This is a genomic window from Scytonema sp. HK-05 (assembly GCF_963872035.1).
Lineage (GTDB): Bacteria > Cyanobacteriota > Cyanobacteriia > Cyanobacteriales > Nostocaceae > Kalymmatonema.
On the sequence record NZ_CAWMYC010000123.1, the window covers coordinates 1 to 57671 of the forward strand.

The following is a 57671-nucleotide window of genomic DNA, read 5'->3' on the forward strand; positions in this document are numbered from 1 at the left end:
ATAGGGGGAGGGGGTTCTTCAGGAATGATAAGTAATCAACCGAACCTGATATAAGTTGACACCAATGCTGTCCTGCCCGCCCTGAATCGGTTCTCAGCCGATTCAAAAATGCTGATCATTTTTTTGATTGAGTCAGTGCTATGACTTGCTCAAAGTCGAAATTTTCAACCAAAACTTTCAAAGCCTCGATCAAATCTACTTTGTCTGCTGGAATTTGTTCCATAAGTTGAACAATCAGCAAATCATTGCCTTGGCTAGCAGCATTGTCAAGCTGTTGTATCCACTCAGCAGGCATACTTGCTATCTCAGCAGCCAAGTTAGCAGAATTGCGAACAACCTCATGAATCGGTGAAGTGATATCTGCATTTGGAGTGTGTTCTTGGTAAAGATATCGCACACCCAAGTATTTGCTTATTTCTGTGAGTAAATCTTGTTCTTGAAACGGTTTACTCAAGATATTGTCACAACCAGCGGTCAATATTTTGTGTTTTTCTTCTTCAAAGGCGCTTGCCGTGAGGGCGATGATGATGGTTTGGTGAGGATGAGGAAGCATCTGTTTCATCTGCTTCTCCCTTGCCTTAATCAATCTAGTTGCCTCATAGCCATCCATCACTGGCATCCGCATATCCATAAAAATCAAGTGAGGTTGCCATATTTCCCAAACAGTGAGAGCATCTTGACCGTTGGTGGCTTCCTGTACTTGAAAGCCTAAGCTGTTCAGCAGCTTGACTAATAGCATACGGTTGGTTTGCTTATCCTCGACAACTAAAATCCGATAACTTGGTTGCTGGGGAGCTAAACCTATGACTTTGTCACTCGTGAACTCAAGAGTTTGTGTTTTCGCTTCTGTTGCCTGACGCGCTGGAATAAAAAAGGTAAACTGAGTTCCAACCCCCAAGGTACTGCTAACCTGGATTTGCCCACCCATGATTTCCACGAACTTTTGAGTGATGGATAAACCCAACCCAGTACCTTGACCAGATTTTAACCCAGTTGTGGTTTGTCCAAAGGCTTGAAATAATTTATTGAACTCATCAGGATCAATACCAGGACCAGTGTCTGTTACCTCGAACTGTAAGGTGTAAGGGGGAGAAAAAACTCCTCCCTCTTCCGTATCTTCGTCTATATCCCCAGTTGCCGCATCTGTGAGCGACACCCGCAAAATTACACTCCCAATTTCTGTAAATTTGATGGCATTGTCCAGTAAGTTAATCAATACCTGACGCAGTTTACTTTCATCAGTTGTGATATATTGCGGCACTTCGGGGGTACGCTCAAAGACTAGGTTTAAACTCTTGGATTGAGCCTTGAGTTTGAGCATGCCCTCTAAACTATCGAGCAACCGATGTAAATCAAAATTATTCTCATTATATGTGATGCGTCCTGCTTCGATTTTAGACATCTGTAAAATGTCGTTAATTAACTCCAACAGATGTTCGCCACTACGATTAATGATTTTCAGGAATTGCTGATGCTCTGCTTTTATGGAGGAGTCGCGGTTCATCAGTTGGCTAAAGCCAAGGATTGCATTGAGTGGCGTTCTCAGTTCGTGGCTCATATTTGCTAAAAATTCGCTTTTAGCACGGTTAGCTTTATCAGCGATTTCCTTAGCTTGTTTGAGTTCGGTTGACTGCTGCTGCGTTTGTGCTAACAATTCTGCCTGTTGGATTGCCACTCCCAACTGTGCCCCAATCTGAACCACCATTTTTATTTCTGCTTCTTTCCAATAACGAGGAGCAAAATTTTGATACACTCCTAGCAAACCCCACAGTTGATTGCTGCAAAAGATAGGAACTGTGAGATAAGCCCTTGCTTGAAATTGTTCTAATAATTCAAGGTAACAAGAGTCAAAACCAGCCTCGTAAATATCCGAAACGCAGCGATAGTTTATGCCAGAACGGTAAATACCGCCTTGGGTGTTGTACAGATAGGTGTCTTGTATGATCTTATCTACATCCCCAAAACCTTTAATAGCGCAATTGTCTTGGTTGACAGCAACCTCTGTCAATTCGGGTTGATTTTTTTGTTCCCCTATCAGTGCTTTCCAACCTTCTGCTACTGACTCGGAGACAAATTCTCCACTCCAATCAGGATGAAAGCGATAAACAAGGACGCGATCGCACTTTAAAGCTTGTCGCAACTCTTGCGTTGTCGCACTGAAAATTTGATCAATTTCCAGAGTTTGACGCATCCGTTGAATCACAAAGGCAATTGCCCTTTCTCGTTCTGCACTTTGAGCAAGCAATTCTTCTGCAAGTTTCCGTTCTAGTTCAGCTCCTGCACGAGCCGCAAAAATTTGTAAAATTGACTCTTTGCCCAAATCAATCTCTAATGGTTTGACATCCATCACCACCAAGTAACCGATAACCTCCCCGTTCGAGTCAACTAGGGGCAGCAAATAACTGTAAAGATTCGACTTGCCGACATCTTGCTCTCTACGTATAACCACTGAAACGTTGTCGTCAACTCCGCCAAAGACTGGTTTACAGTGTTCATCGGTAATAGCGGCTATATTGTACTCGAAGTTTTCACCTAAGTCAACACCATTCCAAAATGCCAGAGTACGAAGTTGAGCTTTCGCCTCATTAGTAAACTCACTGACAAAAGCGTAACGAACTTGTAAAACTTGGGCAATATAGCGTACGCACGAGCGAAAAAACTCATTACCAGTTGTATAAGCTGTTCCCTCAACAATCAATTGCAGTGTCGCTTCAACTTGCTTTCTTTGAGTGATATCGCTAAAAGTGCAGACGACTCTGTCTACGCTACCATCATTTGCCATCTGAGGATCTGCATTCACTAACAACCAGCGTTGCTGTTGGCTTTTGGGATCTTCAATCCCCATGACTATATTGTGAATCGGTTTTTGTAGGGTTATTGCTTTGTACACGGGTCGTTCTTTTTCTGGCAGAGGCGTACCATCTTCACGCAACAACAACCAACCTGCACCAAAGACCTGGGGCTGTTTATTCTTAGGATCGAGATTGAGGAGATTTTCTGCTGCTTGATTGCTGATCAGAATTTTGCCATTGCAATTAAGCAACAAGACTCCCACTTGCATCTCTCGAATCAGCGTCCGAAAGCGTTTTTCACTTTCCTCTAAAGCTTTTTGTTGTAATAACTGAGCTGTTAAATGCTGGTCGAATAGAGAAGTTAATAAAGCTAAAGTTAAGACGAATAATGTCGAAATGCTAATGGCAATAGCCAACCAGGGCTGACTTATGACAGGAGATTCCACTTTTGATAAATTTTTGTAGGCGATAAAGTGAGTTGCCCACATTCCAGTGTAGTGCATCCCAGTGATGGCAATTCCCATTAAAAAAGCGCTGCCAACTTTCTGCCATATTACCCCTTTCAAGTCTGGATTTTTTTGCAGCCTAAATGCCAGCCAAAGAGCTGCAAAAGAGGCAATAATTGCAATGGCAACTGACAAACTGACTAAAATTAAGTCATACTCAATCTTCGCCTGAAGTCGCATAGCTGCCATGCCTGTGTAGTGCATACCAGCAATGGCAACTCCCATACAAACGCCACCACCAATGACAAGCGGTGTTGAAATAAAATGCGAGAGTAAGAATAAACCGATGCCAGAAGCTAGGACTGCACATAACAGAGAAACCACAGTGATCGATACATCGTAACTTACAGGCTGAGGCAATTCAAAAGCGAGCATGGCAACAAAGTGCATTGACCAAATGCCTGTTCCCATAGCTACAGATCCCCCCAATAGCCACAGCAAACGCCTCCATTTGCTAGAAACCAGCACTCGTCGTGATAAGTCTAAGGCTGTATACGAGGAAATAACTGCGATCGCCAAGGAAAGTATTACTAGTTCTAATTTATACGTCCCTGTCAGTTCGCTATACATATTTTTTTATGCACCTAACCGATGACTGAAGTTTGATCTGGCTATTTTCAGGAAGTGTCATACTTATATTTTTTAGGGATGCAGGAATATACCCTACTGGGCATTTTTAATTTATAGAAGCACTTAATAACATTATTTTCTCAATTTATGCTTGTTTCCAGCTGCAATCTCAGATAAATCCTATCCTCCACATCATCTGCATTATGTAAAAACTCTATATTTATCAATGAGCTTTAAGTAAGAAAACGATGAGGAAATCTATTTTACTTCGGGAATAAATACGTAATTTCACGTAGAAAGTTAATTTTGTGATTTCCCATCACAGCTATACCAATTCTTTGTAACGATGAGCTTAATAATTACCTCGGTTTCGGCGTTCCCCCTTGCCTTGGTAAGGGGAAACTACAGAAGGGTCGGATAAAGGTCCTAGTCATGGAGAATTAGTAATAGTAGTTATGTAATTCTCTCAAATGTATTGTCAAGAGTGTTTCTACTAAAAGAGAATCTTTACAACATCCTTTCGCTAACTTCAGGAGCATTAAGTTGGTCAAGAATTGACCAAACGTGCTGTAACATTGGTTCCAGACCAGCACCCGTAACTGCCGAGATTAGGAAAACAGGGGAGTAGGAGAGGTGATTGAGCTGTGTCGCTAGCGCTTCCAAATCCTTTGTTTCCCTATCAACAGCATCAATTTTACTCAGTGCCAAAAGTTGGGGACGCTCTACTAAACCCCGTCCGTATGCTTGCAATTCTTCTTGAATTGTGTTATAATCTGCAACCACATCATCGCTAGTTGCATCAATCAGATGTAGCAGTACCCGTGTGCGCTCAATGTGACGCAAAAAATCGTGTCCCAGCCCTGCTCCTTGGGAAGCACCCTCAATGAGTCCAGGAATATCAGCAAAAACCGTACCATCTCCGCTGGGCTTGCGCACGACACCCAAATTTGGAATGAGGGTGGTAAAGGGGTAGTCAGCAATTTTGGGACGTGCGGCGGATAAAGCTGAAATCAAAGTTGATTTTCCGGCATTTGGCAACCCAATAATCCCTACCTCCGCTAAGAGTTTCAATTCCAAACGGAGTGACTTGATTTCCCCAGGTAGTCCTGGGAGGGCGTACTCAGGGGCGCGGTTGCGGTTACTTAAGAAATACTTGTTTCCCAGTCCACCTTTACCGCCAAGAGCAACCACTAAAGTTTGCCCAGGTTCGACCAAATCCCCCAGTATCTCATCAGTTTCCGCATTATAAACAACGGTACCGCAGGGAACCTCGATGATCAAATCCTTGCCATTTGCCCCTGTGCAATTATTTGGTCCCCCACGAGAACCGTTTTCTGCCTGAAAGCGGTGGTTATATCTAAAGTCAAGCAATGTTTGCAGGTTTTGTGCAGCAACTAACAATACTGAACCGCCTTTTCCCCCATTCCCCCCAGCCGGACCACCAGCTGGCACGTACTTTTCTCTCCGAAAGGCGACAATTCCATCGCCTCCCTTTCCTGCTTCAACTTCAATTTTTGCTTGGTCGATGAATTGCATAATAGAGTCCTGAGTTATGAGTCATGAGTTATAGTCATGAGTTATAAATTATAAGTTTTTCACGAACTCCTCACTTTGTCTTTGGTTAAAACCAAAGGCTCACCTGATTCTTTACTTGTAACTCAGGACTCAGCACTCAGGACTCAGCACTTAGATATATGGCGAAACATCCTCACCGCAGTCATCCGCAAGATAGGATAGAGCGCGGAAACGTAAGCCCACAAGTTGTTCATAGAGTGGGTTGAGTTTGCACAACGGGGGGATGTGAACAATTTTGCGTTTGAACAGCGTGACATCACGCTCGAAGGGACACTGGTTAGGTATCATTTTACATAAAAAACGAGCAACTCTGGGGTCTTGGATGTCTAGCTTGTCAAGCCAGTCGCGCATAGGGCGCAGTGCATCAATTTGACGCTTTGTTGGTGCAGGTTGTAAGGGAATTGGAGTCGTCGTTCCGGAAACCTGCGGCTGTGGGTGTTCGACGGTGTGACGGAGGGCTTCTAAGAGATCCTCTGGCTGTTCTAGGGCTTGGCACAACTGGTGCAGCAGATAGTCCTCGCTAGAAGAATATGTACCGTCTGCGATCGCCACCATAACTGCTGTGCGTAAGAAATTTTCTGCTGTTTTTGTACCTTTCCCCAAAACAGCGGCTAATTCCTCTGGTTCTATTGGGTCTAATGACTCTATTTTGATGCCAGGAGCCAGGTCATCTTCGGTGATGGTGGCAATTAATTCCTGTTCTTGGGCATCGAAGTCACCATCAGCCCAAGCAATGGTGAGTAGTCCACGTAGCCAAGCGGCAATTTGTTCGCTGGTATAAGGAGATTTCACAGCACTTGTCATAAAACCTCACGGTAAGTGTGGAAACCCATCACATACGCGGGATGGGAGGAAACACAACAAAGGCAGAATTAAGCTGCCGTCCCCTAATCGGGGAGGATAGACAGAGGAGTAGTATCTATCCCTTCCCTGTATGCCGGGAACGCAGGTGCTACTCCAGTGAAACAGTCCTGCAGGCGGGTTTCCCGCCGTAGGGAACTGTTGAACCCGAAGGGTAAAGTTAGCCGAACCTAAAAGGTTCCGCTTCGCGAACGGCAAAGTTAGCAGTCGGTACTATGTCAAGGACACTGGCTTAACCCCATAGACCTGTTTAATCCTTGACTTCTAGAGCTTGGGACTGGCACTCTCCGCTCAAGGTAGGACTTGAACACTTGCTGAAGACCGTAGTACACGAAGTACGTGAGCTGGGTCAACTGCAAACTAGAAGATGGGCGCTAAGCCCACGACTACTAGTTGTGGGTCGTTGACAAACTCACGCCTCAAGCAACTCTCACGTCTATATTAACCTGTGGTTAAATGACAAACTGTGGTGCTTATTGCCAAAGCCTTTAAGATTCCTAAGTACTGAGCAATAAGTTTTGAGTTATTTTTTCGATAATTTCTTGTACCCTACTCAGCATTCAGCACGGTCTTGCGTACTCTACTTAGCACTTGATACTCAGCATTTAGCACTATCTTGCGGTACAATCCGTCTGAAGGAAGTATTGAAAATTTTTTCTACTTAAAACAACAAACAGCAAATCAAGCAATCCAGTCGAGGTGTTGATGACTAAAACCAAAGTTGACTTAGGCATCGTACAAGAAACACTACTCCTTACCCTTTGGGCAAGAGCTGCTGAACTACAGCAACCTGACCCCATTATCTGCGACTCCAAATCAGCTGAGATACTTGAGGCAATTGATTACGATTTTGATAAATTGGCTACTGCAAAAATGTCTCAAGTAGGCTGCTGTTTGCGAGGGCTGATACTTGACAACTGGGTACGCACTTACCTTAAACAGCATCCCCAAGGTTCAGTTGTCGAGATTGGTGCAGGACTGAACACGCGCTTTGAACGAGTGGATAACGGCGAAGTCCGCTGGTTTGATTTAGACTTGCCAGATTCAATGAGACTGAGAAAGCAGTTTTTTGAGGAAACAGAACGCCGTAAGTTTATTACCGCTTCTGCTTTAGAAACAGACTGGATAGCGAGTGTCAAAGCGGTGAGTGCAGAACTTTGTCTGTTTGTCGCAGAAGGGGTGTTGATGTATTTTAACGAACAGCAGGTCAAGCAGTTGTTCGCCAATCTTTTAGAGCATTTTCCAGGTTCTTGGTTTGCCTTTGATTCTGTATCTCGATTATTTGTAAAGAATCAAAAAAGACATGGAACACTAAAACACACCTCAGCAAAGTTGGTTTGGAATATCTCAGATATTCACCAGATTAAAAACTGGGACTCTCGATATCAAGTGATGGAAGCCTGTACTTTTGCAGACTTACCAGCTAAATATCTGCAACGTTTTCCTCTGATATATCGCTTGCTATTTTCCTATATTCCTCCCCTACGGAATTCCTATCGCTTGGCTTTAGTGAAATTAGGTTGAATTCAAGTCATTTAAAGTTTACACAGGGGCATACATCATAATGTTCTATTTCGGTATCGAGCATGAAGTGGCTTTCCTAAATCAAGAAGGGAAATTTGCTGATTTTTCCTGTACAAAATTTGATGATTTCCATCAAATTGTTAAACAACTTCCCATATATCCCAATGACTATCTTCAATTGCGTCTTGGAGATGCGGGGATTAGGAAAAAAAGATGGTATATTGAGGGATTTGAACGTTTTGCAGATTCCGAACAAGTTATTGATTGTGTTCCTAAAGGCATCGAAATTAGAACAACTATACACTCTAACATTCAAAGCACTATTGCTGAATTATCAGAAAGTTTTCATCTGCTGTGTGAGGTTGCTGCACAATTTGGTTTTTCGCCGATTTTAGTCAGTTTTAATCCGTACCGTACTGTTTATCAGCCTGATCCACCATTAAATGATTATGAAATAAGACAATTACAGGGTGATCCGGAAGAGCAAACTGCCAACATTCACATGGTGACATATGGACCAGATTTAAATATTTCAGTAGCTGATTTGCCTGTTGAACATCTAATTGATATTGGCAGAAAGCTGACTTATTACAGTCCCTACATCGTTCCTTTTAGTTATAGTTCTCCTTTTTATAAAGGTGAGTTGTGGCAAGGACTGTCAGTACGAACGTTTATTAGGACAGGAAAAAGACCAGCAACGCTGGTTTTTGTAGAGAAACAGGAACAACTGATTAAGAGTGTCCCTTCATTGACGAAAATAGCACGTATCCCAGCAGAAGTAGGTCGTATCGAATTTAAGGCGTTTGATAGTTGTGCTGATTTTTCTATTTATGCTAGTTTGTTAACATTGTTGAAAGGTCTTATTTTAGACGAATCGCTGATGGGTAGAGCAACGACACCCCATACAGCCTTGCACCAACTCTCGGCGCAAGAAGGATTTGACAACGAAGATATTTTTGCGATCGCCACCCAAGTTTTGCAAGCAGCTGAAGTTGCGCTTGCAGACGATCCAGATGTTCATTTGTTAGCGCCGCTTAAAATTCTTCTCCAAAAGCGAAGAACTCCGGCGCATAAACTGATTGAGGTTTTCCAGAGGGTAGGTGTGATAGAACAGGTACTGAGACAGACTTATTCAGCACATTTCTAGCGCTTTTCAAGCAGTTATCAGTTATTAAATGTTCACTGTTTACTGTTGACTGTTGACTGTTGACTGATAACTGTTGATGCGCGGACTGTCCACCCCACAAGAATTCTCAAAGGTAGAACGTGCTTCTACTAGGAAGTAGAGGACGATGCTTGTTAAATTTGATTAAGCTATTAGCTACTAGCTACCAGCTGTCAGCTTTTTGGGTGTTGGGGTGACTTGCCAACTAACTCATATCATGTCCGGTTATATAACCCTGCGGAAATTCGTAGTAGGGACTTTAGTCCTCTTTACCGACAAAGCAAGGACTGAAGTCGTTACTACAAAGAAGTTTTATTATGGGCAATTAAGCGAACATGATATCAATCCCTAAAAAGGCAGACGGCTGATATCTAGTCGCTATTGATTAAGGGAGATAAATTTGGTGCAAGCGACAAACACAGAAGCCAAACAGCGTGTTCAAGAACTGAGACAACTACTACAAAAGGCTAGTTACGCCTACTATGCCCTCGATTCACCCATCATGGAGGACGCAGTTTATGACCGCCTCTATCGAGAATTGCAACAGCTGGAAAATCAGCATCCAGAATTGCTGACACCTGATAGCCCGACTCAACGGGTGGGAGAAAGACCAGCAACCCAATTTATCTCGGTACGCCATAATATTCCACTATATAGTTTAGAAAATGCGTTTAACATTGAAGAATTAAAGGCATGGGAGCAACGTTGGCGGCGACAAGCACCCAACGTAGGTGAGGTGGAATATGTGTGCGAGCTGAAAATTGACGGTTCTGCCTTAGCATTGACATATGAAAACGGTGTTCTTACCAGAGGTGCAACAAGGGGTGATGGGGTTACGGGTGAAGACATTACCCAAAATGCACGGACAATTCGCTCAATTCCCTTACGGTTAAATGTAGAAACGTTGGATGCAAACTCTCTACCAGAGAGGGTGGAAGTGCGGGGTGAGGCGTTTTTGCCCTTAGAAGTGTTTAAACAAATTAATGAGGAAAGGCAAAAAGCCGGTGAAACAGTCTTTGCAAATCCTCGAAACGCTGCAGCGGGAACCCTCAGGCAACTGGACTCCAAAATTGTCGCCCGACGGCGGTTAGATTTCTTTGCCTACACGCTGCACATTCCAGGGTTGGATGATGCCAGTATTGCTAATACTCAGTGGGAAGCGCTGGAACTGTTACAAAAGATGGGATTTCGCGTCAACCCTAACCACAAACTGTGTCCTTCTCTACAAGATGTTGCCCAGTATTACGAATACTGGGACACGGAAAGATTGAATTTGCCCTACATGACAGATGGGGTGGTGGTGAAGCTGAATTCTTTTAAGCTTCAGGAACAACTTGGGTTTACACAAAAGTTCCCCCGTTGGGCAGTGGCGCTGAAGTATGCAGCAGAAGAAGCACCCACGCGCGTGGAAAATATTGCTGTGAACGTCGGAAGAACGGGGGCGCTGACTCCACTTGCAGAAATGCGTCCGGTGCAACTGGCGGGAACAACGGTTTCCCGTGCTACCCTACATAATGCTGACCGCGTTGCTCAATTAGATATCCGCATTGGCGATACAGTTATTGTTCGCAAAGCTGGAGAAATTATTCCGGAAGTGGTGCAGGTTCTCAAAGAACTCCGTCCTGATCATACCAACCCCTTTGTCATGCCCTCCCAGTGTCCGGTTTGCGGTCAACCTGTGGTCAGGGAAACGGGAGAGGCGGTGACTCGCTGCGTCAATGCTTCGTGTCCAGCTATTCTTAAGGGGGCGATTGAACATTGGGTGAGTCGCGATGCTTTGGATATTCGAGGTATGGGCGAAAAACTGGTGCATCAACTCGTGGATAGAGGAGTGGTGCATTCTGTTGCCGATTTATACAACTTGACAGAAGATAGTTTGTATGCATTAGAACGAATGGGGAAAAAGTCGGCACAGAAGTTGGTGGAGGCGATCGCTCAATCGAAAAACCAACCTTGGTCGCGGGTGTTGTATGGTTTGGGTATTCGTCACGTTGGCAGCGTGAATGCTCAATTGTTGACACAGAAGTTTCCCACGGTGGAACAGTTGGCGCAAGCTTCGCAAGCTGATATTGAAACTGTTCACGGTATCGGTGAGGAAATTGCCCAATCTGTACACCAGTGGTTCCGCATCGGTGCGAATCAAACTTTGATTTCTCGCTTGCAAGATGCTGGGTTGCAATTTGCGAGTGCAGTGGAAGAAACAGCGGTGAGTCAGAGTCAGCAAAAGTTGGCTGGTAAAACTTTTGTGATTACTGGTACGCTTCCTACGCTGAAGCGGGATGAAGCAAAGGCGTTGATTCAAAAAGCTGGTGGTAAGGTGACGGATTCTGTGAGTAAGAAAACAGATTATCTGGTTACAGGCGAAGATGCTGGTTCTAAGTTGGTAAAGGCGCAAGAGTTGGGTATTGCGCAGTTGAGTGAAGGGCAATTGTTGGAGTTGTTGCAGGATTAACTAACGAACCGCCAAGACGCCAAGGACGCAGAGGAGGAGAGGAAAAGACTTGTCTTGAAAGTCTACTTTTCTCCTGCTATAAAAAACTGAGAACCGCTATTAAGCTTTTCTAGAAAAGTGCCACCCAACCTACGAGTAAACATTCGCTCTACTGTTGGAACTAATATAAGACCATCTTGCACCAGGACCAACCTTGAGAACCATCTGATAAGGAGTGAACATTTCCCAGTAAAGTAAGTCAACATTGTCTTCACTATTTGGGAGCAATATTAATTTATATCCATAACCCTCTCCTTAATAAGGAGAGGGTGCCGAAGGCGGGTGAGGTTGTTCGTTTTTTATAAGTGTTCATTCGGACATGATATTACCAATGGCTTTTTCTTCTTCTAAAAAATCGCCAAATTCTCTTCTCTCTTCTTCTGTCATACGGAATTCTTTGGCAACAGCTTCTACCTGCTGGATATCTTTCTTATTCCCCAAATAAACTCCCTCTCCAGTAGGATGACACGTAGCGTTTACTCTCTGATTTTAGCCTGTGACCAGTTCCACATCAAAAACTTCTGCGAAGCACTGCGCTACGTGAGAGCGTACCTCTAACAAGGAAATGTCAGGAATCCATTGAGCTAAACTACCTACAGGCTTATCAGTAATACCGCAGGGTACAATATGCTCAAATCCTGTCATGTCAGGACAGACATTTAATGCAAAGCCATGCATCGTAATCCAACGGCTAACTTTAATACCGATAGCAGCGACTTTACGCCCTTCTAACCAAACACCAGTGAAACCAGGATTGCGTTCTCCTTGTAATCCGTAAATTTTGAGCGTACGAATTAGTACTTCTTCTAGTTGGCGCAAGTACCAGTGGAGGTCTTTACGGTAATGTTGCAAATTTAAAATTGGATATCCTACCAGTTGACCGGGACAGTGGTATGTGACTTCGCCGCCTCGTTCAACTCGATGGACTTCATACATCGTTTGAGTGGAGTCAAATTTGAGAAATTCTGAACTGGCTCCTTGCCCCAAAGTGTAGACGGGCGGATGTTCTAGCAATATTAGCACGTCATCTAAGCTGGGGTTTTTAATGCGCTCAGCTAGGAGAGTGCGCTGCCACAAGAGTGCATCTGAGTATGGTATCACTGCTTGGTTATATAAGAAACATCGGCGTTTGTGCAAAGACATATTACGAATTAAGGAAAAACTGAATCAGAATAGAGAGCAAAATGTATCTCATATGACTAATAGGAGTCAAAGAATGTCAAGCTATGCAAAGGATTTTAAAGGAAAGTCAAGGGAATTGGTTTTGCAAAATACAAGGTGCTAGTTTTGAATATATATAACCTCAATGGTGTTGGGAGGAATTCTCTGCAATAACCGTCACGCCAAGAAAATAATAACGGATGTACTGGCTGATGACGCCTAAACGATGGTTGACATAAAATACAAGATTAAGAAGTGCAAAAAGACTTGTGTTTTTTAGGAAAAACAATTAAGCCTCCACCAAGGAGATAACTTACGATGTCTGCGTGGACATCCAGTTGCTTTTCAACCAATTGGAATCACAGCAGAGATTCGTCGTAGGTAAATACAGGGTAAACGCACAAAAACTCGGTTTTGGTGGGCTTAGGGTAGGCGTCGTACCGGCAGTAAGTCTAAATCTGTTCAAGATTGGTTCTGGCGGCAGTGATACACCTTACCGCAATTCCTTTTTATCCCAAACCAAATTTACATACATTGAGCGGGAGAGTTTACATGAAGCTTGTCATCCACGGCAAAAATATTGAAATCACCGAGGCAATTAGGGATTACGTGCATCAAAAGATTGAAAAAGCAGTAAATCATTATCAAAACATCACAAATGAAGTGGATGTGCATCTAAGCGTAGCGCGTAATCCCCGAATTAATCCCAGGCAGGCGGCTGAAGTCACTATTTATGCCAATGGCAGTGTCATCCGTGCGGAAGAGAGTAGCGAGAACCTATACGCCAGCATAGACTTGGTGGCAGATAAAATAGCCCGTCGGCTGCGTAAATACAAAGAACGGCGTCAAGAGAAGAAAACACACGCCCAAGAGACAATCGAAGGAACTGTCCAACCGACAGTCGTGACAGATTTAATTGGCGATCGCACTCCGGAACTGCCTGAAGAAGTTGTCCGCTGCAAATATTTTGCCATGCCACCGATGACTATGGCAGAAGCTTTAGAACATTTGCAATTGGTGGGACACGACTTTTATATGTTCCTTAATGCTGAAACTGGCGAAATCAATGTCATTTACGAACGTAATCACGGCGGTTATGGTGTGATTCAACCCCGTAATATTCATACCAACGGCAAGAACGGCAAGAACGGGAAGACAGCTAATGGTTATGTTCCTATGCCGGAGAAGTCTTTCCAGAATAGGATGTAGTAGTCTATCAATTTTGAGAACGAAAAGTTCGTAGTAAGCGCTAAAGCGCTTACTACAAACTAAAACGCTACGAATTTCTGACTAGCTGTACTTAGGCTGTTTGCAGTTGTTGCAACGTTTTGAGTGCTTCCTCAACGTGACCTTTAAAGTTAAACATTGAGTCGAAGACATATCGCACAGTCCCTTGTGGGTCAATGACATAAGTCACACGACCAGGGATTAAACCAAAAGCTGCGGTTGCACCGTATTGCTTCCGCACTTGGTCGCCTTTATCGCTTAAAAGGGTAAAAGGCAACTGGTACTTGGCAGCAAACTTTTGGTGAGATTCGGGTGAGTCGCCACTCACACCGATGACTTCTGCACCAGCTGTTTTGAATACCTCATATTGGTCGCGAAAGGCACACGATTGAGCCGTACACCCTGGTGTGTCATCTTTGGGGTAAAAATACAGGATGACTGGTTTGCCACGAAAATTATTGAGGCTTACTGGTGTACCATTCTGGGATGGTAATGTGAAATCGGGAGCTGTGTCTCCTACTTTGACTGGCATAGATTTAAAAGAAAAAAATTACAGGTGAGTGGGGTACTTGATGCACAATTTGTGTTAAGAAAATTTTAACTTGTGTGTTGCTTCACAAATTTATCTTAATTGCCTGTATGCACATGAAACCTGATTATGACCAGCCACAGACAGCATATGACAATGCAGTAGCCGCAGGCGCTGCCATCTATAGCAAGCAAATTTTGTCAATCTATGACCTGTATGTGTTAGGTTTCTCGAATACGTTCATCTGGCAATGTCCTTCGCGACTGATACTTGATTTCTATAACGAGCATATTTCAGCAAAGCATTTGGATGTAGGTGTAGGGACAGGATATTTTTTGGATAAGTGCAGATTTCCAACCAACAATCCGTCTATTACGCTTGTGGATTTAAACCCAAACAGCATACAGACCACAGCGAAACGCCTGCGCCATTACAGCCCTAAAACTTACATTGCTAATATACTAGAACCGATTCAGATTGAATCGGCAAGTTTTGACTCGATCGCTCTCAATTACTTGCTCCATTGTCTTCCTGGCAATCTCTTAAGCAAAAGTGTTGTTTTTAGGAATTTGAAACCCCTGGTCAATAATCATCGCGGGGTGATTTTTGGAACAACAATTTTGGGTCAAGATGTCAGACAAAATCTTCTTGCAAAGACTTTGATGAAAACTTACAATTCAAAAGGAATTTTTAGCAATACTGACGATAATCTCACAGATTTAGAGAGCGTCCTGAAAGAAAACTTCCACGATTATTCTGTACGAGTAGTAGGGTGTGTAGCCTTCTTTGTCGGTCGGATTTGAGAGCTTTGTACTCCATAGCTTTTAGAATGTCGTCAATGTCAATGATAGAGTAAAAAGCAACGATTTCTTTAATCATTATTCTCCCTACCACAATGGCTAGCAGGGGATTTTATTGTATTTTGGACTTGTGGCTGTTATAACCAGAAATCTAAGTTCTACATTTTAGAGTATTTGCTCCAAAATTCCATTTATGGGTCGTCTGACTTCACTTGATGTTTTTCGCGGCATGACTATTGCTGCCATGATTCTTGTCAACATGGCGAGTATTGCTGAACCTAATGTTTACCCTCCACTACTCCATGCAGAATGGCATGGCTGCACACCAACTGATTTAGTCTTTCCTTTCTTTTTATTTATTATCGGTGTGGCGATGACTTTCTCATTGTCAAAGTACACCGACAACAACAAACCTACAGCACCTGTTTACTGGCGTATCTTGCGCCGCGCCGCGATTTTATTTGCTTTGGGGTTATTACTCAATGGCTTTTGGAATAAAGGTCCTTGGACTTTTGATTTGAGTACTATCCGTTTTATGGGAGTGTTGCAACGCATCAGCCTGACATACCTACTTGCTTCCGTTGCAGTTCTCAACCTCCCTCGTAAAGGACAATGGATACTAGCAGGGGTATTACTCATCGGTTACTGGTTAGCAATGATGTATGTGCCAGTTCCCGGTTATGGTGTTGGAGTGCTGACGCGGGAGGGAAATTTAGGTGCTTACATAGACCGCTTGATCATTCCTCAAGCACATCTTTATAAAGGCGATGGTTTTAATAATCTAGGAGATCCAGAGGGACTTTTTAGCACGATTCCCGCTGTTGTTAGTGTGCTGGCTGGTTATTTTGCCGGACAATGGATACGCACTCAGCCAGTCAAATCTCGTACAAGCATAGGTTTAGTATTATTTGGTATAGGTTGCTTAATTATCGGTTGGGCATGGGGCTGGACGTTCCCAATTAATAAAAAGCTGTGGACGAGTTCTTATGTAGTTTTCGTTAGTGGTTGGGCATTATTGTTACTTGCAGCTTGTTATGAACTGATTGAAGTACGACGGGTGCGGCGCTGGAGTAAACCCTTTGAAGTGATGGGATTAAATGCCATCTCCCTTTTCGTTGCTTCTGTACTGCTGATTAAAATCTTGGTAAGAACCAAAGTTGGGTCTGGGGAGAATGCTCCCAGCACTTATAATTGGATTTACCAAAATTTGTTTGCCTCTTGGGCTGGGGCAGCGAATGGTTCTTTTTTGTTCGCGATTGTCACTGTATTAGTGTTGGTAGCAGTTGCTTATGGAATGTATCAGCGACAATGGTTTTTTAAAGTTTGAGATCCAGGCAGTTTGGCATAAGGCAAGAGTTGCACCTCAGCTTATGCCAACAGGTTTAACTTACGGGGAGTTTGAGGGGCGGTAAGTCCCGCGCTGTACATGCAAGGTCAGCGTCGGGATACACGGACCCCTCATGCCAATATTGGGGACTCGATGTCCCCAATATTGGTATTTAGAATCTGGAGTTTTCGTGTTAATATGGTTTTCGTTGATAAAAACCTGATTCATGAGCCTAGTTCTAAACTACACCTACCGACTATATCCAGATGCTGAGCAAGAAGCTAAGCTTCTTGACTGGCTAGAGATATGTCGTGGTAGTTACAACTATGCTCTGGGAGAAATCAAAGATTGGTCTAATTCACGCAAGTGTGCAGTAGATCGTTGTTCTGTGTCGTCAGAATATATCATTGCCGCCGATGCTCCATTTCCTGGATACTATCGGCAACAAAATGCCCTGCCTCAGGCAAAGAAAGAATATCCAAGGCTTGGTGAAGTTCCATCACAAGTATTGCAAACCAACATCAGGCGACTTCACGATGCTTGGGAATTCTTTCAAAAACGAGGATTTGGCCTTCCAAGATTCAAAAAGTACGGGCAACTCAAATCAATCTTGTTTCCTCAGATAGCTCCCGATGCTATTACTGGGTGGCAGGTTAAGATTCCTAAATTAGGATTGGTACGGATTAACTTACATCGACCAATCCCAGAAGGATTTGTTGTTAAACAGCTAAGAATCATCCGTAAAGCAGTACGATGGGAAGCTGTGATCACAATTGAATCCGATGTAAAAATCCCTACTGTTCAACCACATGGTCGAGCGGTGGGGATTGATCTAGGGCTTAATAAATTCTTGACAACGTCTGAGCGAGAATTCATCGGTAGACCCAGGTTCTTTGTAGACAAGCAAAGGAAGCTGAAATTGCTCCAACGCCGATTATCTAGAAAGACGAAACGGTCTGCAAATTACGAGAAAGCTCGCTCTAAGGTTGCCAAGCATCACAACAATATAGCCTTCTCACGCAAAAACTACCACTACAAGACGGCACACCATCTGTGTTCCGACAAGCAAGTAGGGATGATATTTGCTGAAGATTTGAATTTGAAAGCAATGAGTCGAGGAATGTTGTGTAAACATACTCTCGACGCTGCTTTTGGACAGTTCTTGAATATCCTTGAATTTGTGTGCTGGAAAAAGGGTGTATTCTTTGCGAAGGTTAATCCGAATGGCACGTCTCAGACTTGTCCAATGTGTTTGGAGGAAACTGGAAAAAAAGACTTATCGCAACGAATACACGAATGTTACTTTTGTGGCTATAAAACAGACAGAGATCACGCTGCTGCTGAAGTAGTGCGACAACGTGGTCTTGAGCTTATTAGTACGCAGGGACTCTGCGGAATGGAAACTGCCTGTGCAGTCGGTCTGCCGGGGGTGGAGGAAACTTCATCTAGGTCAGAGGCGAAATCTGACTCTCGTAAGGGAGGCAGAAGAACCAGGAATGCCCAACCGTAAGATTGGGAAGCCCGCGCTGTACCGTAAGGTCAGCGTCGGGAGGATGTCACATGATCTCAGATAAGGAATTTCACTACTTGCCAGCAGAAACTGATGTAGTTGATGGGGTGCTGCTAGTTGCTAGTTCCGGATAGTGACGCGTTCCCCAGTGAAGGTAAACCTGAACGGTTCACCCTCGCCCACCGGAACATTATCGTCTAGGGGATTTTGGCTTAGGTCGAAGGTACGAATTTCAAATGTCCCTTGCACTGTGTGAGTCTTTGGATTAAACGTCGCACGATAATCGGCTCGACCAGTCGTGACGGGCTGTGCGCTTTCCGGAGAAGGAAAATTGAAGTTGAGTGCCGTGGCGGTAATTTCTCCCTTTTCAGTACACTTCCAAACGCCTTGTCCACTGGTGAAACGATTGTTGGGGAAGGACTGAGCGGCGCTGGGGACGCCCTGATTCCCCCCTTGGTTCGAGTCAATGGCAAAAAAGTTGCCGTCTTCAGTCAGCGTTATCACTCTACGTCCTACAAAGTCGCCATTAAGAAACGTTCTCACGGAGTATGTACCGACGATTGATTTACGACAATCCGTTTGGTTATGACTTGCATCCGTCACAAGTTGAGCCTCTGCGAAACGTGGGAAAAGGGCATCCGGAATGGTGAGCGCTGACAAAGCACAAATTGTCAACACGGTGAAAGTTTTACGAGTTATCATCACTGCCCCTGTGTTTGATGTGATTACAGTCAATAAAGACAATAATTGCTTGTGCTCCAGAAGAGCTTAAATTTTTATTAAAATCGGCACAGCAAGAGACTCGTATTGTTTTCCAATCGAAGCAACATCTAATATCAAGTCCTGATAAATACCAGTAGCGATTGCGCGGAGCGCACTGCCCTATCCCATAAAGAGTACAGGGAGTATGTCACCCGCTCAAAATCGCTGTTTCAAATAGGCTCTTAGTTCATTCTGCTTTTGAACAGTTCCAGCAAGCAAGATACTAATTTTTCCAACCAGAATAGTGCCCCAGTTGACCAGCACAACACCCGTATTGCTTTCAGGATTAAACTCAATTTCACTTAAATCAAGGTTTTCGAGTGAGGAATATTGCGTCTTGAAGGTTTCGCAGCTCCAGCTGAGCATATTGAGCTTCTTAGCAATACCTGTGGGATATGATGCGCCATTAAAGCGTGGATTGCACTCGATCGCCAGATAACGCGTTTGTGTTGCATCTTCCACGACAGCAACATCAAAAGCAAAGACCTCTTTCATTCCACGTTGCGCCATCCATTCGGCTATTGGTTCAACAGTTTCCCAAGGTTGATGCGTACTGGGATAGCGATTGCCTATATGGGCGTAGCCATCAAGTATTTGAGAAGTTACGGCGAGACGTTGAAGCTTTGAAGCTTCAACACAGTATTGCAAATTTAAAAAGGAGGAAGCTGTGACTTCCTCCTGGATTTGCAAAGGTATTTCATCGGGAAACGTTTTCAGAATTTTGGAAAGCTGTTGTTGGTTTTCACATCGGCTAATCCCGGCACCATCAACAGAAATGGTAGGCTTGAAATAACACGGATAGGGAAACTCAGATAAATCTTTGATAGCAGCCTTGTTTTGAAAACAAAACGTTAGAGGAACGCTAACTCCCATCTCTTGTGCAAGCTTTATAAAGTTGTTCTTGCAGTTCATAAACTTAACCGCGTTCAACCAGTCGGAATCTAGCTGGCGAAACCAATCTTCATCACAATCGGCTTTGCTTGTAGTATTGCCGAAGAAAAAAAGGGAAACGTTATGGTTAGGATAGTCTTCCAAGACTTTTAGCGAAACGTCCCAGATGACATTTTTGCTATGGCTTAAACCTATCCGTCCATAATGTTCGGTAATAATATTCCATTGCGATTTTAAATCTGGGTGCAGCTGAATAATATCCTCTGGTTCAGTCAAACCTAGCACCCTACCAGAATAAAGATGATTACCTATCACAGACTCATGGGTGCAGACCATGATGTCATGGTTGAAAATTTTATAGTGAGTCACTTTTCAATCGGTACTATTAGGTTAACTGAAAACTGACGAAATATAGCAAACTTGAGATTATAATCTCATCAGATAAAAATAAGAAAAATATATCTTTAGATAGATATTGAAATAATGTGATGGTATCTGCCCTTGAAGAACCAATTTTCGCCCGGACACCTCAAACCTTCTCTCTAGGTGGTGTCGCGATACCCCGCTGGATCAGATTTGCCTCAAGTTCCCTGATGAATCTTAAATCTTCCTCAAGCAGGGGCTGGTTTAAGCTTCTAGATAGATTCTCAGTTCCCGAGTTCTTCTCAAGGAAAGCAAATGCTTGCCGGAATTCATGTGGACTAGTCTGAATTGGTGAGTCAAAATGACAGGAAATAATCCGCCCAAAATCCCAAGTTGCAACCTTATCAGCCCAGTTAAGCACTTGTGTTGGTGCCTGGGGAAGAATAAGGGTTTGCAGAATCGGTGCCACAAATGGACGCCCATTTCCTCGTAGGGCATCAAATGACTGGTGCCAATTTTCTTTCCATCGAAACGGAAATAAGCCAAAGTATGCTTTTGGGGACCTATTCGGTGCTTTGAGAGCATCCCGTAACGTCTGCCCTACTCCAGCTGTCTCCAACACACTTGGACGCAAGTAAATTGCAAATAATGAGATGCGTTGCCATCCCTTGCGACGGTTTGCTTCATTGTCTTCGATGACTTCCACGGCATTCTCCCTGGCATGAAACAGCAAGGGGTATGGATCTAATTGGACGATCGCCGGTGGTTCTTCTGGCACGGATAGGACAGAATCTGTCACAAGTAAAGTGCGCGATCGCTTGTGAAACATTGCAACTTCTGCAAAAGAACCCCGTCCCAGGTTGATGTCCAGCACTGCATAGTCAAACTCGTCAGCAAAGGGAGCTTGTTTGCTATCCTCTGGTAACACCTGAGTCCGTTTTTGGGGAAAGCCAAGCCAACTCAGTGGTAGGTTGAATGGAAAACTCCACTGGTGCGGTGCGACGAAAACCTGTGCGCTTGGAAAGCGTCTGGCGAAAGGACCAACGAAGACCTTATGCTCCAAACCAGAACTGGTTGGCAGGATGATGTACTTAACATCACCGTGAACAGCCACCAATTCGTTCACTAAGCGGATACACTCGGTCGTCGGAGCAACGGGTGCATAGACCAGGAGACCACCCGCAGCGAGCTTGACGACGGTCATACGAATTGGCACGACGGTGTAGAGGATGCCTTGAAGCTGGTCAAATGTCCAGATAGTATCCTGAACTATTTCCCTGCGAAGTGTCCGCCGCTTGTTGTAGGGGTAGAGTGGTACAGCAGGCCAAAACGGCCATGACCAATCTCTCGGATGCTCCTGTGCCTGTACCTTCGAGTGACGTTCCTGTGAGTTCATCGTCCTTCTACCCCGGAAGTGTTCCTTTCCAATAGACTTCTCGCAAAAGTTATGATTTAAGGATATTTAGAACCACAGATGGACACAGATGGACACAGATAATTAACTAGTGTCCATCTGTGGTTTAATTTTCTCCAATTTTGACTTTTACAAGAGATTTCATCTTTAACACTCAAACGGTTCTTGCTTGTGCTGGGAGAAATTTGTGAGGACAACTCCCTGTACACAAACAATCGTGCCTACAAACTACGCGCCCACAGATTCCTTAGCAGCGTACATCACTTCGACTGTGATGATACTCACATTCCGCTCGCGAGCAAATTTCTCGGTGTTGCGCTTGACTTTACCGCGCACAAAGCCAGGAATCTTGTTCAATTCTGCTTGAGCATCCTTCGCCCACGCCAAATCAGAATCAGCAGAAATGCCCTTGGTAATCACTTCCTTGGTGTCGTGTCCGCCGAAGATTTCCAAGAGGTGGTCTTCCATTCCTAGGGTGAAGGAATTGTAAACCAAATCCGCAATTTGATTTGTCCCTTCGTAACCCATGAATGGCTTGTAACCAATGGGGAAGTTCTGGATGTGAATTGGTGCAGCAATCACACCGCAGGGGATATCCAGGCGCTTACCAACGTGGCGTTCCATTTGGGTACCGAAGATAGCAGAAGGTTCAACGCGGGCGATCGCATCCCCAATTGCACCATGATCTTCGGTGATTAGCACTTCATCGCAGTACTCGCTGACCTGTTCGCGGAACCAGTCTGCATCATACTTACAGTAGGTTCCAGCCCAAACAACGTGAATCCCCATTTCCCGTGCCAGAATCTTGGTCATAGCAGCAGCATGAGTGTTGTCACCAAACACCACAGCTTTTTTGCCGGTCAAGTTTTGACAGTCAATGGAACGGGAGAACCAAGCAGCCTGAGAGACATACAGGGTTTGCTCGTTGATGTATTCTTCGTAATCAGCATCCGCACCTTGACCGTTAATCACCTGCTGAATTTTACGGATGCAGCGGGCAGTTTCCACAACACCCATCGGCGTAATATCTACGTAGGGCGTTCCAAATTGTTCTTCCAGGTAACGAGCTGCCATTAAGCCGAGTTCACGGTAAGGCACCAAGTTAAACCAGGCTCTGGGCATGTTCTTCAACTGGTGAACCGAAGCACCTTCGGGAATTACGGTATTCACCTCAATTCCCAAATCAGCCATCAGCCGCTTCAGTTCCGTGCAGTCGTGCTGGTTGTGGAAACCAAGGGTGGAACTACCGATGATGTTAACGGAGGGCTTTTCGGTTTTACCTTCGGGCAGTTCGCCCTTCTTGCGGGCTTTCTCGATGTAGTATTGGACGATTTGTTGCAGAGTGCGATCGGCGGCTTGCAGTTCGTTGAAACGGTAGTGGTTCACGTCCGCTAGCATTACGTCTCCTTTCGCTTCCAGCTGCGCCCGCTCCACAAAGTTGTGCAGGTCTTCTTGGAGAATGCTCGAGGTGCAGGTGGGAGTTAACACAATCAAGTCTGGGCGTTCCTCGGCGTCTTTGCGGGTGATGTTGTCGACCACCTTCTCTTGGGAGCCACGTGCTAAAACGTTGCGGTCAACGACACTGGTTGTCACCGGGGTGAAGTTCCTCTCGCGTTCTAGCATGGAACGCATGACGTTGAAGTAGTCATCACCCAAGGGCGCGTGCATAATAGCATGAACATTTTTAAAGGAACTAGCAACCCGCAAAGTGCCAATATGGGCGGGACCTGCATACATCCAGTAAGCCAATTTCATGTTTGTGTTCTCCCTTTTTGTGAAACAAAATGTGTCCGATGAGAGGTGGATTAATGAGTGCTTGTTTTTTAAATCGTTTCTGATTTTCTCAGAACTTGCAGCTTGGAAGAAGCGAGGGTTAAGAAAGTTCAAATAGAGGTGCTATGGCTGAAACCTGCTTAGGGTTTGGAATTGAGCTTTTGACTGAAACAACATCTGTGTTGTCTAAGTGATACGAATCTTAATGTTTTGGCAAATCAGTTATGATTTTTGCGATGCCATCTTGAAAATTCTTTCAACCAACAATCGCCAAAGACTTGCTTGCTCTACCATCAAGTCTTTGTGCGTCATTTTAGCAAACCAAACGCACCAACTAACACTTTGCTAGCCACAAGAAGCGAGTGGTCAGTTTAAGAGCGTGATTACCTTTAATGCGCTTTGTGCGCTCGCTTCATCCATGACGTCTGTCGCTGCCACTCCTGTTGAATTGAAAGGGCATTGAGTAGTAAGAATCTCAATCAACAATTACTTATGATGAGGAGTAATCAAATTTATGAAGATTGTTCAAGAAGTTTCCTTGATTAGTATTGGAAGTTTTGAGGAGTCTAGCGATTGGTCTATAATTCGGTCAGAAATTCGCAGTGCAATTTCTTTAATTGTGTATCCTCCCGGAACATCAAGCTTCACAATTAACCCAACAAAACATGGAAACGGTGTCAAGCCGATCAAAGAAGCTTGCATGACTACTCTAAGAGACCAATTTGGGTGGAGGTTAGAAACTCCAATAAGGTATGCCACCAAGTCACCAGGAAAAGTAGATGCAACAAAAGTGATAGATGACTATCTCTTTGCACTTGAGTGGGAGACTGGCAACATCTCTTCAAGCCACCGAGCAGTTAATAAGTTAGTTCTCGGATTATTACGTGGTGTCTTTCTCGGTGCTGCTTTAGTGCTTCCTAGCAGAAAGCTGTATCCTTACCTAACTGATCGTATTGGAAACTACGAAGAGCTAGAGCCATATTTTGATGTTTGGCGGGCAGTCAGAATACAAGAGGGTTTCCTTGCAATATTTGTAATTGAACACGATCAGGTAGATACTAGCGTGCCGAGAATCACAAAAGGAACAGATGGTCGCGCCCTGGTCTAGGATTAGTTAGTCTCAAAGTGACTACTGAGTTGAGAAGGGAAGGGAGAGTTGAGAAGCATCCAATTTGTTAGGCTGAGGCTTTGATTTCTTCTTTCCTCTGGCTGATTCCCAGTGTTCCATATGTCCATTAGCTAGGTTGGTAAGCCGTTCCAGTGCTGGCTCAGTATCACCAATCTCTGAACCAATCCAGTAACGCTGTAGTTTTTCTGCCGCATAAAACGTAGTTCCAGCTCCCCCGAATGGATCAACCACAAGGTGTCCTGGATTAGATGCCATCGCAATAATGCGCTCTAGCATAATGGGAGCAAGCTCATTAGGAATTCGTTTCTTGTGGCAACGATGTCGAACTGGTGGAATATCAGTCCACATTTCCTCAGCTAATGTCCATAACACCTCATCGCTATCTGCGGCTGAAGCATCTTCCCAAACGTCTTCTGGACCATCCCAAACATCCATTAAGTTAATTCCTTTTTCATTCAATTTTTTGCGATGTCCACCATAATCACGAATTTCGCCACCGCAATGCCGACAAACTTGAATAGGTGTATAAATCTTGTTGAAAACCGTTGGTTCTCCTTTCGTGTAGTAAAGCAATCCATAGTGTGCAGGTGACATTTTTCGACCTCTTGGAAAAGCTTTAGGCATTCTGCAAGCTATCCAGTGACGAAACAGCATCCCCTGTCGGTTTAAATAAGCACCATACTCTATACACCACTTTGGTAGGTTGAAGACAAATAAACTTCCACCCGACTTAAGTACCCGAATACTCTCACTAAGCCATTCCTGAGACCAGATAAGGTATTTCTCTGCTTCCATCCGATCACTTACGCCTTCACCATATTGCTTACCAATGTTGAAGGGTGGATCAGCAAATACAAGATCTACAGACGCATCAGGCAAGACCGATAAAAGCTTTAGGCAGTCACCTTGATAAAGAATGCCATAGTTGCTGATATAAATCTGCCGCAACCTCTGCTGATTAGCAATCGAGGGCGAAATAAGTTGAAAGGGTAGCATTGATGTTATTTTTAGCACATTTTTTATAGTGTAATTCTATAAACTCTATTGACATATGTCAATAGAGTTTTTCTGAGAACCTGTAGTACGGGGTTGATAAGGTTTCCCGGTTGGTTGATTCTTGTATCTCTTGATTTCTGAAGCTTCTACGTAGTAGTAACGTCCAAGTTTACAAGCTACAATCTGTTTATTCTTAATCAAGTCATGCACTCGTTGACGGGTAACACCGAGTAACTTGGCTGTCTGAGCCACAGAGAGCAAATCAGGGGTATCTTTTGAGAAGGATTCTGACATATGTCAACCTGAAAAAAAGCTGCGACTTCACAAGTAATTTGTCTGACCATTATAAAAATTGGAGAGGTAAAACCTCCCCAAGGTATTCTTAGGCAAAGCGCAGGAACGAGAAATACTCGTAAATCATGCAGATACTAAGCGACGCAAAGATTCAGAACGGCGTTTTGCCGTGGTATTATCTGGCTGAAGTTTCAGTGCTTCTTCATAAGCTTGCAGAGCTTGAGCAGTTAATTTTTTCCGCTCGTATGCATGACCGAGATTGTTCAGCCCTGTCACATAGTCGGGTTTAGATTTGACGGCTTCTTTATAATGACGAATCGCTAAGTCATACTGTTCTTGTGCGAAGTAGGCGTAGCCCAGCCCATTATATATATATGCTACATTTTCTTCTCCTTCTTCTTCGGCGGCTTTGATTGCTTTTTGAAAGAAGGTTATTGCCTGGGAAAATAGTTTTTTCTCAGAATAAATACTGGCTAACTCGTAATATTCTTGAGATGTCCCTTTTTCTTTAGTCAGCTTGTTTCGTAAGCGTGACATGGTGCTTTCCAGCTTACGACTTTTGAACACCTGGCGAAAAACGCTGACACTCGCAATTAAGAGCAGACCCACAAAAATTGACAGATAAATAATCGCTAGATTGTTATCCATTGTCTTTATTTAAAGTTTCTTCTTTTTCTATTATCAACTTACAGGGAACAGTGAAAATTATGGCTGATAAAAATTTTAATTTATATTTTGATTGATAATTTTTCATGCATAATTTATACTTCCCTAATTCAGGGTAATCCCCAATATGTAGCGCGTTGCTGGAGCCAACCAGAATTAATATAACGGGCAATGGCTTCGTTTACCCGCCTTCGTAATTCATCGTACTGTAATCCCTTGGGCATTACCACAGATAATGGTTCTGTTGATAGCTTGGTTGGCAGTAGACGATACTGGGGATATTGTTGCACCCAACCGCTAAGAACGCTAGTATCTGCGGCAAAAGCATTTGCAGCATTGTTTTCTAAGAGCGCAAAGGCTTCTTGATAAGAATCTACTCCCACTAACTCGGCATTTGGTAAATAATAACGCACGTTGGCAATGGTGCTGGAATTTTTGAGGACGGCAATTTTCCGTTTTGCCAAATCGCTCAGCCGTTGCAAAGAAGTATCTTTTGTGACTAAAACAGCGCCATCAAAGTAGTAAGGAACACTGAAACTTACCAAGCGAGAGCGTGAGGAGGTTGCTGTGACTCTGGCGATCGCCATATCCACTTTATTATCTAAGACTACGGATAGGCGATCGCGATTTGCCACCGGTTGCAATTTCACAGCATCTGCTTTACCTACTAAATCAGCTGCCAATGCCTTTGCTAAGTCGATTTCCAAGCCTTGCAAATTGCCGCTTGCATCTCTAAATCCTAGTGGACGCAAGTTATCTTTGACGGCAACATTTAAATAGCCCCGCCGCTGAATTTCGGGCATTTCTGCGGCAGATGCTGATAATTGTGTATCTGCTATCACATAGGAAATCAAAAGGAAAAAAATGGCAGCGGATATCAGCAGATGTAACCGACAAGCTGCTTTCCATCTGTTACATCCGTTATCCATCCGTTGCCACCTTTATCCTTTGGCTTGGCTTGCTAATTCAGCGACTTTGCTGAAGCTTGCTGGATCGAGAACTGCCAATTGAGCCAACATTTTGCGGTTGAGTTGGATGTCGGCTTTTTTGAGATTCCCAATCAACTGGCTGTAACTCAAGCCATGTAGGCGTGCAGCAGCGTTAATGCGGGTGATCCACAGGCGGCGGAAATCGCGTTTGCGTTTTTTGCGATCGCGATAGGCGTTCCGCAGCGCCTTCATCACTCTTTGATTGGCGGTTCTAAACAGAGTTGAGTGGGAACCGCGAAAACCTTTCGCTATTTTGAGAATTTTTTTGCGGCGTTTGCGAGCAACATTACCGCGTTTTACCCGTGTCATATCGTCTTAGTTCCTTAACAAATTACAAATAGGGGAGCATGAGGCGCACGTTTTCTTCATCGCGCTCGTTGACAACTGCCATTTTCGACAGGTTACGTTTCTTATTGGAAGATTTGTGCTGTAGCAGGTGGTTTTTAAAAGCTTTGCGACGTACGATTTTGCCGGTACCTGTGGCACGGAATCTCTTTGCCGCTGCTTTACGGGTTTTGAGTTTAGGCATGTGCTGGCTTTAATTCGACACAATCTATAATTATAAACTAAGAATTTGGAAACGAACCGCCAAGACGCAAAGAGCGCGAAGAAAGATAAAGAACAAGAGATGAGTTTTGATAAACAGGAACTTTATGTATGGATGAGGTAGAGATTGTTAATTATGACCCGCGTTGGGCTAGTTTGTTCGCCCAGGAGGCAGAACGTATTCGTCAGGCGATAGGTGATTTCATTGTTGCTATTGAGCATATCGGTAGTACAGCAGTGCCAGGACTGGCGGCAAAACCAGTAATTGATATTATGGTGGGAGTGCGGTCTTTGGAGGAGGGTAAACGCGCTATTCCTGTGTTAGAGGCGTTAGGGTACGTGTATTGGCGTGAAAACCCTCGTCCTGGACGGATGTTTTTTGTCAAAGGAATGCCGCCATACGGGAAACAGCGTACTCATCACGTCCATGTGGTTGAGGTGTACGGGGAATTTTGGCAGCGAAAGTTATTCCGCGACTACTTAAGAACGCATCCTGAGGAGGCGCAACGTTATCAAGCTTTAAAACGGGATTTGGCGGCGCGTTTTCGCATAGACCGGGAGGCTTATACTGATGGCAAGGCAGAGTATATCCAAACGGTTATGGAAAAGGCAAGACATGATCAATCTGGGGAAAATAAACCTGAGTAAAGGTTAACCTTTCGTGCTGCTGATTTTGGGATCTACAACGATTTGTGAGCCGGATTTGTTGACGTGGTAAGTCCAAGAATCGTCTCGCACCCCAACAACGACTTCCCAACCTTTAATCGGCTTGTATTCCCTGGTGCAAACTTCTCCAAATTTGAATTCGCAAGGATTTCCAAAGGTTTTTGGAGTGGCTTGAGCAATTTCCAACTCACGGATTGCTACGCCGGAACGTTTGGAAGCATCACGTAAAATAGCATTTGCTATCCGTTTTGGCAGTTCGTTTGAGATCTGGTTTGTGTTTTGAGATATTTGAATGCGGCTGTAGCTGGAAAACTGGTCTGTGTTTTGGGATATTTCAACGCTACTGTAGCTGCTCTGTATCTGTTCATCGCTAGCAAAAGCAGCAGTAGAATTGTTGGCACCAAGTCCGAGTCCATTGTATAGCAGGCTCGTTAAGGCTAGGGTTAACAAAACATCCTTAGAGGACTTGAGTGTTTGGTTAAGTGCAGGATATAGTTTGTTTATGTCTTTCATAGAACACCCTTAAGATTAAATAAGTTAAATTGCCGCTAGGAGCTATGCCCTTAGCGCAAGTTTTGATTTTTCTATACAACTAGAGACTTCAAACTCAAGTCCCAAAGTTTCGGATTATGTGCCGCTTTTCTTTGTGTCTCCTCCGAGATTTGTTGCCATTGTGACTATGCATTGGGGAAACTGGCGTTTGAGTGCAGGAAATACCGGACAAGGGGTTTGCTCTTGTAAATTCTCTGGTTTACTCCAGGTAAATGGAGCTTTAGAAGCCGCAGACATCCATAACAGGCGCTTTGCCCTTGTCATGGCAACGTAGAGTAAGCGATACTCTTCTGCTGTTTTTAGGTGTTTTGCCTGTTCCCAAGCTGCGGTGACACTAGGTAAGGTAGATTTCGCGTGGAGAGCAGCACGAATTTGGGCGCGGGCAACTTCTGATAAAGTAAAGTCACCTAAAAACTGGCTTTGGGGAGGAACCCAAAATCTGCCAGGAATTAAGTTTTCATGCAGAAAGGGTATGAAAACGTAGTCCCAATCCAGCCCTTTTGCTTTATGCATGGTGATAATTGTGAGTTGACCGGAACGGGTGTATCGTGCTTCTAAGTCTTCTGTTTCCACAGGTTCAAACCGTTCGGAACTGACGATTTCACTTAATACATTCAGCATCGCCCCCATCGAAGTATTGCCAGCTATTTGCTGATTCACCCGTTCTGCTAATTTGTCGGCTGTTGCTAGTTCTGCTTGCTCGTAATTAAGTGTTAGGGCGATGAATGAAATTAACTGGTACAGGGGCAGTTCTAAACGAGCGCGAAGTAAACTCCGACACAGGCGAGCAGCTTTTTGCACGGGCTGTGGCTGAGGTGCAGCCAAAGGACCTGGATACAAAAATTCTTCGGGCAAAGTTGCAAGGGCGTTGAGGTCTTGCGTTTCAATCAATCGCCGATGTACAAGGACTTGTAATGTCCCTTTGAGGTAGTCGGGAGAATGAGGGCGATCGCAAAATTGCAAAACTGCCAAAATCTCTTCCGGGACATGAGAATGGCGATCGCGTTCCCCAACATCATAAATTGGAATTTCATGCTTTTTACACACTGAGGTCAACGCCTCTGCTAACCACCGTCCTTGACGGTTCTCCCGCACCAAAATAGCTGCACTAATTTTGTCCGCGTCCTGAGAAAATAACTCTACAACCCTCTCGGACAATAACTCGACTGTGTGATGAATATCACGAGGCGTGTACAGTTCCAGTCCCCGTCCCACAGCTTGCGGATTGACATCATTTTGACGGTGATTGAATTCAACAGGGCGAATTCTTTGAAAACGAAATGGTGATGGGGAGATGGGGAGGTGAGGAGATGGGGGGGATGAGGAAGATGAGGAAGATGAGGGGGATGAGGGAGATGAGGTAGAAATTCTCCCTTGTCCTGCTTGTCCTTGTTGTCCTGTTTTCACATAAAGGCTATTCACCCATTCCAAGGCAAAGTTGGCGGCGTCGATAATAATTTTGGTACTGCGACCAGCTTGATCCATTGTCACCAGTCGCCCTTGGGCGTCACACTCTTTGCAGAATTGCCGAAAATAAATTGGATCGGCTGGGGTGAAGGTGGAGTTAATCGCTTGGTTGGGATCACCAACGCGAATCATATTTGGCGGTTGGTTGGGGTTGTGGGCGTCAGTGGCGAGAATTGTTAAGAGTCGCGTTTGCAGTGGGCTAGAATCTTGTGCTTCGTCTTCAAAGACGGCGAAAACTTGATTTTGCTCGATTCTCCGGGCGTTTTCGTTCTCCAAAACGCGCAGGGCGGCTAAAATCATGTCATCGTAGTCGATAAAGTCACGCGATCGCATTAAACTTTGATATTGCTCGTACAACCCAGCCGCGATGCTTAAAATTTCATATTCGTCTGTGATTTGCTTGCTGAATTCACGCAAATCTTGGGGGAATAGACCAGAACTTTTTGCCTCATGAATGACTGTAGTCGCCAGTTCTGGCAAGACTTCTGTACGTAACACCGACTGACGCCGCAGTCTTTCTGTTTCTTCTCCGTCAAATTGAATACCTTCTAATAACCGAGAATAACGCCCTGGATGGGTGTTAATCCATTGTTCTACAGCAGTCCGGATGAATCGGTGACTTTGGTTGGGGGTAATTAATGTAACATTTTCTAACTGTAAACCTGATAAATCCGGATAGCGGTTGGCTATATTTAAGGCAAGACCATGTAGCGTGTGTACAGTAAAGCCAGTCTGAGGTAAAGATAATTTTTTTAAGTATTCGCGGATTTTAACTTTAATATTGGCAACAGCTGAGCGAGTAAAGGTAACAACAATCAGTTGACGACGGCTATTGCGACGTAATGCAGAAGATTGATCATACTGACGGGCGATCGCAATTGCCGCTGCTGCTGCCATTCCTGTAGATTTGCCAGCACCGGGAACCGCTGAAACAGCCAGTGATCCACAGTCCCAGTTAGCCATATGCTGCTGTCCGAGACGCAGGCTATCACGGATACTTGCTATGCCTGTCTCTCGCAGTGAAGACACAGACAATGAAGATACTTCTATCGATTGAGATTCTTGAGGCACTGATTTATCAAATTAGCGTCTTATTTAATAAGATTTTAAATTTTGAACGGCAGATGGACAAAGGATGTACGTGGATAATGTTCAGATATTTATCTGCCTTCATCTGCCGTTGCAATTTTGGACTAGGAATTGTTAGTTGTTCTACTAACCACTAACGACTAACCATTGAAAGGAATGGCAAATCGCAAACTGTATCTACATTATCTCGCTTTAGCTGGGGCGATCGCCCTGGGTGCAATCTTGCGTTTTTGGAATTTGGATCTCAAACCTCTGTGGATGGATGAGGTGATTACTGCCATTTTCAGCTTGGGCAAAAGCTACAACGATTTGCCTTTGGATGTCGTACTACCCCTGGAACGTGTACCAGAGATTTTTACTATCCAACCAGGAGTGAGTTGTTCTCAAATTGCCAAAAACCTTGCAACCCAGTCTACTCATCCGCCGCTGTTTTTTTGCGGGATGTACAGTTGGTTGAACTGGTTGAGTCCTTTGGGAAGTGAGTGGATTGCAAAATTGCGATCGCCAGCAGTGTTTTTTGGTATTGCGGCAATTGTAGCAATTTACTATGTTAATCGTATTGCCTTCTCTCGCTCTGCGGGGATAATTGCAGCAGCTTTTATGGCTGTTTCTCCCCTAGCTGTTTACCTTTCCCAAGAAGCACGACACTACACATTACCCATGCTCCTGATCGCTTTATCTTTACTGGGGCTGGTGCAAGTTGTCAAGGATATCGAAAAGCGCCAGAAAGTTAGACTTTGGGTTTTGCTGGGATGGGCAATCATTAATAGTATCAGTCTTTATGTCCATTACTTTTGTATTCTTGCCTTGATTGCCCAAATTGCTACGCTACTGGTGCTGATCTGTTGGCGCAGGGCAAATATCATTAACAAACGCCAAATTTGGCTAGCACTGATTCTATGTGTAAGTGTTGTTGCAATTAGCTTTTTGCCTTGGCTACCAGTTGTCTTTAATAACTATAACCGTTCTGAAACCGCTTGGCTGGACCCTCCGCAAAACATTTCTCCACTCTATCAAACTCTCATTAGTTGGCTGCTGATGCTGATTTCTCTTCCTGTAGAAAATCAGCCTTTGGCAATTGCAGTCATATCTGGGTTATTAATGCTTTTGTTTGGTGTATGGGTGGGTTGGCAAGCTTTCAAAGGGTTAAGACAGCTATGGTATGCACAATCAACGCATTTAGCGACACTTACTCTCTTAAGTTTCTCGATTTGGGTATTGTTAGAATTTTTTGCCATTGCCTATTTCTTAGGCAAAGATATTACTCCTATTCCCCGTTATCACTTTGTTTATTATCCCAGCTTTTGTGCCCTCCTTGCTGCGAGTTTTGCTCAAATAAACAAGAAAGAAAAAAGAATAAAAAATTCCATCTTCAATCTTCAATCCTCATTCTTCATTCTTTTCCTTGTCGGCATTCTCAGTTGTGTTTTCGTTGTTTCCAACTTAGTGTTCCAAAAACCCTTTCAACCTGAGAAAGTCGCGCAAAATATGAATCAAAATCCCTCACTCCCCCTTATGATGGTGGTGGGATACAGAGATTACCAAGATGTGGCGTTAGGGTTAAGTTTCGCTTTAGCACTGGAACCACTTCGGGAAGTAGGGAAAGACAAATTAATCTCTTCATCTCCCTCATTCCCCTCATCTCCCTCATCCCCCTTATCTCCCTCATCCCCCTCATCCCCCTCATCTCTCTCATCCCCCTCATCCCCCTCATCCCCCTCATTTCCCTCATCTCCCTCATCTGACATTGCTTTCTTCAAGCAAGCACCAGACTTTGCTCCTGTCTTGCAAAAACTTTCCGAACTTCCTACACCAGCTGCAAGTAAGCTTAATTTATGGCTTATTGGTCCAGGTAGAAAACGCAAAGACTATCCACAGCAGATCACACTTTCGCAGCAAATGACTTGCACCATAGATTCCTTGCAGCACTACCGCGTTGGTGTTCCCTATCAACTGTATCGCTGTCAACAACCCAGCGCCAACCCGTTCCGGGTATGGCGTGGGCTTGAAAGAGTCCTAGTTGACCAGACTCAGCCTTTAAAGGCTACGTTAGCGGCAAGAGTTAAAGACCTACTTTGAGGTGCGTGCCAGCCTCAAGCTCTAGAATCAAGCAGTTAAACAGGTTTAAAGGGTTAAACCAGTGGTGCTTGAATAGTACCCCTTCGGGGTTCGGCAGTCGCTCCTGGGGGGAACCCCCGTTCTGCGCGCTGCCTCACCGACCGCTATACATTGTCGAGGCAAACTTTACTCCCTTCGGGGAAGAGGCAACAGTAATGTACGTTTTCGTATTAGACCAAAATTTGAAGCCGCTTGACCCTTGCCATCCAGCAAGGGCAAGAGAACTACTCAAGGCAGATAGAGCGGCAGTATTTCGACGCTATCCTTTTACGATTGTGTTGAAGGATAGAACGATTGAAAATTCTGTAGTTCATCCGCATCGAATCAAGATTGACCCTGGAAGCAAGACCACAGGGATTGCTGTTGTACAAGAACCAATAGGTCGCGTTACTACAGCAATTGAAGTCACTCATAGAGGGCAAGTAATCCGAGACGCACTGTTGTCTCGTCGGGTATTAAGAAGAGGTAGACGTAACCGAAAAACCCGTTACCGTCAACCACGATTTCTCAACCGCACTCGTAAAAAGGGATGGCTGCCACCAAGTCTTGAAAGTCGAATTGCTAATATTATGACTTGGGTGCAACGAATTAGAAAGTTCTGCCCAGTTATCGCCATTTCACAAGAGTTAGTTCGGTTTGATACAAGCGCGTTAGTCAACCCAGAGATTTCTGGGATTGATTATCAGCGAGGTGAGCTATTTGGTTTTGAAGTCAAGGAATATTTGCTTGCTAAATGGGGAAGAAAATGCGTTTATTGCGATGCTCTCAACCTGCCACTAGAAGTCGAGCATATTGTTGCCAAAAGTCGCGGTGGTACAAATCGTGTTAGCAATTTAACATTAGCTTGCCGCCCTTGCAATCAAGGTAAAGGGAATCAACTAATTGAGCAATTTATAACAGGTAAGCCTGACTTGCTTAAACGCATTTTAGCCCAAGCCAAAACACCGCTAAAACACGCAGCAGCGGTTAATGCTACTCGATGGGAATTGTTTCGGAGGTTGCAGCAAACCGGGCTACCAATAGAGACAGGTAGCGGCGGTTTAACTAAGTTCAACCGCAAGACGAAAGGGATCGAAAAATCTCATTGGGCTGACGCTGCTTGTGTTGGTACTAGCACACCTCAACAATTATTAATCAAACCCATTAAACCACTTTTGGTCGTCTCCATTGGACACGGCAGAAGACAGCGTTGTGGTACTGACCGTTATGGCTTTCCGATTCGTCATGCACAACGAGCTAAATTTTTCATGGGCTTTGGAACTGGTGACATCCTGAAAGCTAATATCCCAGCTGGTAAATATGCTGGAATTTATATTGGACGGGTTGCGATTAGATTCAAACCAAGTTTCAAGTTAACAACAGGAGGCAAGAGTTTTGACGTTCATCCTAAATATTTGCAAGTCATTCATAAAGCCGATGGCTTCGCGGTTTTATAGTTGGCGGCAATTCCCCCCACACCGCCCGTTAGGGACGGTGTGGGCACCCTTGCCGCATTTTTGGTGGAAAAAGAAGATTTTGAATTTTTAATTGTGAATTTCTTAGTTGTCTTTAATAACAAATAAACTTAGTCTACTAACTATTGACAAATAGCTACAACTTTTTTAAGTTATATTATAGCGGTTTTAAATTGGGTGCAATACATTAAAGAATTAAGGAACCGCAGACGCACAAAGCATTGCAGGCAGATAAACCTGTACTTCATGCGGATGAGAACCGCTACATGTATTTGCTAGTCGTTAAAAATATCACTACAACACTTATGAGTAACAAGTGTTGGCAACGCAGGTATATCTAAGGTTTACATGGTGTAAAAAATAACAATTTTAATATGATAATGAAGAAAAATTTCTTCATTATTAATCAAAAAAATGGAGTATTTATAACTTAAGAGTGATAATTTTTTGAGAATTTAGCTATAAAAAAAGTTTAAAGTACGTAAAAATTTTCTATTTAATATATTTAAAAATAATTGTTATTATAACAGTCCTAAATCATTCGTAAAACTCTCTTTTATCCAACTGTGGACCCTCGGGGTTTGGATTGGTTAATTCAATCAAAGCCTTTAAAAAAAATCCGATAGGATTGCTATAGGTGCATTTAACCAAATACCCATGCTCTCTACACAAAGCGTATCCATGAATTTACAAGATGTGATAACTGCTGATAATGTTAATTTGACAAATTGCGATCGCGAGCCGATTCACATTCCTGGCTCTATCCAACCTCACGGTATTCTCTTGGTTTTATCGGAACCTGATTTGGCAATACTTCAAATCAGCAATAATACACGAGCTTTACTGGGTATTCCACCTGAAAACTTATTAGGACAGCACTTATCTATTCTCCTTGAACCAGATCATCTCACTGCTATTGCTGGCTGTCTTCAGGGAGATTTTGAACATCTCAATCCCCTGAAACTTTTGGTTCGCGCTCAAGGGAAATCGACTGAATTTAATGGCGTTATTCACCGTTCGCCGCAGAACTATCTCATACTAGAACTAGAACCCTGTAATCTTGAAACAGTCAGCAGTTTTGTCAACTTTTACACTCTGACACGCGGCACACTTACTAAACTCCAACAAGTTTCAAACTTGAGTGAATTAAGTGCGATTATTGTGACAGAAGTAAGAAAAATCACAGGGTTCGACCGAGTCATGGTTTACCGGTTCGATACTACTGGTTCAGGTGAGGTGATTGCCGAAGATAAATTAGAGGAATTAGAGCCTTACCTAGGTTTACACTACCCAGATACTGACATTCCCAAACAAGCAAGACATCTGTATATTGTCAATCCACTGCGCTTGATTCCCGATGTCAACTATCAACCTGTAGCAATTATCTCCCTTCCACCTCCCTCATCCTCCTCATCCTCCTCATCCCCCTCATCTCCCCTACCTCCCCTCGATTTAACTTTCAGTGTGTTGAGGAGCGTTTCTCCGATTCACATTGAATATCTGAAAAACATGGGAGCTCAAGCTTCGATGTCAATTTCACTTATAAAGAACAATAAACTATGGGGCTTAATTGCTTGCCATCATCACACTCCTCGATTTGTTCCTTATGAAATCAGAACAATTTGTGAGTTTTTAGGAAAGGTGATGTCTTTAGAACTCGTTTCTAAGGAAGAAAATGAAAATTTAGATTCCAAATTGCAGTTAAAGTCGATTCAAACAAAATTTATAGATACAGTAGCCCGAGCGCAAGATTTAACTGATGCTTTAGTGCAAGACAGAGCAACTTTGCTCAAACTAGTCAACGCTGAAGGTGTGGCAGTATGCCTTGATGGTCATTTGATGCTGATTGGTAAAACACCGAAAGAATCAGAGATTCATGACTTAATTGCCTGGTTAAAGGACAAATTTCACAACTACCTTTTTGTCACCGATTCTTTACCTCAGCAATACCCTCCAGCGATGGAGTTTAAAGAAGTCGCAAGTGGTTTGTTAGCTCTTTCAATCACCAGAATTAGCAACAATTATGTATTGTGGTTCCGTCCAGAAAGATTGCAACAGGTGAGTTGGGCAGGAAATCCTCAAAAGCCCACAAAAATAGAACCCGATGGTAGTTTAACGATCTTCCCGCGTCAATCGTTTAAGTTGTGGAAAGAAACTGTATCCGGTACATCCTCACCTTGGGAGCAGTACGAAATAGATGGAGCAATGGAACTGAGAAGTGCGATTGTCGGGATTGTTCTTCGCAAAGCTGATGAACTGGCTGCTATCAATTTGGAGTTACAACGCAGCAATAACGAATTAGATGCTTTTTCTTACATTGCTTCTCATGATTTGAAAGAGCCATTACGGGGCATTCACAACTACTCAACATTTTTGCTAGAAGACTATGCCAATGTTCTGGATGGAGAAGGAATCTCGAAGTTAGAAACTTTAGTGCGCTTGACAAAGCGCATGGAGGATATCATTAATTCCTTGCTGCATTTTTCCCGATTGGGACGACAGGAATTAAATATGCAGGTGATAGACTTTAACGAGTTGGTGAAGAATGTTGCTGAAGTCTTTCGTATGAGTTTAGGAGATGCCAATATTAATATCAGGATTCCCAAACCTTTGCCAACAATTCGGGGCGATCGCGTTTTACTTGAGGAAGTCTTAACAAATTTAATTGGCAATGGCTTCAAATATAATGACAGCCATGAAAAATGGGTAGAAGTAGAATGTTTAGAATCCCAAAACCAACCCGAGGTTCCGAGTCCTTTTTGGACATTTTCCGTCCGGGATAATGGTATTGGCATTCGTAAAAAACATTTGGAAACCATCTTTCGGATTTTTAAGCGACTGCATGCTCCTGGCAAGTACGGCGGTGGTACGGGTGCGGGTTTGACCATTGTGAAGAAAATCATCGAACGACACGATGGTAAAATCTGGGTCGAGTCTACTTACGGTCAGGGCAGTACTTTCTATTTCACCTTACCACGTTAAACAGATATGCAAGACTCATTACTTCAGTCAGTTCTCAATACCCAAAATATCAACAAAGCCATCTTATTAGTGGAAGACAGCGACGAGGATTTTGCAGCATTTAGCCGGATGCTGGGGGAAGCTGCTTTTTTCAACCCAGTGTACCGTACCTGCGATGGCGATGATGCCTTAGACTATCTCTACCACCAAGGGGAGTACGCCGATCCAGCCACGTCTCCTCGTCCAGCCATCATTTTGATAGACCTAAATCTGCCTGGAACTGATGGACGAGAGGTGATTGAACAGGTCAAGCAGGATGAGGCACTCAAAAGTATTCCTATTGTAGTATTTACCACTTCCTCTAGCCCAAAAGATATTAAAAGTTGTTACCAATATGGTGTGAATTGCTATATGCTTAAACCGATTGGTGTGGAAGCCTTAAGAAAAACCGTCCGAATTTTTTTAGATTACTGGTTTAAAACAGCTATTCTTCCCAATTCTACACAGTAATGAAGGAGAGCCAACGCACAATTTTTATTATCGATGATTGTGTAGAAGACCGCACGGCATATCGTCGCTACTTAGAGCGCAGCACCATAGATCATCGCCAATACAGTTGTCAGATTGTAGAATTTGAATCCGCAGCAGAAGCGATTGAGCGTTGCCAGCATTCGATGCCAGATCTCATCCTGCTCGATTTCATGCTACCAGATGCAACAGGGCTAGAATTTATTGAAGAATTAAAGCTTTCTACTGGTAAAAACTTGTTGCCAATAGTCATGCTGACGGGATATGGAAATGAGAGCGTTGCTGTGCAGGCGATGAAAAGCGGCGCGCAGGATTATCTAGTCAAGGGAAAGCTGACAAGTCAAGCTCTCAATCGTTCCTGTTCTACGGTTATGGAACGGGTGCGCCTCATGCAGCAGCTAGAACAACAGCAAGAGCAGCAACGTTTGATTGCGACAATTGCTCTGCGGATTCGTCAATCCTTGAGCTTAGAAATTGTTCTCAATACAGCAGTCGATGAAATTCGTAACTTTCTCAAGGCGGATCGGGTGCTTGTCTACCAGTGTCCTCCAGATATGAGCGGCACAATTGTTGCAGAATCTGTTTTGCTTGGGTGGAACTCGTGCCTCAATACCAGATTTGAGGATACCTGCTTTCAAAATATGAGAGCAAGCGATCATCACCGTCGCTCAGGTGCGGTTAATGATATATATGCAGCTAAATTGTCTGACTGCTATGTTCAAATGCTAGAACAGTTTCAAGTCAAGGCAATTTTGTTTGTCCCGATTTTTTCGAGTACTCAACCCCAAGAAGCTGAGCAATCTGTTTGGGGTTTACTGGTGGCTCACCAGTGTTCTGCTGCGCGTCAATGGCAGTCATGGGAAATAGATTTGCTAGAGCAACTTTCTGTGCAACTGGGGATTGCAATTCAACAGGCAGAACTTTACCAAAACTTGCAAAACCTCAATACACAGCTAGAAGTTAAAGTGCAAGAGCGCACAGTTCAATTACAGCAAAGCGAACGCAAATACCGTGCCATTTTTGAACAGACTTTTCAATTTATTGGGTTATTAGCTCCAGATGGCAAAGTTTTAGAACTCAACCAGGCATGTTTAGAGTTTTTTAGCAAGAAACACGATGCTGCGATTGGCAAATTCTTCTGGGAGTTGTTCTGTTGTCAGATTGTCCCAGAAGCGCACAGAGGATTACGAAAAGCGATCGCCCAAGCAGCTCTTGGTTATTGTACTTACTGTGAGGTGAAAGTACCTAACGGACAATGTGTTTTGAGAACTGTTGATTTTTCCTTCAAGCCTATTGTTGATAACACAGGGCAAGTTGTCTGGCTGCTTTTAGAAGGACGAGATATTACAGAACGCAAGCAAGCAGAAGAAGATTTGTGTCAACTCAATCAAGAGTTGGAAGCAAGAGTCATACAGCGTACCAGTGATTTAGAGCAGGCAAATGCTAACTTACGCAGCGAAATTGCTCAACGTCAACAAATAGAAGATGAGCTGCGTCAAAGTGAACAGAAGTTTCGTCAACTAGCAGAAAATATCCGCGAAGTTTTCTTTGTCTATAACCATGACTTGAGCGAACTGATTTATATCAGTCCAGCTTACGAAGAAATTTGGGGCAGATCCTGCTCGAGCCTATATCAAAACCCTGCATCTTGGTTTGAGCTTGTCCATCCTGATGACAAAGACACTGTTTTGCAGGATGTCAACAGAAGTTTCAACATTGAAGGTTTCAAACACGAATATCGAATCATCCGACGTGATGGAGAGATTCGTTGGATTTGTACCAGAAGTTTTTATGTTCGAGATGACGCTTATAAAGTTCAACGTGTCGTCGGTTTGGCTGAAGATATTACCGAACGCAAAATTAGAGAAGCTGAACTTCGAGAAACTAACGCCTTACTCCAAGCAATTATTCAATCTGCGCCAGTAGCGATTGATTTAATTGATCCTGAAGGCAATATTGTCCTGTGGAACCCGATGTGCGAGCGTATCTTTGGCTGGGATGCTCAAGAAATCCTTGGTAAGCCTTTACCAATCATTCCCCCAGAAGAATACGGAAAGTTTCTCGAATTTATGCACCAGACGCTTGCTGGTGAGGGATTCACCCAAGTAGAAACTCGTCGCTTCAGGAAAGATGGTTCGATAGTTGACATTAGTCTTTCAACAGATTTGGTACGGGATACCCAAGGAAAAATCATTGGTGGTATTGGAATTTCTCAAGATATTAGCGCTCGCAAACAGGCTGAGTTAGAGATGATTCAAAATCGGGATTTGCGAGAAGCTATTTTTAATGAATCGGCGGATGCCATTTTCCTGGTAGATGCTGACACTCTTTTGATAATTGATTGTAATCGCCGTGCTGTTGAGTTGTTTGAAGCATCTAGCAAAGAGGAACTGATTGATATTCGCGGCAGCACATTACAAAGATATCAGTTCACTCCCCAAGAGATAGAGAAAATCCTAGAAGAAATTAAAATCAAAGGCTTTTGGAGTCAAGAAATTGAATACGTTACCCGCAAAGGCAATTTATTTTGGGGTCATTTAGCTTCCAAACAAATCAGTGTTGCTGGTAAAGTTCATAGGCTGGTACGGATAAGCGATATTAGCGAACGTAAGCAGACAGTCGAACAACTTCAGCATTCATTAGAGGAAAAAGAGACTCTGCTGAAGGAAATTCACCATCGCGTCAAAAACAACCTGCAAATCATCTCCAGTCTACTGCGAATGCAGTCCCGACGTGCCCAAGAGCAAGGTACTATGATTTTATTTCAAGAGTCTCAAAATCGGGTGCAATCTATGGCACTGATTCATGAACATTTGTACCAGTCGCCAGAACTCTCCCAAATAGACTTTGGTGAATACATTCACAGTCTGACGAACAACCTTTTCCGCTGCTATGGGATGAGCCAAAAGACGATCGCCCTGAAGATTGAAACTCATGGCATTAAGCTGACTCTTGATACTGCAATTCCTTGCGGGCTGCTTATCAACGAACTGGTTTCCAACTCTCTCAAGTACGCGTTTCCTGAAGACAGAGGCGGCGAAATCATCATTCGTCTTGTGTTAGGTACAAATGATACCATTACGCTAACAGTAGGCGATAGTGGTATTGGCATTCCAGAAACCCTAGATTGGCAAAATACCAACTCTTTGGGTTTAAGAATAGTACATAATTTAACAAAACAACTTAAAGCTAACATACTCCTTGAGCGCTCAAGCGGTACCACGTTCCATATCACCTTTCCCAGGGCTTTAAAAGCTTAACACCCCTTGCACCAGAAAATGAATTATGGTTCCGATAAAAATCTTGGTTGTTGAAGACGAGCAGCTCGTTGCTGATGACCTCAGGGAAACACTGGAATATCTAGGATATGTTGTTCCTGCTCTCGTCGCAACGGGAGAAGACGCTATTGTTATGGTGGAAGCACTCCAACCTGATTTAGTATTAATGGATATCAGGCTTGGCGGGGAGATGGACGGAGTCGAAGCTTCATTTAAGATTCAATCTCGTTTCCATGTACCTGTCGTCTACCTAACTGCCAATGCAGATCGAGCAACTCTAGAACGAGTCAAAGCCACGCAGCCTTTTGGCTATATTTTAAAGCCCTTTGATGAAAGGATACTTTCTACCACAATTGAAATTGCTCTTGGACGCTATCAGGCAGAGTTTGAGGTACAAAAGGCGTTGTCTATAGCTCAAGCAGATAAGCAAATTGCCCAGTTCCAATCTCAGCTAAAATCTCAATATCTCTATATGGCGGCTCATGAATTTCGCAATCCTTTAACCACAATTAGGTTGGGTTCTGAAATACTCAAACACTACAGCAACCAACTGCCAAAAGAGAAAATACAAAAGCACATCGCTCGCATTCAATATGCCACAGATAGTTTAATTAATCTATTGAATGACATACTAACACTAGGGCAAGCTGAATCCGGCGCAATTGAATGCAATCCTGCACCCATGGATGTTGTTACATTTTGTCAAGAACAAATTGAAACTTTACAGTTGGCAGTAGGAGAGAAACATGAGATGCAATTTTCAGTTATTGGCAACCAACGTATAGCCTGCCTCGATGAAAAACTCCTTTGGCATTTGCTGAATAATCTGCTTTCTAATGCCATTAAGTACTCGCCAGAAGGTGGCATAATATCCTTAACCCTGTCTTGGGAGGAAAAAAACATTTGTTTCCAGGTACAAGACCAAGGAATTGGAATTCCAAAAGAATCTCAGGCAAAGCTTTTTGAACCTTTCCAACGCGCAGATAACGTTGGCAATATTCCAGGTACAGGATTGGGGCTGGCAATTGTTAAGCAATGCGTCGAGATGCATGGAGGCACGATCAGTTTTGAAAGTGAGGTCTGTCGGGGTACAACTTTTGTCGTTAGCTTGCCCCTCCAAAATTCGTGAACTAAGTACACCTGCGAAAAGACAACAATGAGTATCACCATTGGCGGTTACAACCTCATCAAGGTCATTTATGACGGTACCACGACCTGTGTTTATCGTGCTGTGAGGGAGTCAGAGCAAATTTCGGTGATTATTAAAACCCTTAAAGCTGAGTATCCCACTATAGAACAGATCTCTCGATTAAGACATGAATATAAAATACTCCAATCTTTAGAGATAAAAGGAATTATTAAACCCTTAGCCTTGGAAAGCTATCAAAATGGTCTGGCATTAATCTTGTCAGATTTTGGGGGAGAACCTCTGAAAAATTTTATCAATGCTCAAAAATTTGAGTTCAGTCAGTTTTTGCAAATTGCTATTCAATTATCTTCAACGCTTGCTCAGCTACATCAAAATAATATTCTTCATAAAGATATTAAACCACACAATATTCTTTTTAATGCGAAAACAGGTAACGTTGAAATTATAGACTTTAGTATTTCATCGCGTCTATCGAGTGAAAATCAGACAGCCAATAATCCCAATTTGCTTGAAGGCACTCTAGCCTATATGTCACCGGAGCAAACAGGGAGGATGAACCGCTCAATTGACTACCGAACTGATTTCTACTCCTTAGGTATCACCTTCTATGAAACGCTCACAGGACAGTTGCCCTTTCAAGCAACTGATCCATTGGAATTAGTTCACTGCCATATTGCTAAAACACCAGCATCGCCTAAAGAAATCAACCCAGAGATTCCTCAAGCGGTTTCTGATATTGTGATGAAATTATTAGCAAAGACTGCTGAAGAACGATATCAAAATGCTTTGGGACTAAAAGCGGACTTAGAGGAGTGCCTAATAAGACTACAAGCAACAGGAAAAATTGAAGATTTTATTGTCGGTCAACTTGATTTATACAGCCAATTTATTATTCCGCAAAAACTTTATGGTCGGGAAAAAGAAGTTGCCTCGCTAATGGATGCCTTTGAGCGAGTGGCAAACCCCCCTATATCCCCCCTTGCTAAGGGGAGCCAGCGCCTTGCGGGGGTCCCCCCCGTTGTGGCGACTGGCGTGGGACATAGGGGGGTAGAGATAATGTTAGTAAGTGGTTACTCAGGTATTGGCAAATCTTCCTTAGTGAATGAAGTTCATAAACCCATTGTTCGCCAGCGTGGTTACTTTATTTCTGGTAAGTTTGACCAATTTAAGCGGAATATTCCTTATGCTTCCTTGATTCAAGCGTTTCAGGAATTAATCAGGCAGTTACTAACAGAAAATGCTGACAAGATAGCCGATTGGAAAGCAAAATTTTTAGAAGCATTGGGTTCTAACGGTCAAGTAATTATTGATGTTATTCCTGAAGTTGAAAGGATTGTTGGTGTTCAGCCAGATGTTCCTCAATTGGGACCAACTGAATCCCAAAACCGATTTAATCGGTTGTTTCAACAATTCATTCATGTATTTACCAAACCCGAACACCCATTGGTTCTCTTCTTGGATGACTTACAATGGGCAGATTTAGCTTCCTTGAAGTTGATTCAGTTGCTTGCCTGTGAGCCAAATAGTCAATATTTGCTACTGATTGGAGCGTATCGGGATAACGAAGTCAGTGCAACTCATCCATTGATGTTGACTTTAGAAGAAATTCAACAAAAGGGTGCAGTTGTGAACAATATTGTGCTCCAGCCTTTGCATATCACTCATGTCAATCAATTAATCAGTGATACCTTCCGCAGTGACACGTTAAAGACAATATCGCTGGCTGAGTTAGTGTTTAACAAAACTCAGGGAAACCCTTTCTTCTTAACTCAGTTACTCAAATCCCTATATAACGAAAACCTATTGTCCTTTAATTTCACCCCCCTAATCCCACGCCACATGCTTCAAGTCGGGGAACCCGGACGCCAGATACCTACTGAGGGAGACCCTCCTGCAGTACTGGCTCCCCAACGCAGTGGCTCCCCTTACCAAGGGGAGCCAGCGCCTTGCGGGGGTTCCCCACGCCAGTCCGCTCAAGTCGGGAAACCCGCCCACGCGGCTGGCTCCCGTTGTGGCGACTGGCGTGGAACAGAGGGGGGTTGGCAGTGGGATATTCAGCTACTGAAAGACATTGATATCACTGATAATGTCGTTGAATTGATGATTAATCAGATTCATAAATTATCAGTAAAAACACAAAATATTTTAAAATTGGCTGCCTGTATTGGAGATAAATTTACCTTAGATGTTCTGGGTATTGTTAATCAAAAATCTTTGTCTGAAACAGCAGCAGATTTGTGGGAATCTTTGCAGACAGGTCTAGTTTTACCCTTAGACCAATCTTACAAAATTCCTTTAGTTATTAGTACTGAGCAAAATGAACAACTAACAAAAGACCTAGATACGCAAGCAGCTTCCCGCAAGGTAGAACAACTGACAATTGCCTACAAGTTTCTACATGACCGAGTACAGCAAGCAGCTTATGCTCTCATTCCAGATTCGCAAAAAAAAGAAACTCATCTCAAAATTGGTCAATTGTTACTACAAAATATTACGCCGGAAGAACGAAAAGAAAATATCTTTGCTTTGGTCAACCAACTAAATTATGGTACCGACTTACTCACCTTAGAGTCGGAAAAATATGAACTGGCTGAACTTAATCTTATAGCAGGTCAGAAAGCGAAAGCAGCGGCGGCGTATGAGTCTGCTATGCGCTATCTAAAGGTGGGTTTGGAATTATTAGCAGTAAATAGCTGGCAGAATCAGTACGAGCTAACACTGGCACTTTATGAGTCAGGGGTAGAAACAGCGTACTTGAACGGCGATTTTGAGCAGATGGAGAAATGGGCAACGGTTGTCTTGCAGCAGGCAAAAACCCCTATTGACAAAATGAAAGTCTATGAGGTCAAAATCCAGGCTTGCATGGCGCAAGTGAAACAGCTCGAAGCGATCAAGATTGGGTTACAAGCACTAGAACTACTGGGGATTAGCTTCCCAGAGTCGCCTAGCGCCTTGGATATCGAGCAAACACTGACTCAAACAGCAAGAAATTTGAGCGGCAGAAATATCGAAGACCTGATTAACCTACCATTAATGACGGAGGTCGATAAGCTAGCAGCTGTACGGATGTTAGCATGCCTAGGTTCTCCGACTTATCAAGCTGGACCTGCCTTATTGCCGTTAATTGCGTGCGAACAGCTGAATTTGTCAATCAAACATGGAAATTCACCCTTCTCAGCTTATAGTTATGTTCTTTACAGCATCATGATAAACGGGTTGTTTCAGGACATTGAGGCGGCTTATCAATTTGGCAAGTTGGCTTTAAGTCTTGTAGAACGATTCAACGCTGTAGAACTCAAGACAAGTGTCTTTTTCGTGGCAGGTTCATCTGCGTTTCATGGAAAAGTTCATGCTCAGGAAACATTGCCACTTTTGCAGGATTCATACTCTAGTGGATTGGAAAACGGACATTTTGAATATGGTGGCTATGCCGCCATGCAAAAATGCTACTATTCATATCTCATAGGTCAAGAACTGGCAAAAGTTGAACGAGAAATGGCAGCAACCAGTAATGTCCTTGCTCAACTCAAGCAAGAGAACGCCTTGAGTTGGAATCAAATATTTCAGCAGTCAATTCTTAATTTACTAAAACCTTTTGAAAAACCGTGCTGTTTATTGGGTGAAGCATACAACGAGGAGAAATCTTTACCGCTACTAAAGAAAGCCAATGACAGAACCGGGCTTCACTACTTCTATTCAAACAAACTAATACTCTGTTATTTATTTGAAGAACACCATCAAGCATTGGAAAATGCAGTTCAAGCCGAACAGTATTTAGATGGGGTAAAAGGATTCTTGATTGTGCCAGTGTTTCATTTTTATGATTCTTTAGCACAACTAGCGATTTATCCATCAGTACCACACTCACAACAAGAACACCTCTTGAGCAAGGTGACGAAGAACCAGGAAAAGATGCGAAAATGGGCAGACCATGCCCCAATGAATTTTTTGCATAAGTATGAGCTTGTGGAGGCCGAGAAAGCGCGGGTATTGGGGCAATATTGGCAAGCAATGGAATATTATGACCGAGCCATTGCTGGAGCTAAAGAGCAAGGATATATCCAGGAAGAAGCGCTAGCAAATGAACTGGCAGCAAAGTTTTATTTTGAGTGTGGCAGAGAAAAGGTAGCTCAGACTTATCTAACTGATGCTTACTATGGATATATTCGCTGGGGAGCAACTGCAAAAGTTAGAAATTTAGCAGCAAGATATCCTCATATTTTCTCCCAGACGCTGAACCGACAAACCAGAAGTCTAGAGATGAATCGGACAATGAGCTCTACGACTACAGGTACTCCCGGAGTTCTGGATTTAGCCGCAGTTATGAAAGCATCTCTTGCTCTTTCTAGTGAAATTGTTTTGGAGAAGTTGCTGGCTAAATTGATGCGAATTGTTATTGAAAATGCTGGTGCAGAAACAGGATTTTTCATTTTAGAAAAAGCAGGACAGTTACTCATAGAAGCTTCAGGAAGTGTCGGGCAAGATGAGATAACCGTGCAACCTTCGACACCTGTAGAATTAAGTCAGCAGCTACCCATATCTGTTATTAATTATGTGCGTCGTACTCAAGGGCATATTGTACTGTACGATGCTAGATCTGAGTCAGTCTTTGCAACAGATACCTATATAATCAACCACAAACCAAAATCTATTTTATGTGCGCCAATTGTGAATCAAGGGAAACTAATTGGTATTCTTTATTTAGAAAATAACTTGACAATTGGAGCATTTACACCAGAGCGATTGGAAGTTTTACAACTTTTATCTTCTCAAGCAGCAATTTCGATTGAGAATGCACGTCTTTACAATGATTTAGAAGAATATAATCGGACATTGGCAGTTAAAGTCGAAGAGCGCACGCTGGAGTTACAAGATAAAAATTTGCAACTTCAACAGGAAATCAAAGAACGCCAACGAGCAGAAGAAGTAGCCAAAACAGCTAACCGTGCCAAAAGTGAATTCCTGGCAAACATGAGTCATGAACTCCGTACACCGCTCAATGGTATTTTGGGTTATACTCAAATTTTTCAGAAAGATAAAACTTTAACCGTTCAGCAAAAGAATGGTATAAACATCATTCATCAGTGTGGCGAACACCTACTGACACTGATAAATGATATTTTAGACCTCTCCAAAATTGAAGCACGGAAAATGGAACTTTATCCAACAGAATTTCATCTTTCGGTCTTTCTTGAGGGTATTGCTGAGATTTGCCGTATCCGTGCCCAACAAAAGGGAATTCCGTTAATTTATCAAACCCTTTCTCCCCTACCAAAACTCATCCAAGCAGATGAAAAACGGTTGCGTCAAGTCTTGATTAATTTACTTAGCAATGCGGTCAAATTTACAGAAAAAGGTAGTATAACTTTCCAAATAGGCTATCAACAGGAAAAACTTCGGTTTCAAGTAGAAGATACAGGGATTGGCATTGCACAGGAGCAATTAGAAGAAATATTTTTGCCATTCCAGCAAGTTGGTGAGCAGAGTCGTAAGACTGAAGGAACAGGATTGGGATTGGCAATTAGCCGTCAATTAGTTCAAATGATGGGCGGTGAACTAAAGGTGAAAAGTACTTTAGGTAAAGGCAGCGTTTTTTGGTTCGATTTGGATTTGGCAGAGATTTTCCAAAAAAGTGACGTTAAGAGAATCGATGAAGGCAATATCATTGGTTTTATAGAACCTCGGCGGAAAGTTTTGGTAGTAGATGATAAATGGGTAAATCGCTCTGTTTTAATGAATCTACTAGAACCTTTGGGGTTTGAAGTCACAGAAGCAACAAATGGTTTAGACGCTCTTGACAAAGCGCGTGAATTTAAACCAGATGTGATTTTGATGGACTTAGTCATGAGCGTGATGGACGGCTTTGAAGCCACCCGTCGCCTGAGGATGTTACCAGACTTTAAGGACGTGGTCGTGATTGCTGTCTCAGCTAGCGTTTTTGACTTAGATCGCAAGCAAAGTCAAGAAGTCGGTTGCGATGATTTTCTCCCAAAACCAATCCAAAAAGCGGAGCTTTTAGAAACATTACGGGTTTACTTGGGGTTGGAATGGGTTTATGAGCAGCAGGAAAGCAGACAACAAGTAGAGGCGCAAGGTCTTTCCTTACGGACTCAGGACTTACTTGTGGCTCCACCAGCAGAAGAACTTGCGATTTTGATCGATTTGGCGATGAGGGGGGATTTAAGAGGGATTACACAACGAGTGGCATTCTTAGAGGAGTTGGATCAACGATGGATACCGTTTGCCGCTCATTTGCGCCAACTTGCTAAAGATTTTAAAGGGAAACAAATCCTGGAGTTTCTCAAAAAATATTAAGAGGTTTTTTTGTAGAGGCTATTATTAGTAACAGCCTAAGTAATTTCAGTGTAAGAATCGCGACAAGCAAAAGCTCTTTTGCTTGTAAAGGTCCTTTTAGCGTCAAAATAATCAAGGATTCGTCTAATTTATTAATCGGACTTTTCGTTTCTATGACTCATCAAGAAAGTAATGCTAAAGAATCTTCTGTGTCGTCGCGAGGATGGCGAAGTTTACAGGAAAATCTCATTCTGATTGCGATCGCCTTATGTTTGGCACTGTTGATTAGGACTTTTGTTGCTGAACCCCGCTACATCCCTTCAGATTCAATGTTGCCAACCTTGCATAAAGGCGATCGCCTGGTAGTAGAAAAAATTTCCTATCTTTCTGGTTCCCCACACTTAGGCGATATCGTCGTTTTTCAGCCACCAGAGGAACTGCAACATCGGGGATATCCCAAAGACCAAGCTTTCATTAAACGCATCATTGGCACCCCTGGCAAGACAGTTAGCGTTGCTGGTGGCAAAGTTTACATTGATGGGCAACCAATACAAGAAGACTATATAGCTGAACCACCAATTTTACCAATGGAAGGGCGGCAAGTTCCAGCTAACCAATTCTTTGTTATGGGAGATAACCGCAACGATAGTAACGACTCCCGCTACTGGGGGTTTTTACCCAAAGAAAATATTATTGGTCGGGCAGTGTTTCGCTTTTGGCCTTTTAATAGAATTGGGGTCATTTAATTGTAGAGACGTAGCCCTTCGGGTATGTCCCTCGCGGTGCGGCACGGCTGCGCCGTTAGCGCAAGCTCCTCCGGAGGAGGCACGGACACGCTACGCGTTGGCGGAGCCTGCGCTTTGCGCTTACGCCAGTCGCCTGCTGTCGGGAAACCCTCCTAAGGGCGCTGGACTCACATGCTACGTCTGTCGATTAAAACCGGAGATAGTACATAAGCTGAGCGATCGCATCACCAGGTAAGTTTAACCTTTGCTGAAAATCAGCTAAATTCCGGTACAATCCAGCTTCACTGCGGTTATCCACCACTGCTTGCGCTAGGGACAAATCAATCAATGGCACTTTTGCTAGAGCCTCAACTGTTGCCGTGTTAGGGTTTACTATATTGCTGGGAAGAACTAGAGATTCCGAGTCGTAATAACTAAAATTCACAATAGGCTGGAGTGGCTCTAGCCTATGTACTGGCAGACTTAAAGCTGCGGCAATATCTTCAATGCAGTAAAATTTAACACCAGCACGAGAAAGTTCCACAAGCGATCGCGCTTGATGAATTGATAACCCCGGTAGACGCAACCAATCATCAACAGTGGCTTGATTGGCATCAATGCGGATACCCAGTTGTGCGGCGATCGCAATTTCTTCCCCTGATTGTAGTCGGTAGTAGGGGTCGTTAAGCAGCTTGGAGCGTAGTTTTTGCAACTTAGGGTTTAAAGGTAGCCAATTTTTCATAATGTTGCTTATTTTAAGAAATTCACTCTAGCAACTGGCGGCGCTTTTGCTCAAATTCATACTCGCTTAGGAGTCCATCCTGGCGCAAACTTTCTAACTCCCGCAAGGCTTGAGCAATTGCTGCTACTTGATTGCTAGCCGAGTGTGACTTTTTGATAGCTGCAAAACCTAAATTAAAATTACGGTCAAAAGCTTCTTCGTCTTGAGCTAAAAACCAAACTCCTTCAATCGCGCTTGCTACCTTAGGAATGGGTGTCCAGGAAAGCAACACATATAAAAGACCCCACAGCGGCTGTCCTAGATAAAATTTATGTAATCCGGAAATTGTCAGCGTACCGGAAAAAGCTAAAATCGCGGCAACGCTTCGGCTTTTTCGCTGATTAAACATAATTAAAGCACCATAATAAATTCAGCATTGCTGATATCCTAGCCGAAACCCAATATCTGAATCTATTCTATTCCTAAGCTGTGAGCGATTAGCCAGTTGATCAGCCACTGCATCGGCATTATAAATAAATATGAAGTAATTATTTATCTGTGTCCATCTGTGTGCATCTGTGGTTCATTATTTCTTTCTTTTTTGAATCTTGTATGTCTTACGGGCACGTTAGCCCTTGGCGTACCGCAGCTGCGTGAATTTGAGCCCTGCAACGGTCAAGTGTTGAAATTGCGGTAAAAAACCGTACTTAAACCGAAGCTAGTTTTCTAGATTATCTCTCTAAACTAGAATAAAGTAAGAGGCATCTAGTATGAGAGCTACTGAGTATTGGCGCTCAGTGGAGTGTAGGCAAAATGGGATTCTTTGATTCTGACATAGTTCAGCAAGAAGCCAAGCAGTTGTTTGATGACTATCAAGCACTCATAACACTTGGCGGCAACTACGGCAAATTTGACCGCGAAGGCAAAAAGCTGTTTATTGAGCAAATGGAAGCCATGATGGAGCGGTATCGTATCTTTATGAAGCGCTTTGAGCTATCAGAAGATTTCATGGCGCAAATGACCATACAGCAGCTGAAGACTCAGTTGAATCAGTTTGGTGTGACTCCCCAACAAATGTTTGACCAAATGCACCTCACCCTACAGCGGATGAAAGCTGAACTGGAAAAACAATCATAACATAAGAGTTTTGAGTTAGGAGTTCTGAGTTTATTCAGAACTCCTAATTTATAATTCTAATTTGATTTTGGTCGATGAAACTGATAAGGTGACTTAAACTTTTCCACTGGTACACCCTTAAGCGCCCTCATCATAAAATCGCGCCACACAGGAGCAACCATAACACCTCCAGTTGCACCGTGACCCAAGGTTCTGTTGTCGTCCCTACCTACCCAAATAGCAGTCGTTAACTGGGGTACAGTACCGACAAACCAAATATCCTTTTCTGAGGAAGTTGTTCCTGTCTTACCTGCTGCTGGGCGATCAATAGCAGCGTGTTTACCAGTCCCCTCAGAAATGACTGATCGCATCGCGTCAATAATGGCTGCCGAAGCCCAAGGGTCGAGAACTTGCTGGGGTTTCGGTGTGTTGTCGAGTAAGACATTGCCACTACTATCAGTCACACGAGCAATAATCGTCGTTGGCGACTGCCAGCCATAATTGGCAAAGGTAGCATAAGCACCTGCCATTTCCAACGGCGTGACACCGATCGCACCTAAAGGCAGAGAAGTCACGGGTTCCATCGGACTCATAATTCCTAAGGTGCGGCAAGTCTCGACAACTTTATTCATCCCCACAGCCTTGCCAACTTTGATAACGGGAATATTGCGAGACTGGGCGATCGCATATCGTATCGACATTGCCCCACCGAAACTACTATCGTAGTTTTTCGGATAGTACCAACCGTTACCATCTCGATAGCTGACTGGGGTATCGTATATCGTTGAGTCTGGAGTATACTTACCACTGGCAAACGCAGTGTAGTAAACAAACGGTTTAAAAGAAGAACCTGGCTGGCGCAAAGCTTGGGTTGCCCGGTTAAACTCGCTCGTTTTGGGGTCTACGCCGCCTACCAATGCTTTCACAAAATGAGTGCGCGGATCAATTGCCACCAGGGCAATTTGATTTTTATATAACCCTTCACCAAGAAGTCTTTCATGCCACTTACTAACAGTTTCCTCCGCCATTCGTTGGAATTTGGCATCAACCGTGGTTTGCACTCGCATTCCACCCTTAAGCAGCGCTTCACGACCAAATTTTTTCGCTATCTCTTGGGCTACGGCGTTTGTCACATAAGGTAAGGCGCTTCCTTGGAACGACCTAATCTTACCGAGTTTGATTGGTTGTTTGAGGGCGTTGTCGTACTCTTCTTGGGTAATCCAGCCCAATTCCTTCATCCGCCCCAAAACTATTTTCTGCTGCTCTTTTGCCTTCTTCATATTGACAAACGGGCTATATTCTTCTGGCGCTTGGATTAAAGCAGCCATCATTGCCGACTCAGCCAAGTTTAAATTTTCGGCAGACTTATTGAAGTAACTGCGTGCTGCTGTTTGTACGCCATAATTGTTATGACCCCAATAAACTTGGTTGAGGTACATTTCCAAAATTTGGTCTTTGCTGAGAATTTGCTCCAAGCGAATTGCCAGTACTGCCTCTGCTATCTTACGGGTAACGGCACGCTTTTGAGACAAAAACAGGTTTTTCACCAACTGCATGGTGATGGTTGAACCACCTTCCCGTACGCCACCTGCTGCCCAGTTGGTGACTACTGCACGTCCAACGCCTTTGGGATTGATGCCGTGGTGATAATAAAAGTCACTGTCTTCACTCGCCAGTACTGCCCGCTTCAGTTCTGGGGAAATTCTATCTAATGATACGACTTCACGGTTGGCTTCTCCGTGAATACTTGTCAACAGTTTGCCTTTGAGGTCATAGATATAAGTCGTTTCTGATGGCAAGAAGGTGCGTAGTTGTCTAACATCTGGCAAATTGCGGAAACTAACGGCTAAGCCAACCAGTCCTCCCGCTACAATAGAACTTGCCAGCATAGTGACGGATAGTAGAGTACCGCCAGTTACCTGACCTACTCCTTTGAAAAACTCAAAACCCGACGCAGCTGGCTCTTGTTGGGGCTGCTTATTTTCAAAAGTCCTGGACGACACGGCGATTTCACTTCCTCACTTGTAAATATAAGTGTAATGTCTTGGTAAGCAAGGCGGCTAATTTTTTGCAATTATATTAGGTTGGCAGATGAAAGTAATACAAATTGTCAGTGACCATAACCAATCCTACTTTGATAGTGCAAAGCGTAAACAGTCAATCTCCTAGTAGTATCACCCAAGATTTTTCTTGGTTGCGTCGTGGTGTTGTTGAAATTTTCCCACAACCTACTGATTCTGAAAGTGACATTGAAAGTCTAGAAAAGCGTTTGACAATAACTGACCGACCTTTAAGGGTTAAATTGGGAATTGATCCGACAGGTGCGGATATTCATCTCGGTCATACCATACCAGTGCGAAAACTGCGAGCGTTTCAAGATGCTGGTCATACAGCAGTACTCATTATTGGTGATTTTACCGCTCGCATTGGCGATCCGACAGGCAAATCTGAGGTACGTCGCCAACTTTCAGAACAAGAGGTGGCGAAAAACGCTCAGACTTATCTTGACCAAATGCGATCTATTTTGGATTTTGATACACCAGGTAGGTTGGAGGTGCGTTACAACTCCGAATGGCTGTCTAAGCTGGACTTGGGCAAAATTTTAGAGTTACTCTCTACAATGACAGTGGGGCAGATGCTGGCTAAAGAGGGCTTCGCGGAACGCTATAAAAAAGAGAATCCTATTTTCCTTCATGAGTTCCTGTACCCCTTGATGCAAGGTTATGATTCTGTCGCCGTTGAAGCAGATGTGGAATTAGGAGGGACTGACCAAAAGTTTAACATTGCCGTGGGGCGTGATTTACAGCGCCATTTTGGGCAAAAACCGCAGTATGGACTGCTGCTGCCAATTTTGATTGGCTTGGATGGTGTACAAAAAATGTCCAAATCTCTAAGTAATTATGTGGGTTTATCTGAACATCCAACCGAAAAATATCAAAAGCTGCAGCAAGTTCCCGACCATCTGCTGAAAGAATATTTTACACTGCTTACGGATTTTCCATTAGAGAAACTGCCAGAAAATCCACGCGATCGCCAAAAACTCTTGGCACAGGAAATTGTTAAGCAGTATCATGGGGAACAAGCTGTTAAGGACATTGAGGCAGGTGACGTTCCAGAATTTTCCCTAGCGGTCGTCCAGTTTCCCGCTAAGCTAGCTTACATCCTAAATGTGAGTGGTTTGTGCAAAAGTAGTGGGGAAGGCAGGCGGAAAATCCAAGAAGGTGGAGTGCGCCTCGATGGCGATCGCATCACCGATGTTGACACCACTTTCGCTGACAAGAGTGAATTGCACGGACGAGTTTTGCAACTGGGGAAAAATAAGTTTGTCCGACTGATACCTTAATGAAATGGGGGTGCTAGGCACTGCGCCCCTTGTGTTAAAAAATCATAAAAAGAGATTTAGAACCACAGATGGACACAGATGGACACAGATAATTAACTAGTGTTCCATGAGTGTTAATCTGTGGTTTGATTTTTCTTACTCTTGACTTTTGCCAGAGGCTTAATGAATATAAAAGAGCGAATTATCGTACCTCTAGATGTACCAGATGAGCAGGCGGCGATCGCCCTCATCGAACGGCTTGAGTGTGTCACTTTCTGGAAAGTTGGCTTGGAGTTATTTACAAGCACTGGACCAAAAATTCTGGAGGTGCTAAAATCTCGGCAAAAACGTATTTTCCTGGATTTGAAGTTTCATGACATACCCAACACCGTTGCTGGTGCTACCCGTGCGGCTGCTCGTTACGGTGTTGATTTGTTGACAATTCATGCTTCATCTGGTAAAGATGCCTTGAAAGCAGCAACTGAGGCGGCATATGTAGGAGCAACAGATGCAGGTGTGAAACCACCGAAGTTAATTGCTATTACCTTGTTGACAAGTATTTCTTCCAGGCAGCTAGCGTTTGATTTGAAAATTCCCTTAGAATTACCAGAATATGCTCAACACATGGCTTTGATGGCTCAAGAAATGGGCTTTGATGGGGCGGTTTGCTCACCCCAAGAAGTGTCACAATTGCGACAAACCAGTGGAGATGATTTTTTGCTGGTTTGTCCGGGAGTACGCCCAACTTGGGCAGACAAAGGAGATCAAGCGCGATCGCTCACTCCTGCACAAGCCTTCAAAGCAGGAGCAAATTACCTCGTTATTGGGCGTCCCATCACCGCAGATCCCAATCCAGAGTTAGCTTGGAAGAGGATTATTGAAGAATTAGTGACATGAAGTCAGGAGTCATCAAAAAGAAAAATAAAAGCTTGTGGCTTCTTGGTTGTGGCTTCTGGCTATTAATATCAAATGCCTTGGATACCCCAGCAAAAGCGAAGAACCTCACCCCCAACCCCTCTCCGCTTGCGGAGAGGGGAGAAAGCAACAAGGGGTCTTTTTGCGCCAACCAAAATTTAGAAGCTTTAACAACTGGGCTGTTGCGAGATTTACCGAGTTATGCCAATCGCGCCAGTCAACGCGCCCGTCGTTTAAGCAGAGCAACTGACGTTTACAGTTATATGGTAGTCGCGGGAAGACCTGAGTTTACACCCCTGCCTCTTAACCCTAGTGAATACACGACAGATTCACTGAAAACCGCGTCAGTTGGAGTAGAACAAGTCTTTTTTACAACTTTAGAGCGACAGTATACCGCTGGCAAAGCAGTTCAATTGCAGCAATTCCACTGGTTGTTTTTAACAAAAACAAAGAGTGATTGGCGTTTTGTAATGATGTTTTCCCAAACTGGTTTGCATCCTAAAAACGAGCCGCCTACACCACCACGCGATAGTAGTAATGGTGACATTGCTCAAGCGGTTAATGCCTGGTTACGAGATTGCCAAGCGGGAAGCGTACGTATGCGTTCTGGGAATTTGGGAAGCTAATCTCCCCCGCCGCCACCATCACAACCGCCGCCACCGCCATCAAAGCCTCCACTGTCGCAACCGCCGCCAGAGTCATAGCTGCTACCACTGTCAGATCCCCCAGCATCACCACCGTACCAACCGCTGCCGCTGCTGCCACTAAAATGTGTACGAGATTTGCGTTTACCACCTCTAAATGAACTGCGTGGAACTTTAAGAATTAGCACCACTAGCACAACTATAAAGTTAGCTACCAAGTGAAGCGATCGCCCGACCGGATTTTCTACCAGTCTTTTGGTAAAATACCTGATGCTTGCCAGCTAGTGGTTATTCTGGATTTCATCAAACTTGGCACGTACAGCTTGTACATCTTGCCACATCAACCATTTCGGGCTGCCGACTTCACGGGATTGGTTACGTAGCAAATAAGACGGGTGAAAAACTGGCATACACAACCGCCCGTCCCACTCGAGCCACTGTCCGCGAATTTTGCTAATTGCGCGCTTATCACCAGTTAATCCTTTTACAGCCGTTGCACCTGCCAAAAGAATGATTTTTGGATCAACTAAGCGAATTTGTTCCAACAGGTAAGGTTTGCAAGCCTCCATTTCTTCAGTGGTGGGAACTCGATTAGCTGGAGGTCTGCACTTGTTGATATTACTGATAAATATATCTTTATCAGTATCTAACTTAACAGATGCCAAAATTTTCTCCAGCAACTGTCCTGCCTTTCCCACAAATGGCAACCCAGTTTCGTCTTCATTTTGACCTGGTGCTTCGCCCACAACCATGATTGGCGCTTTAAGATTGCCACGTCCAACCACGGCATGAGTCCGTGTGTCTCCCAAT

General features: G+C 43.7%; 44 protein-coding genes (1 of these 44 running past the window's edge). 21 read left to right on the top strand and 23 right to left on the bottom strand.

The features are described 5' to 3' along the window. Window positions 1-115: 115 nt before the first annotated feature. From AACT52_RS26155 to AACT52_RS26165, 3 genes are all read right to left on the bottom strand, one after another. A complete protein-coding gene (locus AACT52_RS26155) occupies window positions 116-3868 on the bottom strand; it encodes an MHYT domain-containing protein (protein ID WP_083630561.1) in 3753 nt (1250 codons plus the stop codon). Window positions 3869-4375: 507 nt separating this feature from the next. After that, window positions 4376-5404 carry a GTPase ObgE gene (gene obgE / locus AACT52_RS26160; RefSeq protein ID WP_073633954.1) on the bottom strand — a complete coding sequence of 343 codons (1029 nt, stop codon included), beginning with the start codon at window positions 5402-5404 and terminating at the stop codon, window positions 4376-4378. Between the two features lie 150 nt (window positions 5405-5554). Continuing rightward, window positions 5555-6247 carry a Mo-dependent nitrogenase C-terminal domain-containing protein gene (locus tag AACT52_RS26165; protein ID WP_073633955.1) on the bottom strand — a complete coding sequence of 231 codons (693 nt, stop codon included), beginning with the start codon at window positions 6245-6247 and terminating at the stop codon, window positions 5555-5557. Between the two features lie 762 nt (window positions 6248-7009). On the opposite strand from AACT52_RS26165, the gene AACT52_RS26170 reads away from it, so the two are divergent. From AACT52_RS26170 to ligA, 3 genes are all read left to right on the top strand, one after another. Continuing rightward, window positions 7010-7828: a class I SAM-dependent methyltransferase gene (locus AACT52_RS26170; RefSeq protein ID WP_073633956.1), complete on the top strand. Its 819-nt coding sequence runs from the start codon at window positions 7010-7012 to the stop codon at window positions 7826-7828. Window positions 7829-7868: 40 nt separating this feature from the next. Then, entirely contained in the window at window positions 7869-8975 is a 1107-nt protein-coding gene (locus AACT52_RS26175) for a glutamate--cysteine ligase (protein ID WP_073633957.1), read from the top strand. Between the two features lie 421 nt (window positions 8976-9396). After that, window positions 9397-11445 carry an NAD-dependent DNA ligase LigA gene (gene ligA, locus AACT52_RS26180; protein WP_073633958.1) on the top strand — a complete coding sequence of 683 codons (2049 nt, stop codon included), beginning with the start codon at window positions 9397-9399 and terminating at the stop codon, window positions 11443-11445. Window positions 11446-11793: 348 nt separating this feature from the next. On the opposite strand, the gene AACT52_RS26185 is transcribed toward ligA, so the two are convergent. Then, the gene (locus AACT52_RS26185; protein WP_272937120.1) at window positions 11794-11925 is read right to left on the bottom strand and encodes a hypothetical protein; all 132 of its coding nucleotides are present in this window, start codon (window positions 11923-11925) and stop codon (window positions 11794-11796) included. Window positions 11926-11973: 48 nt separating this feature from the next. After that, window positions 11974-12627, bottom strand: a complete 654-nt coding sequence (lipB, locus tag AACT52_RS26190) for a lipoyl(octanoyl) transferase LipB (protein WP_073633959.1) — start codon at window positions 12625-12627, stop codon at window positions 11974-11976. Window positions 12628-13197: 570 nt separating this feature from the next. On the opposite strand from lipB, the gene hpf reads away from it, so the two are divergent. Then, window positions 13198-13854, top strand: a complete 657-nt coding sequence (gene hpf / locus AACT52_RS26195; protein WP_073633960.1) for a ribosome hibernation-promoting factor, HPF/YfiA family — start codon at window positions 13198-13200, stop codon at window positions 13852-13854. 91 nt (window positions 13855-13945) lie between these two features. Here the strand turns inward: hpf and AACT52_RS26200 are convergent, their stop codons facing one another. Beyond that, window positions 13946-14404 carry a peroxiredoxin gene (locus tag AACT52_RS26200; RefSeq protein WP_073633961.1) on the bottom strand — a complete coding sequence of 153 codons (459 nt, stop codon included), beginning with the start codon at window positions 14402-14404 and terminating at the stop codon, window positions 13946-13948. Window positions 14405-14511: 107 nt separating this feature from the next. Here AACT52_RS26200 and AACT52_RS26205 point away from each other — a divergent pair, with 107 nt between their 5' ends. From AACT52_RS26205 to AACT52_RS26215, 3 genes are all read left to right on the top strand, one after another. Then, on the top strand, window positions 14512-15204 hold the full coding sequence (locus AACT52_RS26205) for a class I SAM-dependent methyltransferase (RefSeq protein WP_198940997.1): 693 nt from the start codon (window positions 14512-14514) through the stop codon (window positions 15202-15204). 190 nt (window positions 15205-15394) lie between these two features. Next, entirely contained in the window at window positions 15395-16528 is a 1134-nt protein-coding gene (locus AACT52_RS26210; RefSeq protein WP_073633963.1) for an acyltransferase family protein, read from the top strand. A gap of 226 nt (window positions 16529-16754) precedes the next feature. After that, on the top strand, window positions 16755-18038 hold the full coding sequence (locus AACT52_RS26215) for an RNA-guided endonuclease InsQ/TnpB family protein (protein WP_096549311.1): 1284 nt from the start codon (window positions 16755-16757) through the stop codon (window positions 18036-18038). A gap of 120 nt (window positions 18039-18158) precedes the next feature. On the opposite strand, the gene AACT52_RS26220 is transcribed toward AACT52_RS26215, so the two are convergent. From AACT52_RS26220 to bchB, 4 genes are all read right to left on the bottom strand, one after another. Beyond that, window positions 18159-18740: a hypothetical protein gene (locus AACT52_RS26220; RefSeq protein WP_073633964.1), complete on the bottom strand. Its 582-nt coding sequence runs from the start codon at window positions 18738-18740 to the stop codon at window positions 18159-18161. A 216-nt stretch (window positions 18741-18956) separates the two neighbouring features. Further along, entirely contained in the window at window positions 18957-20060 is a 1104-nt protein-coding gene (locus AACT52_RS26225) for an ATP-grasp domain-containing protein (RefSeq protein ID WP_096549312.1), read from the bottom strand. 160 nt (window positions 20061-20220) lie between these two features. Beyond that, the gene (locus AACT52_RS26230) at window positions 20221-21450 is read right to left on the bottom strand and encodes a DUF4336 domain-containing protein (protein WP_073633966.1); all 1230 of its coding nucleotides are present in this window, start codon (window positions 21448-21450) and stop codon (window positions 20221-20223) included. 246 nt (window positions 21451-21696) lie between these two features. Next, a complete protein-coding gene (bchB, locus tag AACT52_RS26235) occupies window positions 21697-23223 on the bottom strand; it encodes a ferredoxin:protochlorophyllide reductase (ATP-dependent) subunit B (protein ID WP_073633967.1) in 1527 nt (508 codons plus the stop codon). Window positions 23224-23755: 532 nt separating this feature from the next. Here bchB and AACT52_RS26240 point away from each other — a divergent pair. Continuing rightward, window positions 23756-24349 (top strand): restriction endonuclease, encoded by a 594-nt coding sequence (locus tag AACT52_RS26240; protein ID WP_073633968.1) that lies wholly within the window; start codon window positions 23756-23758, stop codon window positions 24347-24349. 21 nt (window positions 24350-24370) lie between these two features. Here AACT52_RS26240 and AACT52_RS26245 read toward each other — a convergent pair whose 3' ends face one another. The 6 genes from AACT52_RS26245 to rpmI form a co-directional block, all read right to left on the bottom strand. Beyond that, complete coding sequence (locus AACT52_RS26245) at window positions 24371-25366, bottom strand: DNA-methyltransferase (RefSeq protein ID WP_073633969.1); 996 nt, start codon at window positions 25364-25366, stop codon at window positions 24371-24373. Window positions 25367-25411: 45 nt separating this feature from the next. Beyond that, the gene (locus AACT52_RS26250; protein ID WP_073633970.1) at window positions 25412-25660 is read right to left on the bottom strand and encodes a helix-turn-helix domain-containing protein; all 249 of its coding nucleotides are present in this window, start codon (window positions 25658-25660) and stop codon (window positions 25412-25414) included. 123 nt (window positions 25661-25783) lie between these two features. Continuing rightward, complete coding sequence (locus tag AACT52_RS26255; protein WP_073633971.1) at window positions 25784-26308, bottom strand: tetratricopeptide repeat protein; 525 nt, start codon at window positions 26306-26308, stop codon at window positions 25784-25786. Window positions 26309-26436: 128 nt separating this feature from the next. Next, complete coding sequence (locus AACT52_RS26260; RefSeq protein WP_073633972.1) at window positions 26437-27255, bottom strand: transporter substrate-binding domain-containing protein; 819 nt, start codon at window positions 27253-27255, stop codon at window positions 26437-26439. A gap of 12 nt (window positions 27256-27267) precedes the next feature. Next, window positions 27268-27624 (bottom strand): 50S ribosomal protein L20, encoded by a 357-nt coding sequence (gene rplT / locus AACT52_RS26265; RefSeq protein WP_073633973.1) that lies wholly within the window; start codon window positions 27622-27624, stop codon window positions 27268-27270. 22 nt (window positions 27625-27646) lie between these two features. Next, the gene (rpmI, locus tag AACT52_RS26270; protein WP_069349133.1) at window positions 27647-27844 is read right to left on the bottom strand and encodes a 50S ribosomal protein L35; all 198 of its coding nucleotides are present in this window, start codon (window positions 27842-27844) and stop codon (window positions 27647-27649) included. Between the two features lie 128 nt (window positions 27845-27972). On the opposite strand from rpmI, the gene AACT52_RS26275 reads away from it, so the two are divergent. After that, complete coding sequence (locus AACT52_RS26275; protein WP_073633974.1) at window positions 27973-28509, top strand: GrpB family protein; 537 nt, start codon at window positions 27973-27975, stop codon at window positions 28507-28509. Between the two features lie 3 nt (window positions 28510-28512). Here the strand turns inward: AACT52_RS26275 and AACT52_RS26280 are convergent, their stop codons facing one another. Both AACT52_RS26280 and AACT52_RS26285 read right to left on the bottom strand, forming a co-directional pair. Then, on the bottom strand, window positions 28513-29040 hold the full coding sequence (locus tag AACT52_RS26280; protein WP_073633975.1) for a hypothetical protein: 528 nt from the start codon (window positions 29038-29040) through the stop codon (window positions 28513-28515). 114 nt (window positions 29041-29154) lie between these two features. Next, entirely contained in the window at window positions 29155-31617 is a 2463-nt protein-coding gene (locus AACT52_RS26285; protein WP_073633976.1) for an ATP-dependent helicase, read from the bottom strand. Window positions 31618-31791: 174 nt separating this feature from the next. On the opposite strand from AACT52_RS26285, the gene AACT52_RS26290 reads away from it, so the two are divergent. The 8 genes from AACT52_RS26290 to lepB all read left to right on the top strand — a co-directional run bounded on the left by AACT52_RS26290 (window position 31792) and on the right by lepB (window position 50164). Beyond that, window positions 31792-33714, top strand: coding sequence for a glycosyltransferase family 39 protein (locus AACT52_RS26290; RefSeq protein WP_083630563.1), 1923 nt, complete (start codon window positions 31792-31794; stop codon window positions 33712-33714). A gap of 194 nt (window positions 33715-33908) precedes the next feature. Next, window positions 33909-35189: an RNA-guided endonuclease IscB gene (gene iscB / locus AACT52_RS26295; RefSeq protein WP_073633977.1), complete on the top strand. Its 1281-nt coding sequence runs from the start codon at window positions 33909-33911 to the stop codon at window positions 35187-35189. A gap of 699 nt (window positions 35190-35888) precedes the next feature. Then, window positions 35889-38189 (top strand): ATP-binding protein, encoded by a 2301-nt coding sequence (locus tag AACT52_RS26300; RefSeq protein WP_073633978.1) that lies wholly within the window; start codon window positions 35889-35891, stop codon window positions 38187-38189. A gap of 6 nt (window positions 38190-38195) precedes the next feature. Further along, window positions 38196-38678, top strand: coding sequence for a response regulator (locus tag AACT52_RS26305; RefSeq protein WP_073633979.1), 483 nt, complete (start codon window positions 38196-38198; stop codon window positions 38676-38678). Then, entirely contained in the window at window positions 38678-41956 is a 3279-nt protein-coding gene (locus AACT52_RS26310; RefSeq protein ID WP_073633980.1) for a PAS domain S-box protein, read from the top strand. The genes AACT52_RS26305 and AACT52_RS26310 overlap by 1 nt, the downstream gene beginning before the upstream one ends. Before the next feature lie 25 nt (window positions 41957-41981). Further along, window positions 41982-43103 (top strand): hybrid sensor histidine kinase/response regulator, encoded by a 1122-nt coding sequence (locus AACT52_RS26315; RefSeq protein ID WP_073633981.1) that lies wholly within the window; start codon window positions 41982-41984, stop codon window positions 43101-43103. A gap of 27 nt (window positions 43104-43130) precedes the next feature. Then, the gene (locus AACT52_RS26320) at window positions 43131-49439 is read left to right on the top strand and encodes a hybrid sensor histidine kinase/response regulator (protein WP_083630565.1); all 6309 of its coding nucleotides are present in this window, start codon (window positions 43131-43133) and stop codon (window positions 49437-49439) included. A gap of 152 nt (window positions 49440-49591) precedes the next feature. Continuing rightward, window positions 49592-50164 (top strand): signal peptidase I, encoded by a 573-nt coding sequence (lepB, locus tag AACT52_RS26325; RefSeq protein WP_073633982.1) that lies wholly within the window; start codon window positions 49592-49594, stop codon window positions 50162-50164. A gap of 187 nt (window positions 50165-50351) precedes the next feature. Here the strand turns inward: lepB and AACT52_RS26330 are convergent, their stop codons facing one another. Next, window positions 50352-50885 carry a helix-hairpin-helix domain-containing protein gene (locus AACT52_RS26330; RefSeq protein ID WP_073633983.1) on the bottom strand — a complete coding sequence of 178 codons (534 nt, stop codon included), beginning with the start codon at window positions 50883-50885 and terminating at the stop codon, window positions 50352-50354. A gap of 22 nt (window positions 50886-50907) precedes the next feature. Then, on the bottom strand, window positions 50908-51273 hold the full coding sequence (locus tag AACT52_RS26335) for an NINE protein (protein WP_073633984.1): 366 nt from the start codon (window positions 51271-51273) through the stop codon (window positions 50908-50910). 404 nt (window positions 51274-51677) lie between these two features. Between AACT52_RS26335 and AACT52_RS26340 the strand changes: the two genes are divergently transcribed. Further along, the gene (locus AACT52_RS26340) at window positions 51678-52001 is read left to right on the top strand and encodes a DUF1825 family protein (RefSeq protein ID WP_073633985.1); all 324 of its coding nucleotides are present in this window, start codon (window positions 51678-51680) and stop codon (window positions 51999-52001) included. A 56-nt stretch (window positions 52002-52057) separates the two neighbouring features. On the opposite strand, the gene AACT52_RS26345 is transcribed toward AACT52_RS26340, so the two are convergent. Next, the gene (locus AACT52_RS26345; protein ID WP_073633986.1) at window positions 52058-53983 is read right to left on the bottom strand and encodes a transglycosylase domain-containing protein; all 1926 of its coding nucleotides are present in this window, start codon (window positions 53981-53983) and stop codon (window positions 52058-52060) included. A 170-nt stretch (window positions 53984-54153) separates the two neighbouring features. Here AACT52_RS26345 and tyrS point away from each other — a divergent pair, with 170 nt between their 5' ends. The 3 genes from tyrS (at window position 54154) to AACT52_RS26360 (ending at window position 56843) form a co-directional block, all read left to right on the top strand. Next, a complete protein-coding gene (gene tyrS, locus AACT52_RS26350; protein WP_073634000.1) occupies window positions 54154-55323 on the top strand; it encodes a tyrosine--tRNA ligase in 1170 nt (389 codons plus the stop codon). Between the two features lie 162 nt (window positions 55324-55485). Further along, on the top strand, window positions 55486-56199 hold the full coding sequence (pyrF, locus tag AACT52_RS26355; RefSeq protein ID WP_073633987.1) for an orotidine-5'-phosphate decarboxylase: 714 nt from the start codon (window positions 55486-55488) through the stop codon (window positions 56197-56199). Beyond that, window positions 56196-56843, top strand: coding sequence for a hypothetical protein (locus AACT52_RS26360; protein WP_073633988.1), 648 nt, complete (start codon window positions 56196-56198; stop codon window positions 56841-56843). Before pyrF ends, AACT52_RS26360 begins: the two co-directional genes overlap by 4 nt. On the opposite strand, the gene AACT52_RS26365 is transcribed toward AACT52_RS26360, so the two are convergent. Together AACT52_RS26365 and AACT52_RS26370 are read right to left on the bottom strand one after the other, a co-directional pair. Then, entirely contained in the window at window positions 56840-57049 is a 210-nt protein-coding gene (locus AACT52_RS26365; RefSeq protein ID WP_339375004.1) for a hypothetical protein, read from the bottom strand. The two genes, AACT52_RS26360 and AACT52_RS26365, sit on opposite strands and share 4 nt — an antisense overlap. A gap of 93 nt (window positions 57050-57142) precedes the next feature. Continuing rightward, window positions 57143-57671, bottom strand: partial view of a uracil-DNA glycosylase gene (locus AACT52_RS26370; RefSeq protein ID WP_073633990.1) — the 3' portion only. Its footprint extends 158 nt past the window's final position; only the last 529 of its 687 coding nucleotides appear in the window; its start codon lies beyond the right edge, outside the window; it ends in the stop codon at window positions 57143-57145.

Bases quoted from the DNA above. Each gene is read 5' to 3' on its own strand.
- lipB (WP_073633959.1), bottom strand. From the start codon at position 12,627: ATGTCTTTGCACAAACGCCGATGTTTCTTATATAACCAAGCAGTGATA.
- AACT52_RS26175 (WP_073633957.1), top strand. From the start codon at position 7,869: ATGTTCTATTTCGGTATCGAGCATGAAGTGGCTTTCCTAAATCAAGAA.
- AACT52_RS26240 (WP_073633968.1), top strand. From the start codon at position 23,756: ATGAAGATTGTTCAAGAAGTTTCCTTGATTAGTATTGGAAGTTTTGAG.
- AACT52_RS26155 (WP_083630561.1), bottom strand. From the start codon at position 3,868: ATGTATAGCGAACTGACAGGGACGTATAAATTAGAACTAGTAATACTT.
- AACT52_RS26230 (WP_073633966.1), bottom strand. From the start codon at position 21,450: ATGAACTCACAGGAACGTCACTCGAAGGTACAGGCACAGGAGCATCCG.
- AACT52_RS26220 (WP_073633964.1), bottom strand. From the start codon at position 18,740: ATGATAACTCGTAAAACTTTCACCGTGTTGACAATTTGTGCTTTGTCA.
- AACT52_RS26340 (WP_073633985.1), top strand. From the start codon at position 51,678: ATGGGATTCTTTGATTCTGACATAGTTCAGCAAGAAGCCAAGCAGTTG.
- AACT52_RS26200 (WP_073633961.1), bottom strand. From the start codon at position 14,404: ATGCCAGTCAAAGTAGGAGACACAGCTCCCGATTTCACATTACCATCC.
- AACT52_RS26215 (WP_096549311.1), top strand. From the start codon at position 16,755: ATGAGCCTAGTTCTAAACTACACCTACCGACTATATCCAGATGCTGAG.
- AACT52_RS26245 (WP_073633969.1), bottom strand. From the start codon at position 25,366: ATGCTACCCTTTCAACTTATTTCGCCCTCGATTGCTAATCAGCAGAGG.
- AACT52_RS26305 (WP_073633979.1), top strand. From the start codon at position 38,196: ATGCAAGACTCATTACTTCAGTCAGTTCTCAATACCCAAAATATCAAC.
- rplT (WP_073633973.1), bottom strand. From the start codon at position 27,624: ATGACACGGGTAAAACGCGGTAATGTTGCTCGCAAACGCCGCAAAAAA.
- AACT52_RS26260 (WP_073633972.1), bottom strand. From the start codon at position 27,255: ATGGATAACGGATGTAACAGATGGAAAGCAGCTTGTCGGTTACATCTG.
- AACT52_RS26310 (WP_073633980.1), top strand. From the start codon at position 38,678: ATGAAGGAGAGCCAACGCACAATTTTTATTATCGATGATTGTGTAGAA.
- pyrF (WP_073633987.1), top strand. From the start codon at position 55,486: ATGAATATAAAAGAGCGAATTATCGTACCTCTAGATGTACCAGATGAG.
- AACT52_RS26280 (WP_073633975.1), bottom strand. From the start codon at position 29,040: ATGAAAGACATAAACAAACTATATCCTGCACTTAACCAAACACTCAAG.
- AACT52_RS26360 (WP_073633988.1), top strand. From the start codon at position 56,196: ATGAAGTCAGGAGTCATCAAAAAGAAAAATAAAAGCTTGTGGCTTCTT.
- lepB (WP_073633982.1), top strand. From the start codon at position 49,592: ATGACTCATCAAGAAAGTAATGCTAAAGAATCTTCTGTGTCGTCGCGA.
- AACT52_RS26290 (WP_083630563.1), top strand. From the start codon at position 31,792: ATGGCAAATCGCAAACTGTATCTACATTATCTCGCTTTAGCTGGGGCG.
- hpf (WP_073633960.1), top strand. From the start codon at position 13,198: ATGAAGCTTGTCATCCACGGCAAAAATATTGAAATCACCGAGGCAATT.
- AACT52_RS26165 (WP_073633955.1), bottom strand. From the start codon at position 6,247: ATGACAAGTGCTGTGAAATCTCCTTATACCAGCGAACAAATTGCCGCT.
- AACT52_RS26255 (WP_073633971.1), bottom strand. From the start codon at position 26,308: ATGGATAACAATCTAGCGATTATTTATCTGTCAATTTTTGTGGGTCTG.
- AACT52_RS26330 (WP_073633983.1), bottom strand. From the start codon at position 50,885: ATGAAAAATTGGCTACCTTTAAACCCTAAGTTGCAAAAACTACGCTCC.
- rpmI (WP_069349133.1), bottom strand. From the start codon at position 27,844: ATGCCTAAACTCAAAACCCGTAAAGCAGCGGCAAAGAGATTCCGTGCC.
- bchB (WP_073633967.1), bottom strand. From the start codon at position 23,223: ATGAAATTGGCTTACTGGATGTATGCAGGTCCCGCCCATATTGGCACT.
- AACT52_RS26210 (WP_073633963.1), top strand. From the start codon at position 15,395: ATGGGTCGTCTGACTTCACTTGATGTTTTTCGCGGCATGACTATTGCT.
- AACT52_RS26250 (WP_073633970.1), bottom strand. From the start codon at position 25,660: ATGTCAGAATCCTTCTCAAAAGATACCCCTGATTTGCTCTCTGTGGCT.
- AACT52_RS26205 (WP_198940997.1), top strand. From the start codon at position 14,512: ATGCACATGAAACCTGATTATGACCAGCCACAGACAGCATATGACAAT.
- AACT52_RS26275 (WP_073633974.1), top strand. From the start codon at position 27,973: ATGGATGAGGTAGAGATTGTTAATTATGACCCGCGTTGGGCTAGTTTG.
- AACT52_RS26335 (WP_073633984.1), bottom strand. From the start codon at position 51,273: ATGTTTAATCAGCGAAAAAGCCGAAGCGTTGCCGCGATTTTAGCTTTT.
- AACT52_RS26315 (WP_073633981.1), top strand. From the start codon at position 41,982: ATGGTTCCGATAAAAATCTTGGTTGTTGAAGACGAGCAGCTCGTTGCT.
- obgE (WP_073633954.1), bottom strand. From the start codon at position 5,404: ATGCAATTCATCGACCAAGCAAAAATTGAAGTTGAAGCAGGAAAGGGA.
- AACT52_RS26170 (WP_073633956.1), top strand. From the start codon at position 7,010: ATGACTAAAACCAAAGTTGACTTAGGCATCGTACAAGAAACACTACTC.
- iscB (WP_073633977.1), top strand. From the start codon at position 33,909: ATGTACGTTTTCGTATTAGACCAAAATTTGAAGCCGCTTGACCCTTGC.
- AACT52_RS26300 (WP_073633978.1), top strand. From the start codon at position 35,889: ATGAATTTACAAGATGTGATAACTGCTGATAATGTTAATTTGACAAAT.
- AACT52_RS26320 (WP_083630565.1), top strand. From the start codon at position 43,131: ATGAGTATCACCATTGGCGGTTACAACCTCATCAAGGTCATTTATGAC.